Consider the following 57,671-nt stretch of genomic DNA (forward strand, 5'->3'; position numbering starts at 1 on the left):
CACGCCGTCGCGGCCGACGCGTTCGGCGTTGGGGCAGTACTCGGCGAGTTCCTCGGGCCGGATGTCGCGGGTGGTGCCGGTCCAGAAGGCGTCGGTGCGGTGCAGGGGCTGGTGGCTGCCGAAGGCGGGGATGCCCTCCATCAGCAGCGCGAGCGCGACGGTGTCGCGGTCGAGTCCGCCGAGTTCGTCCTGGTCGAGGACGAACGTGGTCATGTAGTGCGGGGTGCTGGTGCAGCGCGGGTCGCGGCCCTGGAGTTGGATGCCGGGGATCTCGCCGAGTGCGGCGGCCAGTTCGGTGTAGCGGGCGGAGCGGCGGGCGTTCTGGTCGGCGAACCGGGCGAGTTGGGCGCGCAGCAGGGCGGCGGTGAGTTCGGAGATGCGGAAGTTGGAGGCGGCGGTGGCGAGGTGGAGTTCGCGGGTGCGGCCGCAGTTGTGCCGTACCCAGGCGTCGTCGTAGGTCTCCTCGTCGGGCAGCAGCAGGGCTCCGCCCTCCCCCGCGGTGATGACCTTGGTGCTCTGGAAGGAGAAGGTGGCGATCGAGCCGAGCGCGCCGAGGCCCTTGCCGTGCCAGGTCGCGCCGTGTGCCTGGGCCGCGTCCTGGATCACGGTGACGCCGCGTGCCTCGGCCCAGGCGGTGATGGCGTCCATGTCGGCGACGTGGCCGCCGATGTGGACGGGGATCACCGCGCGGGTGCGGTCGGTCACGGCGTCCTCGAGGGCGGCCGGGTCGAGGCAGAAGGTGTCGGGGGTGATGTCGACGGGCACCGGGACGCCGCCGCGTCGCTGGACGGCGGTGGAGGTGGCGACGAAGGTGTAGGCGGGGACGATCACCTCGTCGCCGGGCTCGATACCGGCGAGTTCCAGGGCGAGTTCGAGGGCGTGGGAGCCGTTGGTGACGGCGAGCGCGGCGGGCGCCCGGCCGAACTCGGCGAACTCACGCTCGAACGCCTGGACCTCCTTGCCGCCGTGCCGCCCCCATTCGCCCTGCTGGAGGGCGCGGGCAAGGGCGAGGTTCTCCGTCTCGTCGTACTCGGGCCAGCGCGGGAAGGGCTGTGTCCGCACCTTGGGCCCGCCGTTCAGGGCCAGCATGGCCTCTCCCTCTCGGGGTGGTCGTCGCGGGGGCGGTGGCGGGTCAGCCGGGATAGGTGCCGAACCCGGTACGGGTGCCGTACGGGTCGAGCTGCATCGTGAGACCGCACTCGTCCTCCCAGCGCTTGGTGATCTCCACTCCCTCGGAGCGGTGGACGTCGTCGAGCATCACGGTGGCGCCGGGGGCGAGGTGGTCCCTCAGGACCGGTACGGCCGGGTAGCGGGCCATCTTGCGGCCCTGCTCCCAACCGGGCGGACCGTCGACGAGCAGCAGGTCGATCGGGCCGTGCTTGTCGGTGAAGGCGCCGACCTCGTCCGCGACGGTCGCCGGCTCGTACCAGCCGACGCTCTTGACCGCGGCCGGGTGCTCGGCGAGCGGGGCGTGCACGACGCGGGCGACCTCGCTCAGGCCCTCCTGCGCCAGCTGGTTGTTCACCCACCGGGCCCATTTCTCGTCGTGTTCCAGGGAGAGCATGTTGCCGTGCCCTCGCTGGGCGAGGTAGCGGGCGACGACGATCGTGGAGGTGCCGCTGCCGCACTCGACGAGGACCTTGCGGTCGCCGAGGGCGATGTCGTCGAGCAGCTTGATCAGTGCACCGGGTCGCAGCGACCACACGGAGAACGGCAGGTACGGGCCGTTCAGCAACGGGGAGAGCCGGATCCACGAGGCGAGGTCGTAGAACGCCCGGACGAACTGCGTGTCCATCTGCCTGCTCCTGTCTGGATTTCGATTCAGTGCCCGGCGAGGGCGACGAGGTGGTCGACGGCGGCGGTGACCTGGGGCAGCGCGAGCATGTGCCGCTGCGCGTTGCGCGCCCCGTGGGTGTGACTCGGGTCGCTCAGCAGCCGGTTGACGGTGTCGGCGACGTCGTCGGCTCCGGCGCTGGGCACCCGCAGCCCGAGCCCGAGCTCTTCGACGCGACTCGCGTTGTGCGCCTGGTCGCTCAGTTCGGGCAGGACGGCCATGGGGACGCCGGCCCGGACGGCCTCGCGGACGCTGTTGTAGCCGCCGTGGGTGAACAGGAGCTGGGCGGTCTCCAGCAGCAGCGGCTGCGGGATGCTGTCGAAGAGGTGCACGTTGGCGCCGACGGCGGAGGGGTCGACGGGCATGCCGCGGGTGGCGACGACGGCGGTGCAGTCCACCTGGGAGAGGCCCTTGACGATGGTGGTGAGCGGGTTGGCGTCGCCAGGCATGAGGGCGCCCAGGACGAGTGCCGGGTCGGCCTGGATGTCCATGCGCTCGAAGAGGTGTCCGGTGACCAGGCCGTCGAGGAACAGGGTGAGGATGCGCGGGAAGACGGCGCTGTGCATCAGCGAGGCGAACACGTTGGTGCTGGAGACCACCACGAGCGGCTTGTCGCCGGGGAGGTCGCGCAGCCACTCGGGGCCGGTCTCGGTGCGCACGATGGCGGACGGCTGCTGGTAGGCGAAGGTGCCGCCGATCTCGTGGGCGGTGAAGGCGTACTCGGGCGGCATGCAGTCGAAGCGGCCGTGGGCGTGGATCGCCTGAGCCGAGTCGCTCTCGGGCAGGTCCAGTTCGGCGCGGCGCTGGTTCAGCTCGGCCAGGGCCAGCTTCGGGTCGAGGTACTGGCCGCCGCCGGAGGGCGCGGTGACGTGCGGGATGCCGAGGGTCTCGGCGACCAGGCAGCCTGCGAACTCCACACCGCTGCGCAGAATGATGTCCGGCTTGAACTCCTGTGCAACGTCGTGGAGTTGACGGTAGGCGCCGGTGACGTGGGGACCGCAGGCGGTGGCGAGGAGGGTCTGCGCCGAGAACGGGTCGGCGGGCGAGAAGTCGATGCGCCTTTGCTGCAGCAGGCTGAGCACGATCTCGGCCATGTCGGTGAACAGCGGCAGGACGCGGATGTTCTCGCCCTCGAAGACGCCGGCCATATCCGGCGGCGAGACCACGGTGACCTCGTGCCCTGCCTCCGCCGCGGCGCGTGCCAGCGGCAGCAGGGCGCGTGCGTTGGACGGCGACAGCGCGAGACTGCAGAGAATGCGCACAACCATTCCTTTCCGTACGGAAGCGACGTTCGGCGACTTCGGCGGAACGGGGGCGGGAAGTCGGGCGCTACGCGCCGCCGGGCCGTCGGCCACGTCATGATGTGCCGCCGCTCTCGGTGTTTTCCCGAGTGTTCGGCGCTTTCCGCGCCGCTCGGCACCGAACCTAGGCGATCACCGTGTCTGCTCCCAGTTGGGTGTTTCCACTGGCGGGTAATCGGCGGGAGGGCAAGGCCAGACCTCGCGGCCGACGAGTGGAGCGCCGACGTCCGCCGACTCCTGGCCTGAAGCGACAGCGACGAACGATTGGATCACCAAGACGTCTGAGGGCAGCCGTTGAGGTGACGCATCCAGCGGCGGCAGCCGGCGCCCGGGGCCGACCCCGCTTGCCCCGCACGGGCGGCAGCCCGTCGACCAACGGCAGTGGGTGACGTCGCCTGCGGTGCCGCGGATGACGACCTGTCAGATCAGCCGGGCGATCTGCCGAATCACGGCGGAGTGTGCGGGCCGTGCGCCGTTCTCCCTGGCCGCGTCCCGCGCCGCCGGGGCGTACGAGGGTCCGCGAGGAGCTGCCGGACGGCCTCCCCGACCGTCTGCATGCCGTCGGCCGCCGTGTTCAGGGTAATAGGTACGCGGCGATCTCCCGCTCGAAGGCGCCCATGGCCGGCATGGGCACTTGGTTCACACCATCGCGATGTCAGCCGTTGGGCATGGACGTACCAGGGTCAGGCGATCAGCTGGGCCGCCGTGTTCTCGGTCCAGGCCTCGGCGCGGCGTCGGCGGTCCTCGCGCACCCTGCGGGGCACCAGCGCGTCGACGGCCTCGCGGGTGGCCGGGTGCCGGAAGGCGTAGCGCAGGGCGCCGGTGGCGGAGGGGTGCCGCGAGCGGCGCAGGAAGTCCCGGCGTTCCAGGTGGTCGAGCCAGTGCGCGGCCTCGGCGCGGTCGACGCCGCCGACCGCCGCGACGCCGTCGGCGCAGCACACGCCGCCCAGGGCCGAGGCACAGACGAGGACGGCCTTGGCGAGCGGCGGCAGCGTGTCGAGGTGGGCGGCGACGACTTGGCGGACGTGGCGCGGCATGCGCGGCGGTCCCGCCGCCGGGCGGCCGAGGCCGGTGGCGGTCAACTCCCTCGCGTACTCGACGGCGTAGAGGGGGTTGCCACCGACCCGGGCGAGGACGTCGCGCCGCATGTCGGCGGGCAACTCGCCGCCCCCGTCGGCGAGGAGGGCGTCGAGGAGGGCCGCCGAGGAGGGCTCGTCGAGCGGGTCGAGGGTGAGGGCGAGCGCGTCACGCCGGCCACCGCCCCAGGTGGGCCTGCGGTCGAGGAGTTCGGGGCGGGCGGTGACGGCGAGGAGCAGCGGTACGGGTCCGGCGGCGTCGGCCAGTTCGGTGACGAGGTCCAGGACGGGGTCGGGCGCGGTGTGCAGGTCCTCCAGGACGGCCAGCAGCGGGCGTTCGGCGGCGAGGCCGGAGAGCAGGAGCCGCCAGGCGGTGGCGAGGCCGGGCCAGTCCGCGGGGGCGGGCGGCTCGGAACGCAGCAGTGGGCCGAGCCGGTCGAGCAGCCAGGCGCCGCGCTCACCGGTGCCGAAGAGGGCGTGGACGGTGCGGGCGAGGACGTCGTGGCCGCAGTCGTCCGTGCCGGGCGTTGCGGTGGCCGACGCGAGGGTCCGTTCCAGCAGGGCGAGCGGCCGGTCGCGGTCGCACCAGGAGCTGTGCCCGGTGACGACCCGGTACCCGTGCGGTGAGCGGCGGGCGAGCCGGGCCAGTTCGGCCATGAGCCGGGACTTCCCGGCGCCGGGTTCGCCGAGCACGGTGAGCAGGCAGGGGCGCTGCCGCCGGGCCACGTCGCCGAGCGCTGCCCGCAGTTGTTCCACCTCGCGGTCCCGGCCCACCAGTGCGGGCGGCGTGTCCGTACGGGCCGTGCGGGTGCCGAGCGGTTCGGAGGCCCCGTCGGGTCCCGCGGGGCCGTAGGCGAGGGAGCGTTCCGTGCCGGCGCGGGTGGTGGCGCACACCCGGATGCCGCCGGGCGGCACGGTCTCCAGCAGGTCGGCGCAGCTCTTCGGTACGGCACCGTTCACGATCGGCACGGCGCCGGTGCCGTCGGCGGCGCAGGTGACGACGACGTCGCCGGTGGCGACGGCCACGCGGGGCGCGGAGCCGCCGTGCACGGGGACGGGGCCGCCCGCGCCGTACTGGCGCAGTCTGCGCAGGATCGCCCGGCCGGCCCGCACCGCGCGTTCGGCGTCGTCCTCGCGGGTGCGGACGACGCCGAACAGGGCGAAGGTGACCGGTCCGAGCACGCCGGAGACCTTGCCGCCGTGCCGGGCGACCTCGTCGCGGATGGCGACGGCCAGTTCGCCGGACAGCCGGGCGGCGTCCTCCGGGTCGCCGCCGAGTCCCTTTCCGAGGGTGGTCCGCACGAGCAGCATGGACAGTTGCTTGTGCTGCTCGGTGAGGACGCCGGCGGGCGCGGCGGGATAGGGGAAGGCGGTGGCCCGCGGTGGTGCGGGAAGCGCGGGTGGCGCCAGGGGCCGGGGTGCGGGGCGGGGGTCGAAGCCGACGGGGGCTGCCAAGGCGGCGGTGGCCGGGCGGGGCGTGCGCGGTGCACTGGCGGGCCGGTTACGGCGGGGCTCGCCGTCGAGGGCCATGATGGCTAGGGCGTCGGGCTGGCCGAGGACCGGGTCGTGGTCGAGGACGGCGCGTTCGACGGCGCGCAGCACCCGGCCCGGTTCCAGGCCGAGCCGGGAGGCCAGGGCGGTCCTGGTCCTGCGGTAGGCGTCCAGGGCGTCGGCCTGTCCGCCGCGGCGGTAGAGGGCGAGCATCAACTGGGCGCACAGCCGCTCGCGCGCGGGTTCGCGCTGCGCGTGGGTCTCCAGTTCCTCGAGGACGTCCTGGTGTCGTCCGCAGGCGAGTTCGGCCTCGTACAGGTCCTCGTGGGTGGCCGAGCGGGCCTGGGCGAGGGCGCGCAGTTCGGGCCAGTCGGTGCCCGACTCGGCGAGGTCGGCGAGGACGGGGCCGCGCCACAGGTCGAGGGCGGCGCGCAGGGTGCGGGCGGCGGATGTCCAAGCGCCGGCGGCGAGGTCGGCGCGGCCTCGGTCGGCGAGGGCACGGTAGGTGGACAGGTCGAGGTCGTCGCCGTCGACGCGCAGCAGATAGCCGGGGGCGTGGGTGAGGAGGACGGGGCCGCCGCCGGTGCCCTCGTCGGCGAGGAGGCCGCGCAGGGCGGACACCGCGTTCTGGAGCATCTTGCGGGCGGTGGGAGGTGGTTCGCCGTCCCACAGGGCCCGCATCAGGGCGCTGGTCGCGACGACCTCGTTGGCGTGCAGCAGCAGATGGCCGAGTGTGGCCCGCTGTTTGATGCCGCTCAGCACGACCGGGCCGCTGTCACCGAGGACCTTCAGCGGGCCAAGCACCTGGAATTTCATGCCGGTGTCGCTCCCGTTCGCTCCGGCCCGCAAAGCAAACGGAGGACCCGAAAGAGACGAAAGAGAGGATGAAAAGGGACGGCTCCCTCTCCCGGTGTTCCCGTCCGGTTTCCCCGAATGCGCCGAGCCGATTTCCGGTGCCGTTCTTGCCGTTCTCCGAGGTGTTTCCGATGAACCCGTACGGCCGTTCTCCGGGGCTCGCACCAGACCCGGAGAACGGCCGTCGGACATTCACCCTCTGAACCGGAAAGGATGCTATCGGCGTCCGGGCGGGGCGGTCACTGGGGAAAACACTGGTTCTGGACCGGCGTCAGGAGGCCCGCCAGCGCAGTGCCCTGTCGGCGATCCACAGCGACGCCACCGAGGCGACGGCGAGGACGGCCACGTCGAAGGCGAAGGTGCCGTCGATGTCCCCGGTGACACTGTGCCGGATCGCGTCGGCGCCGTAGCTGGTCGGCATGGCGTAGCTGATGACGCGCAGCGCGACCGGCAGGGACTCCAGCGGGATGAGCAGCGGGGCGCCCAGCAGCAGAAGGAAGTTGAGCATGTAGGTGACGATGGAGATGAGCTCGATCTTGTCGATGAGGCTGCCGATGACGAGGCCGAGCGCGGCGAGCGGGAGGGCGGTCAGCGGATACACGAACAGCAGCGTCGGCGACAGCGTGAGCCGGATGTCGTAGAGCGCCTCCACGGCGAGCAGGGAGGTGACCAGTCCCGGCGCGATGAGCAGGAGGCGGGCGGCGACGAACGCCGTCACGAAGGCCACTTTGCTGATGGGCAGCGAGGCGTAGTACATCATCGAGCCCTCGGCCTTGATGGCGCCGATGCGCTGGGCGATGGCCGTGGTGCCGAGCGCGGCGATGGAGAACACGCCGGAGCCGCTGGCGATGTACAGCAGGCTGGAGTGGTCGGTGAGCCCGCTGCCGATGCGGGAGAAGCCGAACACCATCGTCAGCGGCATGAAGATGCCGAAGACCATGTGGACGTGCCAGGACGTGCGCACGATCAGCATGTGCTCGAACCACAGGTACTTGAAGGACGTGCCGAAGGTGGCAAGCCGTGATGCGAGGGTGCGCCGGGGGACCCGGGCCGGCGCCGGGGCAGGCGGCGCCGGCCGGGGTGTGCGGGCGGCGGGCAGCGGTGCGCGCCGGGCGGGGGCGGGCGGGGTGGTCGCGGGGGCGTCGGGGGCGGGGGCCGCCTCGGGTGCGGCGCCCAGGGCGCCGACGGCGGCGAATTCCTTGGCGGGGGGCGGCGGTTCGGGTGAGTCGGTGGCCTCGGGTGCCGGCTCGGGCTCGGCCGGCTTCTCCGGTTCGCCGACGGGTGCGGGCTTGAGACTGAGGTAGACGTCCTCCAGGGTGGGCCGGGCGAAGCGGAAGTCGTCGACGCGGGTCACGCCGACGTCCGTGACCAGGACCTCCAGCAGGGGCTGGATCCGGTCGGGCGGCGCGGTGACGAGGTAGCTGCCGCTGCGGTCGCCGGGCGTGACGACGCCGATCCGGCCGAGCCGCGCGGCCTCCGCTTCGGTGAGGCTGCCGCCGTCGCGGACGAACAGCTCCAGGCGCGCCTGGGCGCCGGTCTGCTCCTTGAGTTCGCCGGGGGTGCCCATGGCGGTGATACGGCCGCCGTGCATGACGGCGACCCGGTGGATGGCCTTCTCCGCCTCCAGCACGTTGTGGGTGACGAGGACGACGGTCGTGCCGTCCTCGGCGGCGCGGCGCTGCACGATGTCCCAGATCAACCGCCGGTTGTGCGGGTCGAGTTCGTTGGTGGGCTCGTCGAGCACGATGAGTTCGGGCCGGCCCATCAGGGTCATGCCGAAGTTCACCAGGCGCATCAGGCCGCCGCTGAGCTTCTCCACCTGCCGGTCCGCGTAGGGCCCGAGACCCAGCTCGTCGATGAGTTCGTCGGTCTGGCGCCGGGCGTCCGCCTCGCTCTGGCCGCGCAGCCGCCCCGTGTAGTGCAGGGCCCGGCGCGCCTCGATCAGCCGCATCGACAGGCCGCGCTGCGGCAGGAAGCCGACGGTGGACTTCACCAGCTCGGGGTGGCGCACCACGTCGAAGCCGTTGACGGTGATGGAGCCGGAGGTGGGGCGCACCAGCCCCAGCATCTGCAGGACGAGCGTCGTCTTGCCCGCGCCGTTGGCCCCGAACAGGCCGAACACCTGCCCGCGCGGCACGTTGAACGTCAACCCGTCGTTGGCTCTGATGAGTTCACCGCCCCGGCCACGATAGGCGCGTACGAGATCACGCACCTCGATGGCCGGACCGTCGTCCGTCTTGACCATGCCCACGTCTCATCGCCTCTTCGGCTAAGGGACCCGGCCGTGCCGCTGGTCCGCCGTTCGTGCACCGGTTTCGCCCACGCTAGGCGGGGCGCGGCGGGGGACATCAGTGGAAGGTCTCCACCCCTCGGTCACCCGCCGCCGAGTTCGTCGTCGAGGAAGGCGAACATCTCGTCGTCCGACAGGTTGTCCGTGTCGAACTCCGTCGCCTTGCCCTGGTCGTTGCCGTCCGGGTCCGGTGCGCCGAGCCCCGACCAGCGGGTGCGCAGGACGTCGAGCCGCCCGGCGATCTGCCGGTGGGCCGCGCCGTCGGCGACCGGTTCCGGCAGAGTCGCGATCAGCTGCTCGACACGTTCCAGAGCGGCCAGCAGGCCGTCGGCCCCGGTCCGCTCGGCCGCGGGCGCGAGCAGCGCGTACAGGTGGCGGGCGACCGCCTCCGGAGTCGGGTGGTCCAGCGCGAGGGTGGCCGGCAGCCGCAGACCGGTGGCGGCGCTCAGCGCGTTGCGCAGTTCCACCGACATCAGCGAGTCGAACCCGAGATCGCGGAACGCCCGTACCGGCTCGACGTCCGTCGTGCCGCCGGGCCGGTGGCCGAGGACGCGGGCGGCCTGGTCGCGCACCAGCTCCAGTACGGCCGTACGCCCCTCGGACTCGTCCAACGTCGCGAGCCGCGCCACGAGCCCCGGATCGGTGGACCGGGCCGCGGACCGGCGTACCGGGACCAGCCCTCGCAGCAGTTCGGGCACCTCGTCGCGGGCGCGCAGCGCGGCCATGTCGAGCCGCACCGGCAGCAGCACGGGGTCCGCGGTCGAGGCGGCCCGGTCGAACAGGGCCAGGCCCTCGTCGGTGCGCAGCGGTGGGAAGCCGGCCGCACGCATCCGCTCGACGTCACGGGCGCTGAGCGCGCCGGCCATGCCGTCGGACTGCCGCCACGGTCCCCAGGCCAGGGAGCGGCCCGGCAGGCCGAGCCGGTGACGGTGCCGTACGAGCGCGTCGAGGAAGGCGTTCGCGGCGGCGTACGCACCCTGCCCGGCGTTACCGAAGGTGCCGGCAGCGGAGGAGAAGACGGTGAACGAGTCGACGTCCGGCAGCAGTTCGTGCAGATGCCAGGCGGCGTCCGCCTTGGGCCGCAGGACCGCGGCGACACGGTCGGGGGTGAGATGCGCGGCGGTGGCGTCGTCGAGGACGCCCGCCGCGTGCACCATGTGGCCGACGCGCCGACCGGCGAGGACGGCAGCGAGGGCGTCCCGGTCCGCGACGTCGCAGACCACCGCCTCGACGCGGGCGCCCTGCCGGGTCAGTTCGGCGACGAGTTCGGCGGCGCCGGGTGCGTCGGCGCCACGCCGGGACAGCAGGAGCAGGTCACGTACCCCGTGCCGGGCGACGAGATGGCGGGCGAGGACGGCACCGAGACCTCCGGTGCCGCCGGTGACGAGCACCGCTCCGCCGTCGTCGAAGGGCAGGCCGACGTCCGGACGGTTGTCGCCGCAGTCGAGGGCCGGGGTCACGCGCTCCAGCCGTGGCACCAGCACCTCACCGTCCACCACGGCCGCTTCGGGCTCCGTGACACTCAACGCCCGGGCCAGGCCGGACGGTTCCCCGGGCACGTCGAGCAGGCCGATACGACCGGGATGCTCGCTCTGCGCCGAGCGCAGCAGCCCCCACGCGGCGGCGGCACCCGGATCCGCCCCGGTGGTGGCCCCGCGCACCAGGACGACGAGCCGTGCCTCGGCGAAGCGTTCGCCGGCCAACCAGGTCCGGGCGAGGGCCAACGCCGCACGCGTGTGGGCGTGCGCGGAGCCGGCCGGATCGGCGCCGGTCACCCGCACCGGAGCGAGCACCAGGCCGTGGTGCGCGGCTACGGCGGTGAGATCCTCGTACGCCACCGCCTTGACGTCGGCCGCGGCCAGCTCCCCGGCGAGATCCTCGGGCAGCTCTCCGAGTACGGCGATCTCGGCGGGCACCTCGGCCGCCGACTCGCCGGCCGGCGTCCACGCGGTCCGCAGCAGCGCGTCCGGAGCGGCGGCGGACCCGGCACCGGCCATCCGGTCGCCGTCGACGGGCCGTACGGTCAGTCCGCCGACGGTGAGGACGGCCCGGCCCTCGGTGTCGGCGACCTCGATGCGCACCGTCCGCTCCCCCGTCCGCTCCAGCCGGGCACGCACCGTGCGGGCAGCCGAGGCGAACAGGGCCACCTCCTCCCAGGAGAACGGCAGCGCCGTACCCTCGCCGCCCGTGCCGGTGAAGCCGGCCGCGTGCAGCACCGCGTCGAGGAGGGCGGGGTGGACGCCGTAGCCGTCGGCGTCCGTCTCCGGCTGCAGGGACACCTCGGCGAACACCTCGGCGCCGCGCCGCCAGGCGTGTCGCAGCGCGCGGAAGGACGGCCCGTAGTCGAAGCCGGCGTCCGCCAATGTGTCGTAGTGCGTGGCGAGTTCGATGGCCTCGGCGCCTTCCGGCGGCCATACGGCCGGGCCGGCGACCGGCTCCTCGGCGGAGGCGTGAGTCAGAGCGCCGTGCGCGTACGCGGTCCACGGGGCATCCGTTCCGTCCCGGTCGGGGCGGCCGTGCACCGTGAAGGTGCGCCGCCCGGTGTCGTCGGCGCCGCCCACCCGCAGCTGCACTCCGATGGGTCCGCCGTCGTCGGGGAGCACGAGCGGGGCGACCGTCGTCAGTTCCTCGATGCGTGCGGCGCCGAGTTCGTCACCGGCCCGGATCACCAGCTCGACCAGGGCCGCACCGGGAACCAGGGTCCGGCCGAGCACCGTGTGGTCGGCGAGCCAGGGCTGCGCCTGCGGTGAGAGCAGACCGGTGAACACCGCGCCGTCACCGTCCGCGAGCAGCATCGCCGCACCGAGCACGGGGTGCCCGGCGGGCACGAGCCCGACGGAGCGTACCTCGCCCGCACCCTGGCCCGTACGGGGCTCCGGCCAGAAGCGCTGCCGCTGGAACGGGTAGGTGGGGACATCGGTGAGACGGGCGCCGGTCCCCGCGAAGTACGCCGCCCAGTCGACCGGGGCACCGTGTACAAAGAGTTGCCCCAGCGCGACGGCCAACGCCTCTTCCTCGGGGCGGTTCCTGCGCAGGGCCGCGACCGCGAGGGCCGCTTCGGGGGCGGACCGCTGGACCAGAGCGGTCAGGGTGCCGTCCGGACCGACCTCCAGGAAACGGGTCACGCCCTGCTCGGCCAAGGTGCGCACGCCGTCGGCGAACCGGACCGTCCCACGGACATGCCGGACCCAGTAGTCCGCCGCGTCCGGAGCGGCGAGGTCCCCGGTGAGGTTCGAGACGAGAGGAATGCGCGCCTCGCCGAAACGCAGAGGGGAGATCGCCGCGCGGAACTCGTCGAGCATCGGTTCCATCAGCGGCGAGTGGAAGGCGTGCGACACGTGCAGCCGGGTGGTGCGCCGGTCCTGCGGCAGGGCCGCGGCGACCGCGAGAACGGCCTCCTCCACGCCGGAGAGCACAAGCGAGGACGGACTGTTGACCGCCGCGATGCTCACCTCATCGGTGAGATACGGCGTGACCTCGTCCTCCGTGGCCTCGACCGCGAGCATCAGACCGCCCGCGGGCAGCGCCTGCATCAACCGCGCCCGCGCCGACACCAGCGCACACGCGTCCGCCAGCGACAGCACACCCGCCACATGCGCGGCGGCGATCTCCCCGACGGAGTGACCGGCCACGAAGTCCGGCCGTACGCCGAGGGATTCCGCCAGGCGGTACAGGGCCACCTCTACGGCGAAGAGCGCGGGCTGGGTGAACTCCGTGCAGTTCAGGGCGCGTTCGTCCGCGCCCCACATGACGTCCCGCAGACGCGGGTCCAGTTCGGCCAGGGTCGCGTCCAGGGCCTGGGCGAACACCGGGAAGCGGGCGTACAGTTCGCGTCCCATGCCGAGCCGCTGGGCGCCCTGGCCGGAGAACACGAAGGCCGTCGGGCCCTCGGCTGCCACTGCCCTGGCGCCTGCCGTCATCCCGTCCGCCGACGGCAGCAGCACCGCACGGTGAGCGAAGGAAGCCCGGCCGGTCGCCGCCGTGAAGCCGACGTGCACCGACGGCCCGTACGGCTGGAGTTGCCGTATCCGCGCGTCGAGTGCCTCTTCCGAGCGGGCCGTGACGACGAGGGGGACGATGCGCTCGGTGGCATCGGAGAGGGGTTCTTGCCCGGGGCCTGCTTCGAGGACGACGTGGGCGTTGGTGCCGCTGAGGCCGAAGGAGGAGACGGCGGCCCGGCGCGGGCGGTCGCTGTCGGGCCACGGCACCTGCTCCCGCACCAGTTCCACCGCGCCCGCCGACCAGTCCACGTGCGACGACGGAGCATCCACGTGCAGGGTGCGCGGGACCATGCCGTGCCGCATCGCCAGCACGCTCTTGATCACACCGGCGACACCGGCGGCGGCCTGGGTGTGGCCCAGGTTCGACTTCACCGAGCCCAGCAGCAGGGGCCGTTCGCGATCCTGACCGTAGGTGGCGAGCAGGGCCTGCGCCTCGATCGGATCGCCCAGCCGGGTTCCCGTGCCGTGCGCCTCGACCACGTCGACGTCCCGCGCCTCAAGGCCCGCCGACACCAGGGCCTGCCGGATCACCCGTTGCTGCGAGGGGCCGTTCGGCGCGGTCAGCCCGTTCGACGCGCCGTCCTGGTTCACCGCACTCCCCCGTACCACCGCCAGGATCCGATGGCCGTGGCGCACGGCGTCCGACTTCCGCTCCAGCAGCAGCACGCCGACACCCTCGCCCCAGCCGACACCGTCGGCCGAGTCCGCGAAAGCCTTGCAGCGGCCGTCGGATGAGAGGCCGCCCTGCCGGGAGAACTCCACGAAGGTCGTCGGCATCGACATCACCGTCACACCACCGGCCAAAGCCAACGAACACTCACCCGACCGCAACGCCTGCGCGGCCAGATGCAGCGCCACGAGGGACGACGAACACGCGGTGTCGATGGTCATGGTCGGGCCTTCGAGGCCGAGGGCGTAGGCGACTCGGCCCGACGCGATGCTCGGCGCGCTGCCGTTGCCGCGGAAGGCCTCGTACTCCTCCCCCGGCAGCAACTCGCGGTAATCGTTGTACATCACGCCCGCGAACACACCCGTCCGGCTGCCGCGCAGCGAGCTCGGGTCGATGCCGGCCCGCTCGATGGCCTCCCACGCGGACTCCAGCAGCAACCGCTGCTGCGCATCCGTCGCCAGCGCCTCCCGCGGACTCATCCCGAAGAACTCGGGATCGAATCCGGCGACATCGGCGAGGAAGCCACCGGCCCGGGTCGAGGACGTGCCGCTGTGGTCGGGGTCGGGGTGGTAGAGCCGCTCCAGATCCCAGCCACGGTCGGCCGGGAACTCGCCCACCGCGTCCACACCTTCGGACACGATCCGCCACAGATCCTCCGGCGACTCGACGCCACCCGGGTAACGGCAGGCCATACCCACGATCACCACCGGGTCGTCCATGACAGGCGTGGCGGGCAGGACGGCAGCCGGATCCGCCGTCGTACCCGCCAACCGCTCGCGCAGGTACGTCGCCAGCGCTTCGGCCGACGGGTGGTCGAAGACGAGGGTGGCGGGCAGTCGCAGACCCGTCGCCGTGGCGAGCGCGTTGCGCAGTTCGACGGCGGTCAGCGAGTCGAAGCCCAGGTCCCGGAAGGGGCGCCGGGGTTCGACGGCCCCGGCGTCGTCATGGCCGAGGACGGCCGCGGCACGGGCGCGGACCACGTCGAGGAGTACGGCCCGCTGTTCCTCCACGGTCCTCCCCGCCAGGCGACCGGGGAGGTCGCCGCCGGTGCTCGAACGGGTCCGGAGCAGGGCGCGGAGCAGCGGCGGGACGTCGGTACGCGACCGCAGGGCCGCATGGTCGAGCCGTACGGGCACCACGACCGGTGCTTCGCCGGCCGTAGCGGCGTCGAACAGGGCCAGGCCCTCCTCGACGGTGAGCGGGCGGAAGCCGGCGCGTGCCAGACGCTCGCGGTCGGTGTGGTCGAGGTCGCCGGTCATACCGTCCGTCATCTCCCACGGCCCGTAGGCGAGGGACGTCACGGGCAGGCCGAGGGCACTGCGGTGGGCGGCCAGGCCGTCGAGGTAGGCGTTGGCGGCGGCGTAGTTCGCCTGGCCGGTGCCTCCGAAGGTGCCGGCCGCCGAGGAGAGCAGGACGAACGCCCGGACGTCGGGGAGGAGTTCGTGCAGGTGCCGTGCGGCGTCGGCCTTGGGGCGGAGGACCGCGCGGAGGCGTTCGTCGGTGAGGGAGGTGAGAACGCCGTCGTCGAGGACGCCGGCCGTGTGGACGACGGCGCCGACGGTACGGCCGTTGAGCAGGCCGGCCAGTGCGGCGCGGTCCGCCACGTCACAGGCGGCGATCTCCACACCGGCACCGAACTCCGTCAGTTCGGCGCGCAGTTCGGCCGCACCCGGGGCGTCCGGCCCTCGCCGGGACACCAGCAGAAGGTCGCGTACCCCGTGGTGGGTGACGAGATGGCGTGCCAGCGCCGCGCCGATGCCGCCCGTGCCGCCGGTGATGAGCACGCAGCCCGGCCCGGTCCAGAGGGCACGGGCCTGCGCGGTGCCGGGCTCGTGACGGGTCAGACGCGGTGCGAGCAGCTCCGTACCGCGCACGGTGATCTCCGACTCGCCGCCTGTGTCGTAGGCGGCGAGGAGCCGGGCCGGGGGCGGGAGTTGCGGGGTGCTCGGGTCGCGGGTGAGCAGGGCGAGCCGGCCGGGGTGTTCGTTCGCCGCCGAGCGGACCAGGCCGCGGACGGCTTCGAGGACCGGGGTGTCGTCGTCGGACGTGACGACGACCAGGCGGGAGGTGGCGTACGGCGGTGCGGCGAGCCAGGTCTGGAGGAGGTGCAGGGTGTGCCGGAGCGTGGTGTGCAGATCGTCGGCGGTGATCTCGGTGAGGACGAGGTCGGCGGGCGTCGTGGTGCCGTCCAGGGCGTGCAGGATCTCGGCGTCCTGTGGCGCCCAGGCGGGGGCCGAACCCGTGGTGAGTACGGCCGTGCGAGCGGCCGGCGACGCTTCGGGATCCGGTACGGGCGCCCAGGTACGCCGGAACAGCGCGTGGGGGGCCGCCGTACGGGTCCAGGACGGCGGCCTGGTGACGAGGGAACCGACGGAGGCCACGGGCTTTCCCGTGGGGTCGATGACGGTGAGGCGGACGGTGTCCGTGTCCGTGTCGCGGACGATGTGGGCGCGCAGCACGCGTGCGCCCGTGCCGCCGTGCAGGTCCAGGTTCTGCCAGACGAACGGCAGCCCCGGCGTGCCGCCGGTGAGGACGGCGGCGTGCAGCAGGGAGTCGAGCAGCGCGGGGTGCGGGCCGAAGCCGTCGGTGTCCGTGTCCTCCGGCAGGGCGGCCTCGGCGAACACCTCGGCGCCGCGCCGCCGGACGGCGGTGAGCGCCCCGAACGGCGGGGCGTAGGCGAGGCCCGTGTCGGCCAGTTCGGTGTAGAAGCCGTCGAGGTCGACCGGCTCCGCGTCGCCGGGCGGCCATGGGACGGCCGTACCCGACTCGGGGGCCTGAGCAGTGGGGGCGAGCAGCCCGGCCGCGTGGCGCAGCCAGGGAGCGTCGGGGTCGTCGTCGGGCCGGGAGGAGACGGTGACGGGGCGCAGGCCCAAGTCGTCGGGCTCGGCGACGGACACCTGGAGGGCCACGGCCTCTCGGTCGGGCAGGACCAGCGGCTGTGCGAGGGTGAGTTCGGTGACGTGCCCGTGGCCGAGTTCGGCGCCGGCTCGGGCGACGAGTTCGGCGAGCGCGGTGCCCGGCAGCACGACCCGGCCGGCGACGCGGTGGCCCGTGGTCCACGGGTGGGTCACGGTCGAGACGCGGCCGGTGAACAGGGCGGCGTCGGCCTCGGCGAGGCGGACGGCCGCGCCCAGCAGCGGGTGGTGCACGGCGGTCAGCCCGGAGCCCCGGACGTCACCGCGGGCGGCCCCGGCGGCCGGCCAGTAGCGGCGGTGCTGGAAGGGGTAGGCGGGCAGTCGGGTGCGGCGGGCGCCGGTGCCGGTGAACAGCGCGGGCCATTCGACGGGCACACCGGTGGTGAACAGCCTCGCCAGCGCGGTGACCAGCGTGCTCTCCTCGGGGCGGCCCGGCCGCAGCAGCGGCACGGCGAGGATGTCGGTGTCCTCGCGCAGGATCGACTCGACGAGTGCCGTGAGCGCGGCGGTGGGGCCGACCTCGACGTACGTCCGCACCCCGGTGTCGGCCAGCGTGCGGACCGCGTCGCCGAAGCGGACGGTCTCACGCACCTGCCGCACCCAGTGGCCCGGGTCGGTCAACTCGCCTTCCCCTACGGCGGTTCCGGTCAGGGTGGACACGACGGGCAGGCGGGGCGGCTGGAGGTCCAGGGTGTCCAGTGCCTCCCGGAAGGCGGACAGCATGGGGTCCATGTGTGCCGAGTGGAAGGCGTGGCTGACGGGGAGGCGGGTGGTGCGTCGGCCGGGGAGCGCGGCGAGGGTGGCCTCGACGGCGGCGGGGTCGCCGGAGACGACCACGGCCGCGGGCCCGTTGACGGCTGCGAGGGTCGCCCCGGCCGCGAGGTGCGGCCGTATGTCGTCCTCGTCGGCCTCGACGGCGACCATGACCCCGTCCTCCGGCAGGGCGTCCATCAGCGTGGCCCGTGCGGTGACCAGACGGCACGCGTCGGGCAGCGTCAGGACACCGGCGACGTGCGCGGCGGCGATCTCGCCGACCGAGTGCCCGGCCACCACATCGGGGCGCAGTCCGATGGACTCCAGCAGCCGGTACAGGGCGACCTCGACGGCGAAGAGCGCGGGCTGGGCCGCGCCGGTGCGGTTCAGCGCGGCCTCGTCGGTGCCCCACAGCACGTCGCGCAGACCGGGTTCGAGCAGGTCCAGCGTCTCCTCGAGCGCGGCGCGGAACACCGGGAACCGATCGTACAACTCGCGACCGACGCCGAGACGTTGAGCGCCCTGACCGGAGAAGAGGAAGGCCGTCGGGCCGGGTTCGGCGGCGACTGCCCGGGCGATCTCGACGGAGCTGCCGGTGCCGGTGGCGAGGGCCACGGCGCGGTGCGGGAAGGCGGTGCGGGCGGTGGCCGCGAGGGTGAAGCCGACGTCTAGGACGTCGTCGCGGGTGGCGAGTTGCGCCGTACGGACGTCGAGGGCGGCGGCGCTGCGGGCGGACAGCACCCACGGGACCACTTCCGGCGTCACGGCCACGGAGTCCCGCTCGGGCTCCTCCTCCTGCGGCGGGGCCGCCTCCAGGACGAGGTGGGCGTTGGTGCCGCTGACGCCGAAGGAGGAGACGGCGGCCCGGCGCGGGCGGTCCGTCGCGGGCCACGGGGTGTCCTCACGCACCGGGCGTACCGCGCCCGACGCCCAGTCCACGTGCGTGGACGGAGTCTCGGCGTGCAGGGTCCGGGGCACGACTCCGTGGCGCAGGGCCAGCACCGTCTTGATGACGCCGGCGACGCCCGCGGCGGCCTGCGTGTGCCCGATGTTGGACTTGACCGAGCCGAGCAGCAGCGGCCGTTCGCGATCCTGACCGTACGTCGCGAGCAGGGCTTGCGCCTCGATGGGGTCGCCGAGCCGGGTGCCGGTGCCGTGCCCCTCGACGGCGTCCACGTCGGCCGGGGTGAGTCCGGCGGCCGCCAAGGCCTGGCGGATGACCCGCTGTTGGGCGGGTCCGTTGGGGGCGGTCAGGCCGTTCGAGGCGCCGTCCTGGTTGACGGCGGAGCCGCGCAGGACGGCCAGCACCGGGTGCCCGTTACGGCGGGCGTCGGACAAGCGCTCCAGCACGGCCAGTCCGACACCTTCACCCCAGCCGACGCCGTCCGCCCCGTCGGAGTACGCCTTGCAGCGGCCGTCGGCGGCGAGCCCTCCCTGGCGGTCGAACTCGACGTAGGTCGACGGGGTCGCCATCACCGTCACGCCGCCGGCCAGGGCGAGGGTGCACTCGCCGCCGCGCAGCGCCTGGGCAGCGAGGTGCACGGCCACGAGCGAGGAGGAACAGGCGGTGTCGACGGTGACGGCCGGTCCCTCCAGGCCGAGGGTGTACGCCACCCGGCCGGAGGCCACGCTGTGGGCACTGCCGGCGCCGCGCAGTCCGGCGTAGCGCTCGTCGGTGAGGAGGGTGCCGTAGTCGCCGTACATGACGCCGGCGAAGACGCCGGTACGGCTGCCCCGCAGCGACACCGGGTCGATCCCCGCGTCCTCGACGGCCTCCCAGGAGACCTCCAGGAGGAGTCGCTGCTGCGCGTCCGTGGCCAGTGCCTCGCGCGGGCTCATGCCGAAGAAGTCGGCGTCGAAGTCGCCCGCGCCGGTGAGGAATCCACCGCGCCTGGCCTCCTCCCAGCCGCGCTCCGCGGGTACGTCGCCGATCGCGTCGACGCCGTCGGTCACCAGCCGCCACAGGTCGTCGGGGGAACCGACGCCGCCGGGGAAGCGGCAGGCCATGCCCACGATCGCCACGAGGTCGTCGTCCGTGGCGGTGAGCCGGGCAGGCGGTTCGGCGGCGGCCGGGGCCGGGCCACCGGTCAGCCGCTCGTGCAGGTGTGCGGCGAGATCGGCAGCCGTCGGGTGGTCGAAGACGAGGGTCGCGGACAGCCGTAGGCCGGTGGCGGTGGCGATGCCGTTGCGCAGCTCGATGGCGGTCAGCGAGTCGAATCCCAGCTCTCGGAAGGGCCGTTGAGGATCGACGGCGTCGGCGCGGCGATGCCCGAGGACGCGGGCGACCTGCCCACGCACCAGGCCGAGCAGCTCGCGTCGCTGTTCCTCGGGCCCGAGTCGGCCCAGTGCCGCCCCGAGCCCCTCGCCGCCGGACACGGACGGCGCGGCGGCGGTACGGCGCCGGCCGCGGACGAGCCCGCGCAGCACCGCGGGTGCGGCGGACCCGGCGGCGCTCAGTGCCTGGGTGTCGAGGCTCAGGGGCAGCACGACGGGTTCGTCGCCGGCGAGGGCGGCGTCGAAGAGGGCGAGTGCCGTCGCCGTGGGCAGGGGCAGCAGCCCGGTGCGGGCCATGCGGGCCCGGTCGGCGTCGGTGAGCCGCCGGGTCATCCCGGCGGAGGCCTCCCAGGGGCCCCAGGCCAGCGACAGCCCCGGCAGCCCCGCGGCGCGCCGCTCGCGTACGAGGGCGTCCAGGCAGGCGTTGGCGGCGGCGTAGTTGCCCTGTCCCGCGCTGCCGAGCACACCCGCGGCCGACGAGAACACCACGAACGGCACGTCGGCATCCACGAGTTCGTGCAGATGGCGGGCGGCCTCCGCCTTCGGCCGCAGCACGGCCGTCACCCGCTCCTCGCTCAGCGCGGTGACCACGCCGTCGTCGAGCAGCCCGGCCGTGTGCACCAGACCACCGAGGGTCCGCCCGGCCAGCAGCCCCGCCAGCGCGTCCCGGTCGGCCACGTCACAGGCGGCGACCTCGGCACGGGCACCGGCCCGCGTCAGCTCGGCGACCAGGTCGGCGGCTCCCGGCGCCTGCGGGCCACGGCGCGAGACCAGCAGCAGGTTCCGCACACCATGCCGCTCGACGAGATGCCGCGCCACGGCGGCACCGAGCCCGCCGGTACCGCCGGTGACCAGGACGCTGCCCCGGTCCCACGCCGGCGACCGCCCTGCACCGGCCGTCACCCGGCCCAGCCTGGGCACCAGCACGTCCCCGCCCCGCACGGCGGCCTCGGGCTCGGCGCCGTCCAGGAGCAGGCCGAGTGCGCTGTGCAGCGCCCGCGGTGCCGGATCGGTGAGGGCGAGCACGGCCAGTCGGCCGGGGTGCTCGGCCGCGGCCGACCTCAGCAGTCCACGCACGGCAGCCATGGCGGGATCGTCGGAGTCCCGCGTCACCAGGACCAGTCGGCGCTCGGACTCTTGGGCGAGGGCCCCCTGGAGGACCCCCAAGGCGTCCACCACGGCGGATCGCGCTTGCGACCCGGCCGGCGGCAGCACCAGGACCTCGGCCTCGGCGCCGTCCTCGCTCACGACGAGCCCCGCCTCATGCAACGCCGCGCTGAGCGTGCCGTCGTCGTCCCCGGAGAGGCACAGCGTGCCAGGGCCGCGGGACGCCCGCGCGGCCGGCACCCACTCGACGCGGTAGAGCGGCCCGACCGAGGCCACCGCGTCCGACTGCCCGGCCGTGAGGGCACGGACCGCAAGCGCGTCGGCATCGGCCACGGGCTGCCCCGTCGGGTCGGCGAGGGTCACCCGGACACGATCCGGCGCGACGAGGGCCAGCCGCGCCCGCACGGCCGTCGCGCCTTCGGCGTGCAGCGTGACGCCCTCCCAGGAGAACGGCACCACACCGTCCCCGACCAGCAGCGAAGTGCCCTGCAGAGCGGCGTCGAACAAGGCGGGGTGCAGAGCGAAGCCACGCGGCCCGATCCCTTCGGGCAGCTCGGCCTCGACGAAGACCTCGTCACCGCGCCGCCAGGCGGCGCGCAGCCCTTGGAAGGCGGGGCCGTATCCGAACCCGGTCAGCGCCCGGTCGGCGTAGAAGGTGTCGAGCGGGACGGGGTCGGCACCGGTCGGCGGCCAGACCGCCAACTCCGGTTCGGGGACGGGTACTTCCTCCTCATCGTCCAGCACGCCGGTCGCATGGGCGGTCCACGGCGCCTGGGCATCGGCCTCCGGGCGAGACTGCACGGTGACGGCCCGGCACCCGTCCGCGTCGGCCGGGCCGACGGTGACCTGAAGGCGTGCGGCACCTTCGGCGGGCGCCATCAGCGGCGCGCTCAGGGTCAGCTCGGCGAGACGTCGACAGCCGTACTCCTCGCCGGCACGCAACGCCAGTTCGGCCAGCGCGGCGCCGGGAAGCAGGGAACGCCCGTGCACCGTGTGGTCGGCGAGCCAGGGATGCGCGGCGAGCGAGAGCCGACCGGTCAGGACGACGCCGCCGGATTCGGCCAGGGGTACGGCCGCGCCGAGCAGCGCGTGTCCGACGGGTTCCAGGCCCAGGGCGACGGGGTCCTTGAACGACGGGGAGGACTCCGGCCAGAAGCGCCGGCGCTGGAAGGGGTACGTCGGTACGTCGGCGGGGCAGGTGACGGTGCCGGTGAAGTACGCCGGCCAGTCGACGGGTACGCCGTGGGTGAAGAGGTGGGCGAGGGCCGTGAGCGCGGCTGTCTCTTCGGGGCGGTTCCTGCGCAACGTCGGGACGATGACGGTGCCGTCCGGCGCTGTCTGCTCGATCAGGGCGGACAGCACGCTGTCCGGGCCGAGCTCCAGGAAGCGGGTGACGCCTTGTCCGGTGAGGGTGCGGATTCCGTCGGCGAAGCGGACGGGCTCGCGGACGTGCCTACCCCAGTAGTCCGCCGTGGCCGGAGCGACCAGGTCTCCGGTGACGTTCGAAACGACCGGAATACGCGGCTCGTGGAAGCGCAGATCCGAGATCGCCGCGCGGAACTCGTCGAGCATCGGGTTCATCAGCGGCGAGTGGAAGGCGTGCGACACCCGCAGCCGCCTGGTGCGCCGGTCGCCGGGCAGGGCGGCGGCGACCGCGAGGACGGCGTCCTCCACGCCGGAGAGCACAAGCGAGGACGGACTGTTGACCGCCGCGATGGACACCTCATCGGTGAGGTGGGGGGCGACCTCGTCCTCCGTGGCCTCGACCGCGAGCATCAGCCCGCCCTCGGGCAGCGCCTGCATCAACCGCGCCCGCGCCGACACCAGCGCGCACGCGTCCGACAGCGACAGCACACCCGCGACATGCGCGGCGGCGATCTCACCCACGGAGTGACCAGCCACGAAGTCCGGCCGCACGCCCAGCGATTCCACCAGCCGGAACAGCGCCACCTCAATGGCGAACAGGGCCGGCTGGGTGAACTCCGTACGGTTGAGGACGCTTTCGTCCTCGCCCCACATCACTTCACGCAAGCCGGGGTCGAGCTCGGCCAGGACCTCGTCCAGCGCCCGCGCGAACACCGGGAAACGGGCATACAACTCCCGCCCCATCCCGACACGTTGAGCGCCCTGACCGGAGAACACGAACGCCGTCGGTCCTTGCGATGCCACTCCCCTGGCGGCCTCGGTGACACCCTCCCCGGACGCCAGCAGCACGGCCCGGTGCGCGAACAGCGCCCGGCCGTTCGCAAGGACGCGGCCGATGTCATGGGGCGAGCCCTCCGCGCCCGCCCTCAGTCGGTCGAGTTGCGCGTCGAGCGCGGCCGCCGTCTTGCCGGACACGACCCACGGGACGGTCACGGACGGGTCCGTCGCGTCCTCGAACTCAGGTTCCGGGGGCGCCTGTTCAAGGATCAGGTGCGCGTTGGTGCCGCTCACGCCGAAGGAGGAAACGCCGACGCGATACGGGCGTCCGGTGTCCGGCCAGGCCACCGGCTCGCGCACCAGCTCCACCGCGCCCGCCGACCAGTCCACGTGCGACGACCGAGCATCCACATGCAGGGTGCGCGGCACGACACCATGCCGCATCGCCAGGATCGACTTGATCACACCCGCCACACCCGCAGCCGCCTGCGTGTGCCCCAGGTTCGACTTCACCGACCCCAGCAGCAGCGGCCGTTCACGATCCCGACCGTACGTCGCAAGCAGGGCCTGCGCCTCGATCGGATCACCGAGAGTCGTACCGGTTCCGTGCGCCTCCACCACATCGACGTCCCCGGCACCGAGCCCGGCAGCCGCCAGCGCATGCCGGATCACCCGCTGCTGCGACGGACCATTCGGCGCGGTGAGCCCGTTCGACGCGCCGTCCTGGTTGACAGCCGACCCCTTGACGACCGCCAGAATCCGGTGACCCTTACGCACCGCGTCCGACTGCCGCTCCAGCAGCAGCACCCCCACACCCTCGGCCCAGCCGACACCGTCGGCCGCATCCGAGAACGCCTTGCACCGCCCATCCGGCGCCAACCCACCCTGCCGCGAGAACTCCACAAACGTCGTCGGCGTCGACATCACCGTCACACCACCGGCCAACGCCAACGAACACTCACCCGACCGCAACGCCTGCGCCGCCAGATGCACCGCCACCAACGACGACGAACACGCCGTATCGACGGACACAGCCGGCCCCTCGAAGCCCAGCGCATACGCGACACGCCCCGAGGCGACGCTCGGTGCGCTGCCGTTGCCCCGGAATGCCTCGTACTCCTCCTCCGGCAGCAACTCGCGGTAGTCGTTGTACATGACGCCCGCGAAGACGCCCGTCCGGCTGCCGTGCAGCGACGTCGGATCGATACCCGCCCGCTCGATGGCCTCCCACGCGGACTCCAGCAGCAACCGCTGCTGCGCATCCGTCGCCAACGCCTCACGCGGACTCATCCCGAAGAAGTCCGCGTCGAAGTCCCCGGCGTCGTGCAGGAAACCCCCTTGGCGGGTGGAGGAGGTACCCGGGTTCTCGGGGTCGGGGTGGTAGAGCCGCTGAAGGTCCCAACCACGGTCGGAAGGAAACTCTCCCACCGCGTCCACGCCCTCGGACACCAGCCGCCACAGGTCCTCGGGCGACGACACACCACCCGGGAACCGGCACGCCATCCCGACGACCACCACCGGATCATCGGTGGGGGTCGTCGTGGATGGCGCTGTCTGTGTCGTCGTCCCCGTGGCGGTGTTCGGGAACAGGTCCGACAACAGGTGCTCGGCCAGCGCCCTGGGTGTGGGGTGGTCGAAGATGAGGGTGGCGGGCAGCCGCAGGCCGGTCGCCGCGCCGAGGGCGTTGCGCAGTTCGACGGCGGTCAGCGAGTCGAAGCCCAGGTCCCGGAAGGCCCGGCCGGGCTCGACGCGTTGGGCGTCCTGGTGACCGAGGACTGCGGCCACCTGCTCACGCACGACGTCGAGCAGCGCGGCCCTGCGGTCGGCGGGTTCCAGCGGCGCGAGCCGTTCCACGAGGCCGTCCGTGCGGGACGCGGTGGTGGCGGCCGTGCTCAGCGTGGTACGGCGTGCCGTAGGGCGAGCCAGCCCGCTGAGGAGTGCGGGGACGTCGTCCCGGGCGCGCAGCGCGGCGAGGTCGATGCGGATGGGCAGGACGGCGGCGTGTCCGGTGGCCGGGGCGGCGTCGAGGAGGGCCAGGCCCTGCTCGGGGGTGAGGAAGGGGAAGCCGGAGCGGGCGAGGCGGGCCCGGTCGACGTCGGTGAGGTCGCCGGTCATGGTGCTGCCCGCGACGTCCCACGGCCCCCATGCGAGGGAGAGCGCGGACAGGCCGAGGGCGCGGCGGTGCTCGGCGAGGGCGTCGAGGAAGGCGTTGGCGGCGGCGTAGTTGGCCTGGCCCGCACCGCCGAGGGTGCCGGCGGCGGAGGAGAACAGGACGAACGTGCCTGCGTCGGAGACGAGTTCGTGGAGGTGCCAGGCCGCGTCGGCCTTGGGTCGCAGCACCGTGTCGAGGTGCTCGGGGGTGAGGGCGCCGACGATGCCGTCGTCGACGGTGCCGGCGACGTGGACGACCGCGGTCAGCCGCTCGCCGTCCAGCAGCCGGGCGAGAGCGTCGCGGTCGCCGGTGTCGCAGGCGACGACGCGGACTCGGGCGCCGAGTTCGGTCAGGTCGGCGGTGAGCCGGTCCGCGCCGGGGGCGTCGGGGCCGCGGCGGGAGACGAGCAGGAGGTCACGCGCGTCGTGCCGGGTCACGAGGTGGCGGGCGACGACGGCGCCGAGGCCGCCGGTGCCGCCGGTGACGAGGACGGTACCGGAGACGTCCCAGGCGGGTGACTGCTCGGCGGCGCGCGGGACTCGGGCCAGCCGGGCGGCGCGCAGGCCCTCCGCGTCGGCGCGTACTTCGGGCTCGGGCGTGGTCAGGGCGCGGCGCAGCAGTTCGCCGTCGACAGGGCCGTCGAGGTGGAGGACCGTGATGCGGCCGGGGTTCTCGGTCTGCGCGGTGCGCAGGAGGCCGCGGGCGGCGGCGGCCGGGAGGTCGCCGGTGGCGGGGGTGGCCACGACGAGGCGGGAGTCGGCGAAACGGGGGTCCGCGAGCCATGCCTGGACCAGGCTCAACGCGTGTCCGGTGAGGGCGCGCACGGCCGGCGGGGGCGGGCCGTCGTCGGGCCCGGATGCGATGCGGGTGAGGACGACGGGGGGTGCGGCGTCGAGTGCGGCGAGGCCGGGGGCGACGGTGACCGTGGCTGCCGTGGCACGTAGGGCGTCGGCCAGGTCGTCGGTGTCGGGGCCGATGACGGCGACGGAGAGGTCCCTTGCGGTGCTCTCGCCCAGGAGTTGCCAGTCAACGGTGAAGAGCGCGTCGGGTGCGGTACTGGGCGTCGCGGGCGCGGGGCGGGTGACCAGCGCGTCCACCGTCAGGACCGGGTTGCCCGCGGGATCGGCGGCCGTCACGGTGACCGTGTCGTCGTCCAGGCGGGCGATGCGGGTGCGCAGGGTCGTGGCACCGGCGGCGTGCAGGCGGACCCCCTCCCAGGAGAACGGCAGGCCGCCTTCGCTGAGGGTGCCGAGGTCGCCGTAGGCGGCGGCGTGCTGGGCGGCGTCGGCCAGGGCCGGGTGGAGCAGGAAGGCGGTGGCGTCGGTGTGTGCCTGGCTCGGCAGCGCGGCCTCGGTGAACAGTTCTGTGTCGCGTCGCCAGGCGGCACGCAGGCCGCGGAAGACGGGCCCGAAGGCGAAGCCGAGTCCGGCCAGATCGTCGTAGCAGTCGGTGAGGTCGATCGGCTCGGCACCGGGCGGTGGCCACGCGGTGTCGGGCGGCGCGGCGGCAGGGCTGTCCGTGACGGTGTCGAGGCGTCCCGTGGCATGGACGGTCCAGGGGGTCCCCGGATCGGCGGTGTCGGGGCGGGAGTGGACGCTGACGGGGCGGCGTCCGTCGGGGGCGGGCGGGCCGACGCGTACCTGGAGGTGTACGGCCTCGCGGTCGGCGATTTCGAGCGGGGCCGTGAGGGTGAGGTCGTGGACGCGGTCGCAGCCGACCTCGTCACCGGCCCGCAGGGCGAGGTCCAGGAAGGCGGTGCCGGGCAGCAGGACGCGGCCGTGGACGACGTGGTCGGCGAGCCACGGTTGGCGGGCGGGGGTCAGCCGTCCGGTGAGGACGACGCCCTCGCCGTCGGCCAGGTCGACGGTGGCGGCGAGCAGGGGGTGGCCGGACGTGCCGAGGCCGAGGCCGGCGGCGTCGCGGGCGCGGCCGGTGCCGGTGGGCCAGTAGGGCTGCCGTTCGAAGACGGTGGTGGGCAGGTCGACGCGGCGGGCGCCGGTGTCCCGGTAGAGGGCGGCCCAGTCGACGGTTCCGGCGGCGCTGGCGGTGTGGAGCCTGGCCAGTCCGGTGATCAGGGACAGTTCCTCGGGGCGGCCGGCGCGCAGGACCGGGACGGCGACGGTCTCGGGGTCGGCGAGGGTGTCGTCGACGAGCGGGCTGAGCACGCCGTCGGGGCCGAGTTCCAGGTGGGCGCGCACGCCCTGCGCGGCGAGGCCGCGTACGGCGTCGGCGAACCGCACGGTGGCGACGGCGTGCCGCGTCCAGTGCTCGGGGTCGCACAACTCGCGGGCGGTGGCGGTGCGGCCGGTGACGGTCGAGACGACGGGCAGCCGCGGCTCGTGCAGGGTGAGCCCGGCGACGACGGCACGGAAGTCGTCGAGGACGGGTGTCATCAGCGGTGAGTGGAAGGCGTGCGAGACGACGAGCCGGTGGGTGCGGTGCCCGGCGTCGCGGAGCCGTGCGGCGGCTGCGAGCACGGCGTCCTCGGCGCCGGACAGGACGACGGAGGCGGGGCCGTTGACGGCGGCGAGGGCCACGTCGCCGCCGAGCAGCGGGCGCACCGCGTCCTCGGAGGCCGCCACGGCGACCATCGCACCGCCCCCGGGCAGCGCCTGCATGAGGCGTCCGCGTGCCCTGACGAGCGCGCAGGCGTCCTCGGCGGAGAGCACGCCCGCGACATGGGCGGCGGTGATCTCGCCGATGGAGTGCCCGGCGACGAAGCCGGGGCGCACCCCCAGCGACACCGCGAGCCGGTACAGGGCGGTCTCGACGGCGAAGATGGCGGACTGGGCGTGTTCCGTGCGGTTCAGCGCGGCCTCGTCGTCGCCCCACATCACGTCGCGCAGCGCGGGGTCGAGGTGGCCGAACAACTCGTCGAGGGCCTCGGCGAACACGGGGAAGCGGTCGTACAACTCGCGTCCCATGCCGAGGCGTTGGCTCCCCTGACCGGTGAACAGCACCGCGAGGCCGCCCTCTCCTGCCGTGCCGCGGGCCACCTCGCGCGGACCGTCCTCGTGCGGCAGCAGCACGGCGCGGTGTTCCAGGTGGCCGCGTCCGGTGGCGAGGGAGTGGCCGACGTCGACAGCGGTGAGGCCGGAGGCGGCGGCCGTGACCCGGTGCAGCTGGGCGTCGAGGGCGGTGGCGGTGCGGGCGGACACCGGCCAGGGTGTCAGGGCCGGGGTGAAGGTGGCCTCGGGTTCCTCTGTGCGCGGGGCCTGTTCGAGGATGACGTGGGCGTTGGTGCCGCTGATGCCGAAGGAGGAGACGCCGGCGCGGCGCGGAGCGCCGGTCCGCGGCCAGAGCGTGTTGGCGGTCAGGAGCGCGACGGAGCCGGCGGTCCAGTCGACGTTGGGCGTGGGCTCCTCGGCGTGCAGGCTGCGCGGGAGCTGACCGGCCCGCAGCGCCATGACGGTCTTGATGACGCCGGCGACTCCGGCGGCGCCCTGGGTGTGACCGATGTTGGACTTCACCGAGCCCAGCAGCAGGGGCCGTTCGCGGTTCTGGCCGTAGGCGGCGAGGAGGGCCTGCGCCTCGATGGGGTCGCCCAGCGTCGTGCCGGTGCCGTGCGCCTCCACGGCGTCGATCTGCTCCGGCGTGAGGCCGGCGTTGTCGAGGGCGGCGCGGATGACGCGTTGCTGCGCGGGCCCGTTGGGGGCGCTGATGCCGTTGGAGGCGCCGTCCTGGTTGAGGGCGGTGCCGCGGACCACGGCGAGGACGGGGTGGCCGTTGCGCTCGGCGTCGCTGAGGCGTTCCAGTACGAGGACGCCGGCGCCCTCGCTCCAGCCGACGCCGTCGGCGGCGGCCGAGAAGGGCTTGCAGCGGCCGTCGGCGGCGAGGCCGCCCTGCGCGGTGAAGGACACGAAGGTGCCCGGGGTGCACATGACGGTGGCGCCGCAGGCGAGGGCGAGCGTGGACTCGCCGCTGCGCAGCGACTGCACGGCCCAGTGCAGGGCGACGAGGGAGGAGGAGCAGCCGGTGTCGACGGTGACGGCGGGCCCCTCCAGGCCGAGGACGTAGGAGACGCGCCCGGAGATCACGCCGGCGGCGTGGCCGGTGGTGGCGTAGACGTCCATGTTCTCGCGGGCTTCGGCGACGACCTTGCCGTAGTCCTGGATGGTGGTGCCGGCGAAGACGCCGGTGCGGCTGCCGCGCAGCGCGGTGGGGGCGATCCCGGCGCGTTCGAGGGCCTCCCAGGCGGTCTCCAGGAGCAGCCGCTGCTGCGGGTCCATGGCGAGGGCCTCGCGTGGGGCGATGCCGAAGAACCCCGGGTCGAACTCGGTCATCGCGTCGAGGAAGCCGCCCTCGTGGGCGCGGCTGCGTCCGAGTCCGTCGCCGGTGAGGCGGGCCAGGTCCCAGCCGCGGTCGGCGGGGAACGGGCCGATGGCGTCCCGCCCGTCGACGACCAGCTGCCACAGGTCCTCCGGGGAGGCGACGCCGCCGGGGTAGCGGCATCCCATGCCGACGACGGCGATCGGTTCCACGGCCGCCGAGATCAGCTGCTGGTTGTGCCGCCGCAGCCGCTCGTTCTCCTTCAGGGAGGTCCGCAGCGCCTCGACGTAGGGGTTGGGTGTGTTCAAAGCGGGCTCTCTCAAGTCGGGCGGGGCGTCAGTCCGAGGTGGTCTCGGCCGCGAGCCGCAGCAGGCTCTCGCCGTCGAGGGCGTCCAGGTCGCTCTCGTCGGCGGGAGCGGTCGTGACCTCGGCTTCGCCGTCGGCGAGTTGCAGGATCAGGTCCAGCAGGCCTGCCGTGCGCAGCCGGGCGGGCGGGATGGCGGCGAGGGCGGCGCGGACCTCGGCGTCCGGGTCGCCGTCGGTGGTGGTGGGCGCGTCGGGGAAGAGTGCGGTGCGCAGGTGGGCGGCGAGGGCCGCGGCGTTGGGGTGGTCGAAGACCAGGGAGGCGGGCAGGGCGAGGCCGGTGACGGTCTTGAGCCGGTTGCGCAGGTCGACGGCGCTGACGGAGTCGAACCCGAGGTCGCGCAGGGCGCGATCGGCGGGGACGGCGTCGGCGCCGGAGTGGCCGAGGGTGGCGGCGGCCTCGGTGCGGACGAGGTCGAGCAGCAGGCGGGTGCGTTCGACGTCGGGCAGGTCGGCGAGCCGGTCGCGCAGGGTCGGGCCGGAGTCGGGCTCGGGGTCCTCGGCGGAGGGCGGTTCGACGGTCCGTGCCAGTGCGGAAAGGAGCGGGCTGGGCCGGGCGGCGGTGAAGGCGGGCAGGAAGACCGCCCAGTCGGTGGCCGTGACCGTCATGCCGGTGAGGTCCTCGTCGAGGGCGCGCTGCAGGGCGGCGAGCGCGGTGTCGGGGTCCATGGGGTGGACGCCGCGGCGCGCGAGTTCGACGGCGAGGCCGGGCTCGGTGGCCATGCCGGTCTCGCCCCAGGCGCCCCAGGCGACGGAGGTGGCGGGCAGGCCGGTGGCGCGGCGGTGCCGGGCGAGCGCGTCGAGGTAGGCGTTGGCGGCGGCGTAGGCGGGCTGGCCGCCGCTGCCCCAGGAGGCGGCGCCGGAGGAGAACAGCACGAACGCGTCGAGGTCGCGCTCCGCGGTGAGTTCGTGGAGGTGGCGGGCGCCGAGCAGCTTGGCGCTCAGCAGCGTCTGCAGGGTGTCCGGGGTGAGGGCAGTGGTCTCGCTGTCGCCGTCGGAGACGCCGACGGCGTGGATGACGGTGGTCAGCGGCTGGTCGGCGGGCAGGGCGTCGAGGTGGGCGGCGAGCGCGTCGCGGTCGGCGGTGTCGCAGGCGGCGACGGTGACGCGGGCGCCCAGTTCGGTGAGCTGTTTGGTGAGGGTGTCGGCGCCGGGGGCGTCGGGGCCGCGACGGCTGAGGAGCAGGACGTGGGCGGCGCCCCGGGAGACGGCCCAGTGGGCGAGGCGGCTGCCGAGGGCTCCGGTGCCGCCGGTGACGAGGGCGGTGCCGCCGGTGCGCCAGGACTGCGACGGGATCGGTTCCCCGGCGGGGAGGAGGCGGCGGGCGTAGGCGCCGGAGGGGCGCAGGGCCAGCTGGTCCTCGGTGGCGTCGGCGGTGAGCAGCGCGGCGAGCAGTCCGCCGGTGCGGGTGTCGACGGTGTCCGGGAGGTCGGCCAGACCGCCCCACAGCGCGGGCTGTTCGAGGGCGGCGACCCGGCCGAGTCCCCACAGGGTGCCCTGGACCGGATGGCGGACGGGGTCGCCGGGGAAGGCTGCGACGGCCTGCCGGGTCAGGCACCACAGCCGGGCCCCGGTGGGCCGCTCGGCGAGGGCCTGGAGCAGGGCGACGGTCGCGGCCAGCCCGGCGGGCACCGCCGGGTGGCGGGCGTCGGCCGGTTCCTCGGCGAGGCCCAACAGGGACACTGCGACGGAGAGTTGCGCGGGCAGCGCCGCGGCGAGGGTGGTGCGGTCGGCGGTGGCGGGGTCGATGTCGAGGCGAGTTGTGCCGGGGCCGAGAGCGGTGACGACGGCGGCCACCCAGGGGTCGGCGGCGTGCGTGGCCGGGACGACGACGAGGCGGTCGGCCGGCGCTGCCGCGGTAGCCGTGGGCAGCGGCTGCCAGGCGTCGCGGTAGCTCCAGGACGCGGCGAGCGCCCGCCGCCGGAACCGCTGCCGCCAGTCGGCGAGGGCGGGCAGGACGGCGGCCAGCTCGGGCTCGCCGGCTCCGGTCTCGGCGGCGAGCCGGGCGGTGTCGGCGCCGTCCACGAGGTCCCAGAAGGCGCTGTCCTCCCCGGAGCCGGCGGCCTCCGGGTCGGTTCCGGGGGTGGGCCAGTACCGGCGGCGCTGGAAGGGGTAGGTGGGCAGCTCGACCGGGGGCGCGGTGCGGGCGGCGGAGGGGAAGCAGGTCCGCCAGTCGACGGGCAGGCCCGCCGCCCAGCCGGCGGCCGCCGACAGCAGGAAGGTGCGGGCGTCGCCGGCGTCCCTGCGCACGGAACCGAGGACGACGGCGCCCTCGGTGCCCGCCGCCTCGCAGGTCTCACCGATCGCGCCGGCCAGCACCGGGTGCGGGCTGCTCTCGACGAACACCCGGTGCCCGGCCTCCAGCAGGGCGCGGGTGGCCGCCTCCATACGGACGGTCTGCCGGAGATTGCGGTACCAGTAGCCGGCGTCCAGTTCGGTGGTGTCCAGGCGGCCGCCGGTGACGGTGGAGTAGAACGGGACGTCGGCCGGGCGCGGGGTCAACGTACCCAGGGCGTCGAGGAGTTGCTCCTCGACGGCCTCGGTCTGGGGTCCGTGCCCGGCGATGTCGGACTTGACGTCCTTGGTGCGCAGGTTCATGCCCGCGCACAGCTCGCGCAGCTCGTCGAGGGCACCGTTCTCGCCGGAGACGACGACCGTGGAGGGGCCGTTGAGCACGGCCACGCCGAGCCGGCCGGGCCACGCCCGAAGCAGGGGCTCGACACGGTCGACCGGCGCGAACACCGTCATCAGCCCGCCCAGTCCACCGAGTTCGAGCATCGTCCGGCCGCGCAGCGCGACGATCCTCGCGGCCTCCTCAAGGGTGAAGGCGCCCGCGACGTGGGAGGCGGCTATCTCGCCCTGGGAGTGGCCGACGACGGCGGCGGGTTCGACACCGAGGGAGCGCCACAGGGCGGCCAGCGCGACCATCGTGGAGAACAGCGCGGGCTGCACGACGTCGGCCTTGTGCAGCACGGCCGGGTCGTCGCCCGCGCCGCGCAGCAGGTCGACGGGCGAGAAGTCGACGTAGGGGGCGAGGGCGTCGGCACAGTCGTCGACGGTGGCGCGGAACACCCTTGAGGTGTCGTACAGTTCGCGGCCCATGCCCCACCACTGGGAGCCCTGACCGGGGAAGACGAACACCGGCCCGGCGGCGGTGTCGGCGGCCGTGCGGTGTACGACGGCGCGGTCGGCGGTGCCGGTGGCCAGGGCGTCCAGCGAGTCGAGCAGCCGGTCGCGGTCGTGGCCGAGGACGACCGCGCGGTGCGGGTGGGCGGCCCGGGTGGTGGCGAGCGCCCAGCCGGCCGCCGAGGGGTCCGTGTCCGGCCGGGAGCGCAGGAACGTGCCGACGCGGGCGGCCTGTTCGACCAGCGCCGGGGCGGTACGGGCGGACAGCAGCAGGGGCAGGTCGGAGGTGACGAGGGGCGCCTCGCCTTGAGGTTCGGGGTCGGTGGCGGGCTGCGGGGGCGCCTGCTCCAGTACGACGTGGGCGTTGGTGCCGCTGATGCCGAACGCGGACACGGCGGCTCGCCGGGCTCGCCCGGTGTCGGGCCATTCCTGCGCGGACCGCAGCAGCCGTACGGCGCCCGTGGTCCAGTTGACGCGGGTGGAGGGCGTGTCGGCGTGCAGGGTGCGCGGGAGGGTGCCGTGTTCGAGGGCCAGTACCGTCTTGATGACGCCGACCGCTCCGGCGGCCGCCTGGGTGTGGCCGATGTTGGACTTGACCGACCCCAGCAGCAGGGGGTGCGCGCGGTCCTGTCCGTAGGTGGCGAGGAGGGCCTCGGCCTCGATGGGGTCGCCGAGCCGGGTGCCGGTGCCGTGCGCCTCGACGGCGTCCACGTCGGCCGGGGCGAGCCCGGCATCGGCCAGGGCCGCGCGGATGACGCGTTGCTGGGCGGGCCCGTTGGGGGCGGTGAGCCCGTTGGAGGCGCCGTCCTGGTTCACGGCCGACCCGCGGATCACGGCCCGTACCCGATGGCCCAGACGGCGGGCCTCGCTGAGCCGTTCGACGACGAGCAGGGCGACGCCCTCGGAGTAGCCGGTCCCGTCGGCGTCCTCGGAGAACGCCTTGGAGCGGCCGTCGCGGGCGATGGCGCCCAGCCGCTGGATGCGGGCGAAGCTGGCCGAGTCGGTCATCACGGTGACGCCGCCGGCGAGGGCGAGCACGCACTCGCCCGCGCGGACCGCGCGCACCGCCTGGTGCAGGGCGACCAGCGAGGAGGAGCAGGCGGTGTCGACGGTGAACGCCGGGCCGTTCAGGCCGAGGGTGTAGGAGACGCGGCCGGACAGGGCGCTGGCGGCGAGGCCGGTGGCGGCGTGGCTCTCGGTGCGCTCCGCGGAGCCGCTGACGACATGGGCGTAGTCCTGCCCGTTGCTGCCGACGAACACGCCGGTGCGGCTGCCGCGCAGGGTGTGCGGGTCGATGCCGGCCCGTTCCACGGCCTCCCAGGCGGTCTCCAGGAGCAGGCGCTGCTGCGGGTCCATGGTGACCGCCTCGCGCGGCGAGATCCCGAAGAAGGCCGCGTCGAAGTCGTGGGCGTCGTAGAGGAATCCGCCTTCGAGACGTCCGCCGCCGTCGGCGAACTCCGTCAGGTCCCAGCCGCGGTCGCCGGGGAAGGGCCCGATCGCGTCCCGTTCCTCGGCGAGCAGGTCCCACAGGAGCTGCGGGGAGTCGGCGCCGCCGGGCAGCCGGCACGCCATGCCGACGATCACGACCGGGTCGTCGGCGTCGTCGCGGAGTTCGGGCGCGGCGACGGCAGCCGGGTCCTCCCCCGTGCCGGTCAGGGTTTCGAGCAGATGCTCGGCGAGGCCACGCGGGGTCGGATGGTCGAAGACGACGCCTGCGGCGAGTGGCAGGCCGGTCGCGGCGACGAGCCGGTTGCGCAGCTCCACAGCGGTGAGGGAGTCGAACCCGGAGGCCCGGAAGGCCCGGTCGGGCGGCACGTCGGCGGCGCGACGGTGACCGAGCGAGGCGGCGGCAGCGGCGCGTACGGCGTCCAGGACGAGCGTGGCGTGCTCGGCGGGCGGGGCCGTACGCAGCCGTTCGGCCAGGGGCGTCGCGGACACGTCCGCAAGGGCCGGTACGGCGGGGTGGCCGTCGAGGACGGGGCTGCCGCGCAGCCCGGCGCGCAGTGCGGCGGCCAGTGGTGCCAGGTCGGCCACGAGGAGGGCCGGGTGGGGCTCGGCGGTGGCCTCCAGCAGGGCGCTGAGGGCGAGTTCGGGGTCGAGGCCGCCGAGGCCGGAGCGCCGGCCCTGCGCGTCGTCGAGTCCGGCGGCCATACCGGCGCCGCGCCAGGCCGCCCAGGCGATCGACACGGCGGGCAGCCCCTCGGCCCGACGGCGGGCGGCGAGCGCGTCGAGCACGGTGTTGGCCGCCGCGTAGTTGGCCTGGCCGGGGTTGCCGAGGGCACCGGACACCGACGAGAACAGGACGAACGCCGACAGGTCGTGGCCCCGGGTCAGTTCGTCCAGGTGCAGTGCGCCGGTGGTCTTGGCGCGGTACACGTCCGCGAACCGGTCGGGGGTGAGGCGGTCCAGTACGCCGTCGTCGAGGACGCCGGCGGTGTGCACCACGGCGGTCAGCGGCCGGTCGGCGGGGAGGGAGGCGAGCAGTGCGGCGAGCGCGGCCCGGTCGGCGACGTCGCAGGCGGCGATGTCCGCCTCGCAGCCGGCCTCGGCCAGTTCGCGTCTCAGCTCGGCCGCGCCCGGCGCATCGGGTCCGCGCCTGGAGATCAGCAACAGCCGCTCGGCGCCCTCCCGGGCCAGGCGGCGTGCGACCTGCGCGCCGAGACCGCCGGTGCCGCCCGTGACGAGGGTGGTGCCGGCGGGACGCCATCCGCTGGGCGAGCCGCCGGGCACTCCCCCGGGCGCCTCGGGCTCCCGTCGAGGCGCCGGCACGAGTCGCCGTACGAGGGCTCCGGTGGCGCGTACGGCCACCTCGTCCTCGCCGCCGGGGGCCGTGAGGGCGGCCAGGGCGGTGGCGACGGTGTGCGGGGTGGGGGCGTCGGCGGGCAGGTCGAGCAGGCCGCCCCAGCGGTCGGGTATCTCCCGGGCGGCGACCCGGCCGAGCCCCCAGACCGCGGCCTGGGCGAGACCGTGGGCCCGGTCGCCGTCGGCGGCGGCCACGGCGTCACGCGTCACGCACCACACGGGCGCCCGCAGCCCGGCGTCACCGGTCGCCTGAACGGCCGTCAGCGCGTCCAGGAGCCCGGTGGGCACGTCCGGTCCGTCGGGGTCCCCGAGCGCGGTGAGGCACAGGACGCCCGCCAGGTCGGTGTCGCCCGCCGCGTCCCGCAGCAGAGCGGCGAGCGTGGCCCGGTCGGCGCCGGCCGGGCAGCGGACCGGCACGGCAGCCCTGGCCAGGGCGTCGGCGAGCGCGCGGGCCCACGGGTGATCGTCGTGCTCCGGCAGCAGGAGCAGCCGGCCGCCCGTCACCTCGCCGGCCGGGGGCAAGGAGTACGGCTGCCAGTGCTCGCGGTGGCGCAGGGCGTCCAGGGCCGCTCGGCTGCGGTGCCCGGAACGCCAGGACAGCAGGGCGGGTACGACGGAACGGACGGCGTCCTCCGCGACGCCGAGGCGGCTCGCGAGCGCGGACGGTTCCGTGCGGCCGAGTGCCGCCCACAGGTCCGTACCGTCCGAGTCCGGGGCGTTGTGGCGGAGCGGGAAGCGGCTGCGGCGGAACGGGTAGGTGGGCAGGTCGATCCGCTCGGCGCCGGTCCCGGCGAACAGGGCCGTCCAGTCGACCGGGACTCCGTGGACGTACAGCCGGGCCAGTGCCGTGACGGCGCAGTGCTCGTCGTCCGGGCCGCCGTGCAGCAGGGGTGTGACGACGGTGCCGGGCGGCAGGGTCTCCTGGGCGAGCGCCGCGAGGACGCCGCCGGGGCCCACCTCCAGCCAGGCGCCGACGCCGTGCTCCGCGAGGGTCCGCACGCCGTCGGCGAAGCGTACGGTCTCGCGCAGGTGCCGTACCCAGTAGTCGGGGGTGGTCAGTTCGCCGGGTGCCGCGAGCCGTCCGGTGACGTTGGAGACGACGGGCAGGACGGGTTCGGCGAAGGACAGCTCCGCGACGGCCGTGCGGAACGGGTCGAGGGCGGGTTCCATCAGCGGGGAGTGGAAGGCGTGCGAGACCCGCAGGCGTGCGGTGCGGTGCCCGGCCTCGCTCAGGCGGGCCGCGACGGCCTCCACCGCTTCCTCGGGGCCGGACAGGACCACGGAGCGCGGGCCGTTGACCGCGCCGAGGACCACGCCGTCAGTGAGTAGGGGGCGGACCTCCTCCTCACCGGCGGCCACGGCGACCATGGCTCCGCCCGCCGGGAGTCCCTGCATCAGGCGGGCCCGTGCGGACACCAGGCGGCAGGCGTCGGTCAGGGACAGCACGCCGGCGACGTGGGCGGCGACGATCTCGCCGACGGAGTGGCCCATGACGTACTCGGGCCGCACACCCCACGAGACGACGAGCCGGTACAGGGCGACCTCGACGGCGAACAGTGCGGGCTGGGCGAACTCCGTGCGGTGCAGGGTCTGTTCGTCCTCGCCCCACATCGCCGACCGCACGCGCGGGTCGAGCTCGGCGAGGACCTCGTCGAGGGCAGCGGCGAAGACCGGGAAGCGGGCGGCGAGTTCGCGTCCCATGCCGAGGCGCTGGCTGCCCTGCCCGGAGAACAGCACGGCGACGGACGGCTCGTCGCCCGCGACCGCCTCGGCGAGCGGCGGCGCGCCCTCGGCCGAGCCGAGCAGCACGGCCCGGTGCTCGAAGGAGGACCGTCCGGTGGCCAGCGAGTGGCCGATGTCCAGCGGGTCCTGGTCGGTGGCCCGGGCGCGGACGCGGGCCACCTGGTCCGCGAGGGCCTCGGCACCGCGGGCGGACACCGGCCAGGGCACCGCGCGGACCGGCCTCGGGGCCGCCTCCGCCGTCGGCACCGGCTCGGGAGCCGCCTCCAGCACGACGTGGGCGTTGGTGCCGCTGATGCCGAACGCGGACACGGCGGCCCGCCGGGGCCGGCCGGTGCGCGGCCAGTCGGCGGCTTCCCGCAGCAGTTCGACGCGGCCGGCCGTCCACTCGACGGCGGCGGTGGGCTCGCCCGCGTGCAGGGTGCGCGGCAGTCTGCCGTGCCGCATCGCCAGCACCGTCTTGATGACGCCGGCGACGCCCGCGGCGGCCTGGGCGTGCCCGATGTTCGACTTCAACGAGCCCAGCAGCAGCGGCCGTTCGCGGTCCTGGCCGTAGGTCGCGAGCAGCGCGGACGCCTCCACGGGGTCGCCGAGCCGGGTGCCGGTGCCGTGCGCCTCGACGGCGTCCACGTCGGCGGGGGTGAGCCCGGCGGCGGCGAGGGCCTGCCGTATGACCTGCTGCTGGGCGCGACCGCTGGGGGCGGTGAGGCCGTTGGAGGCACCGTCTGAGTTGACGGCGGTGCCCCGTACGAGCGCCAGGACGGGGTGCCCATTGCGGCGGGCGTCGGACAGGCGCTCCACGACGAGGACGGCGACGCCCTCGGACCAGCCGGTGCCGTCGGCCGCGGCGGAGAACGCCTTGCAGCGGCCGTCGGGGGCGAGTCCGCCCTGCCGGCTGAACTCGGTGAAGAGCGCCGGGTCGGACATCACCGTGACACCGCCGACGACGGCCAGTTCGGTCTCGCCGGTCCGCAGGGCCTGGACGGCGGTGTGCAGGGCGACCAGCGAGGAGGAGCAGGCGGTGTCGACGGTGAGGGCCGGGCCCTCGAGGCCGAGGACGTAGGCGAGGCGGCCGGACAGGACGCTGGAGGCGGTGCCGGTCATGACGTGGCCCGCGCCGTCGCCGGGTCCGGGGCGCCCGGAGTCCCACTGGTAGGTGCCCGCGTACACGCCCGCGCGTCTGCCGCGCAGGGACTGCGGGTCGATGCCGGCGTGTTCGAGGGCCTCCCAGGCGACTTCGAGGAACAGCCGCTGTTGTGGGTCCATCGTGGCCGCCTCGCGGGGCGAGATGCCGAAGAACTCCGCGTCGAAGGCGTCGGCGCCGGTGAGGAACCCGCCGCCGCGCGCGGCGGACTCGGCGAGCAGTGCGGTCAGATCCCAGCCGCGGTCCGCCGGGAAGGTGGTGACGGCATCCCCGGCGGAGTCGACCAGCCGCCACAGGTCGTCGGGCGACGTGACGTCTCCGGGGAGGCGGCAGCCCATGCCGACGACGGCGACGGGGTCGTCGGCGGGGGCTCCGTGGGCGCGGTCCGTCTCGAGTTCCTCGATGCGCCGGTGGGCATGGCGCAGCTCCGCCGTGACCCTTCGGAGGTAGTCGACGACTGTGTCCTGCTGCTCTTCCTGCACGGGATGTCCCATCGCGTCGGCGGGCGTTCGTGGCCTGCGGTGAGGGGGTGGGCGCCGGTCAGCGGACCGGGAACTCCTCGTCGATGAGGTCCAGGAGCCGGTCGACGGGAGCGGCGGCGATGTCGGCGGCGTCCGTCGTGCCGTGGGTGCCATGTGTGCCGTTCACGCGGTGCCGGCCCCGTACGGGGTCGAGGTCGGACAGCAGTGCCTCGAGGCGGCGCACGGCGCGGCGCCGCGCGGGGTGGTCCTCGGGCAGTTCACGCAGGGCCTGTTCGAAGCCGGCGGGCCAGTCCGGCAGGGGGCGCGGTGTCTCGTCCAGGTGTTCGGCGAGGCGGGCGGCGAGCGCGGCGGGGGTGGGCTGGTCGTAGAAGAGGGTGGCGGGCAGGTCGAGTCCGGTGGCGCGGCCCAGGCGGACCCGCAGCTCGGTCTCCGCGTAGGAGTCGAGGCCCAGGGAGCGCAGGGCAAGGCGTGGTTCGACGCGGCCGGGGTCGGCGTGCCCGAGGGCGGCGGCGGCCTCGGCGCGCACCAGCGTGAGCAGCGCGCGGACCCGGCGCGGTCCGCTGAGGGCCCGCAGCGCGGCCGGTTCGGCGGCGGGACGGTCGTCGGCCTGGGACGGGGCGGGCGCGTACGGTGTCGTGTCCGCCGGGGTGGGCCAGTGGCGTTCACGCTGGAAGGGGTAGGTGGGCAGGTCGGTGCGGCGGGCGCCGGTTCCGGTGAACAGGGCCGGCCAGTGCACGTCGCTGCCGGTGACGTGGAGCCGGGCTAGCGCGGTGAGCAGGGCCGTCTCGGGGTCGGTGCCGGCGCGCTGGGCGGCGACGGTCACCACACCGGTCCACGCGAGCAGTTCGACGGTGCTCGCGGTGAGGGTGGCGTCGGTGCCCACTTCGAGGAAGGTGTGGACGCCTGCGTCACGCAGGGCGGTGACGGCGTCGGCGAACCGTACGGTGCCGCTCACGTGACCGACCCAGTGGGCGGGCGAGGCGAGGTCGGTGCCGGTGACGCGGGTGCCGGTGAGGGTGGACACGAGCGGGATGCGCGGGGTGCGCGGTTCGAGGCCGGCCAGTGCGCCGCGGTACTCGTCGAGGGCGTCGGCCACGAGAGGGGAGTGCAGTCCGTGCGGGGCGCGGAGCTGGGTGGTGGCACGGCCCTCGGCCGCGAACGCGTCGGCGATGCGGGCGACTTCGCGTGCCGCGCCGGAGAGCACGATCCGGTCCGGTCCGTCCACGGCGGCGACGGCGACGTTCGCGGTGAGCAGCGGTGCCACCTCGGCCTCGGTGGCGCGGACGGCGACGCCGGCGGCGGGCGCGAGCCGCTCCTCCAGCCGGACCCGGGCGGCGACGACCCGGCAGGCGTCGGTGAGGGACAGCGCGCCCGAGACGTGGGCGGCGGCCACCTCGCCGAGGCCGTGTCCGGCGACGTAGGAGGGAGTCCGGCCGACGGACTCCAGGAGCCGGTACAGGGCGATCTCGTGGGCGAACAGCAGGGGCTCGGTGCTGTGGCCCGGCTCCGTGCAGTCGCCGATGAGGCAGGGCGACAGCCCGTCGAAGGCGTCGCGTACGGCGTCGAAGGCCCGCGCGAACACCGGGAACCGCCGGGCGAGTTCACGGGTCCGGGCGGCGTCGTGCGGGCCGCCCCGTCCGGCGAACAGGATGGCCGACAGACCGGGTTCGGCGACGCAGCGCGCCGCCGTGGGCGTGCCCTCGGCGGAGGCCAGCAGGACGGTGCGGTGCGGCAGCGCGGTGGCCCGGCCGGTGGCCAGCGAGACGGCGATGTCGGCGCGGGCCCGGTCGTCGACGGGGTCGAGGCGGCGCAGTCGGGCGACCGCCGCGTCCAGGGCGTTGGCGGACCGCGCGGAGATCACCCAGGGCACGACGTGCGGGGCGCTGCCGAGTTCGTCGGCCGGCGCGTTAGTGGGCGGGGCCTGTTCGAGGACGACGTGGGCGTTGCTGCCGCCGATACCGAAGGAGGAGACCGCCGCGCGGCGCGGCCTGCCGGTGGCGGGCCAGTCGGTGGTCTCGCGCGGCAGCCGCGCCGAGCCGGCCGACCAGTCGACGGCCGGGGTGCGCTCGGACAGGTGCGGAGTGGCGGGCAGGACGCCGTGCCGCAACGCGAGGACGGTCTTGATGACGCCGGCGATGCCGGCCGCGGCCTGGGCGTGCCCGAGGTTGGCCTTCACGGAGCCGATGAGCAGCGGGTGTTCGCGCTCCCGCCCGTACGTGGCGAGGAGCGCCTCGGCCTCCACGGGGTCGCCGACGCGGGTTCCGGTGCCGTGCGCCTCCACGGCGTCGATGTCGCCGGGGCCGAGGCCCGCGTCCTGCAGGGCCAGGGCGATCAGCTCGCGCTGGGCGGCGCCGCTCGGCGCGGTCAGCCGGTCGGTGGCGCCGTCGGCGTTGACGGCCGTGCCGCGGATCACGGCGAGAACGGGATGCCCGTTGCGGCGGGCGTCCGCGAGGCGTTCCAGTACGACGACCCCGGCGCCCTCGGCCCAGGCGGTGCCGTCGGCGTCGGCGGAGAACGGCTTGCAGCGGCCGTCGGGGGCCAGGCCGCCCTGCCGGGCGTACCCGACGAGACTGCGCGGCGTGGACAGGACGTTCGCCCCGCCGGCCAGGGCGAGCGTGCACTCCCCGGCCCGCAGGGCGCGGACCGCGCAGTGCAGGGCGGTCAGCGAGGACGAGGACGCGGTGTCGAGGGTCAGCGCGGGGCCGCGCAGTCCGAGGAAGTGTGCGAGGCGGCCGGAGGCCACGCCGGGCGCGGTGCCGGTGACGGCGTTCGCGGCGGCGTCCTCGGCGGAGCGCGCGGTGACCAGGGCGTAGTCCTCGCCGCTGACGCCGACGTAGACGCCGGTGCGGGTGCCGTGCAGCGACAGCGGGTCGATACCGGCCCGCTCCACGGCCTCCCAGGCGGTCTCCAGCAGCAGCCGCTGCTGGGGGTCGGTCGCGACGGCCTCGCGGGGCGAGAGCCCGAAGAAGTCGGCGTCGAAGTCGGCGGCGCCGTCGAGGAATCCACCGCGCCGGGGCACGGTGACCCGGTCCGGCCCGTCGAGGGCGTCCGGGTCCCAGCCCCGGTCGGCGGGCAGCGGGCCGATGGCGTCGCGTGCGGCCAGGAGCAGTTCCCACAGCCCCTCGGGGTCGGTGATCCCGCCGGGCAGTCGGCACGCCATGGCCACGACCGCGACCGGCTCGGCGGCCACCGGGTGGTCGTACAGGTCGAGGAACTCCAGTCCGGACAGGATGGTCATGCCGCACCGCCTCCGATGGTTCACGCACTCGACGAGACTGTTGTGGAAGGTAGGTCGGGGCGGTCTCGGTTTTCCTTAGACCTGACCCGAACCCTGCCCCGCCGGGGCGGGGTTCGGGTCAGTGCCCCTCGGACTCCAGGGTCCGCAGCCACTCCTCCATGAGCCGGGCGGTCTCGTGGGACCGCTCGGCGATGAGGCTCTGGTGGGTGGCGTCGATCATGCGGGTGGTGTGGGCGGGCACGGGCGGGGCCTCGTCGCCGCGCTCGACCGCGGGCATGGAGGTCGTGCAGCGGATCAGCAGGCTCGGCACGCCGGTCTTGTAGCGTTCCGCGCCGCCGGTGGTCATCCGCAGGAACCACTGGGCCATCGCCGAAAGGCGGGCGCTGTCGAGCTTCACGGCGGGCTTGTCCATGTCGGCGAGGTAGTTCTCGTGGAAGAGGTCCCAGTCGACGCCCTCCCCCGCCTTGTACTCCAGACTGAGCGTGTCGAGCAGGATCAGGCCCTCGGGCCGGATGCCCCAGGTCTCCTCCAGTACGCCCGCCGCGCGGTAGGCGAAGGTGCCGCCCATGGAGTAGCCGACGAGGACGAACGGCTCGCCCTCGCTGGCCAGCAGGGCGCTCTCGGCGATGAGCCGTACCGCGACCTCGCTGTCGGCGGGCAGTGCCTCTCCCTCGGCGAAGCCCAGCAGGGGCAGCGCGCTGACGTGCCGGCCGCCTCGGAACGGGGCGGCCATGCGGGCGTACTGGTGCACACCGCCGGTGGCGCCGGGCGCGCTGACGCAGATCAGCCGGGGTAGCGCGGGTCCCTCGGCGAGCGTGACGGGCTGCGGCAGTTCCGGTACCTCGGCCGTGAGCTCGACCTGGGGGCGGGTCGCGGCGACCGCCATCAGCAGCCGCATCGCCTCGAGGGTCTTGCCGTTCCTGACGGTGTCGAAGAACAGGTTGACCACCGAGTCGGGGGCGCTCTCGCGGGCGTTCGCGGTGAGCGTGCCGGGGCCGGTGGCCGCGCGGTTGCCGAGGGCGGCCAGCTGGCCCCGGAGCCATTGGGCGAGCCGGGCGGGGGTGCGGTGGTCGAAGACGGCGGACGTCGGCACCCGCAGCCCGAGGGCCTCGCCGAGCTGGTTGCGCAGCTCCAGGGCGATGAGCGAGTCGAAGCCGAGGGTGAGGAACTCGCGGTCCGGGTCCAGGGGCCCGTCCTCGCGTCGGCCCAGCAGCACCGCGGAGGTCTCCACGATGAGGTCGGTCAGCGCCTTGTGCTGACCGGCGGCGTCGAGCCCGGCGAGCCGGTCGCGGAGCGTGGCGAAGGACCGCGTCGCGGTGGCGGCGGTGCGCCGGGTGCCCCGCAACAGGCCGCGCAGCAGGGGCGGTACGTCGCCGCCGGCGTGGGTCCGGTCGATCCGCAGCGGCACCAGGTGGGCGTCGTCGCGGGCGAGTGCCGCGTCGAAGAGGGCGAGCCCGAGTTCGAGGCCGAGCGGCGGTGTCCCGGAGCGTTCCATGCGCTGTACGTCGGTCTCGGTCAGCCCCGCGGTCATGCCGGTGCGGCGGGCCCAGAACCCCCAGGACAGGGAGGTGGCGGGCAGCCCCTGTGCCCGGCGGCGGACGGCGAGGGCGTCGAGGTAGGCGTTGGCGGCGGAGTAGCCGGCCTGGGCCTGACTGCCGAGGACGCCGGAGACCGAGGAGTACAGGACGAACGCGGCGAGGTCCATCTCGCGGGTGGCCCGGTGCAGCTGCCAGGCGCCGTCGGCCTTGGGGCGCAGGACGGCGGAGACCCGCTCGGGGGTGAGCGCGGGCAGCACGCCGTCGTCGAGGGCACCGGCGGTGTGCACGACGGCGGTCAGCGGGTGCTCCGCGGACACTGCGGCGAGCAGCGCGTCCACGGCGCCCGCGTCGGCGACGTCGCAGGCGGCGACGGTCACCGAGGCACCGGCGGCGGTGAGTTCGGCGCACAGCGCGTCGGCGCCGGGCGCGGCCTCGCCGCCACGGGACGCCAGCAGCAGATGGCGTACGCCGTGCCGGGTGACGAGGTGCCGGGCGAGTTCGCCGCCGAGGCCGCCGGTGCCGCCGGTGATGAGGACGGTGCCGTCCGGGTTCCAGTCCGCGACACCGCCGGTCCGGTCGGCCGCATCGGCCCGGGCGAGCCTGGGCACCCGCGGCCGGCCCCCGCGGACCGCCCACTGTTCCTCCTCGGCCACGAGCAGCGCGGGCAGGGCCGTGGCGGAGGTGTCCGCCTCGTCGAGGTCGACCAGGACGAAGCGGCCCGGGTTCTCCGACTGGGCGGAGCGGACGAGGCCCCACACGGCGGCGGCGGCCGGGTCGGTCAGGTCACCCCCGTCGGGGGCGACGGCGCCACGGGTTACGAGCAGGAGCCGCGAGCGGTCGAGCCGCTCGTCGGCGAGCCACTCCTGGAGCAGCGTCAGTACCCGGGAGACGGTGTCGTGTACCGCATCGGGTGCTTCGCCGCCGGTGACGGAGACGAGGAAGCCGTGCGGGACGGGCCCGTTGTCGCCGTCCTCGCCGATCGCGGCGGCGAAGGTCTCGGCGTAGGCGACCACGCTCTCCCCCGCCAGGGCCAGCGCCTGGCCGAGGCCGTGGCCGTCGTCGCCGACGACGGCCCAGCGGGCGCCCACTGGTGCGGTCAGGTCGGCCGGCGCGGGCTCCCACGCCAGGTGCAGCAGGGACTCGCGCGGGTCGTCGGCCGGGGTGGCGGCGGGCCGGTCGGTGCCGGCGCGCAGGGTGAGGGTGCCGACGGTGACGACGGGGTCGCCCTCGACGTCCGTCGCGGTGATGGCGAGGGTGTCGGGTCCGGTGCGGACGATGCGGGCGCGCAGCACGCCGGCGCCGGACGCGTGCAGGGTGACGTCCTGCCAGCTGAACGGCAGTGTCCGCTCATGGTTCTCCTCGCCCGCGTGGACACCGGCGTGCAGGACGGCGTCCAGGAGCGCCGGGTGCAGCCCGAGGCCCTGGGTGCCGCCGGCCGGTTCGGGCAGGACGACTTCGGCGTACGCGTCGTCGTCGAGCCGCCATACGCCGCGCAGCCCTTGGAAGGCGGGCCCGTAGTCGAGGCCGGCGCGGGCGTAGCGCTGGTAGATGTCGGTCACGTCGACCTCGGTGGCGCCGGCGGGCGGCCACTCGGTGGTGTCGAGGAGGGCCGGGGTCACCGGCTCGCGGGAGAGGACGCCGGTGGCGTGCAGCTGCCAGGGTGCGTCGCCGCCGGCCGGCCGGGAGTGGAACCGTATGCCGCGCCTGCCCTCGTCGTCGGCCGCGTCGACCCGGACCTGCACCTGGACGGCGCCACGTTCGGGCAGGACGAGCGGGGCGGCGATGGTGAGTTCGTCGACCCGGCCGCAGTCGGCGGCGTCTCCGGCCCGGACGGCGAGTTCGAGGAATCCGGTGCCGGGGAAGAACACGGCGCCGGACACCCGGTGCTGTCCGAGCCAGGGCTGTGCGGACAGGGACAGGGTGCCGGTGAGGACCAGGTCGCCGGAGTCGGCGACGGTGACGGCGGCGCCGAGCAGCGGGTGCCCGGTGGCGTCGAGGCCGGCGCCCGACACGTCCGTGGTCACGGCCGCTGTGGTGGGCCAGAACCGCTGCCGCTGGAAGGCGTACGTGGGCAGGTCGACGACCTTGGCCCGGCCGAAGCCGCCCGTGGCCGCCCAGTCCACGGGGACGCCGCGGACGAAGGCCTCGGCGAGGGAGGTGAGCAGCCGCTCCGTGCCGTCCTCGCCGCGCCGCAGCGTGCCGACGGCGACGGCGCGGGCGCCGGCCGACTCGGCGCACGACTGGACGGCACCGGTGAGCACGGGATGCGGTGAGCACTCGACGAACCGCCTGCAGCCCTGGTCGAGCAGCGCGCGCACCGCGTCGGCGAACCGCACGGTCCGGCGCAGGTTGCGGTACCAGTACTCGGCGTCCGTCGCGGCGGTGTCGAGGCGTTCGCCGGTGACCGTGGACAGCAGCGGGATCCGCGGGGCACGCGGGGTGACGGACGCGAGGTCGGTGAGCAGGTCGGCGTGCAGATCCGCCACATGGTCGGAGTGCGAGGCGTAGTCGACGGCGATGCGCTTGACACGGACGCCGTCGGCGGTGAGCCGGCCGAAGAACTCGTCGAGCGACTCGGCGTCGCCGCTGACGACGACGGCGTCGGGGGCGTTGACCGCGGCCAGGGACAGCCGCCCGTCCCACTCGGCGAGGCGCGGCTCGACGTCGGCGGCGGGCAGCGGGACCGCGACCATGCCGCCGCGTCCGGCGAGCCGGCGGGCGATGGCCCGGCTGCGCAAGGCCACGACGCGGGCGCCGTCGGTCAGGGACAGGGCCCCGGCGACGACGGCCGCGGCGATCTCGCCCTGGGAGTGTCCGAGGACCGCGTCCGGGGTGACGCCGTGCGCCTCCCAGACCGCGGCGAGCGCGACCATGACCGCCCAGGTGGCGGGCTGCACCACGTCCACGCGGTCCAGCGCGGGGGCGCCGTCGGCGCCGCGCAGGACGTCGACGAGGGACCAGTCGGTGAACTCGGCGAGGGCGGCGGCGCATTCGGCGATCCGCGCGGCGAACACCGGGGACTCCTCCAGCAGCAGGGCCCCCATGCCGGCCCACTGGGCGCCCTGCCCGGGGAAGACGAGGACGGTACGGCCCTCACCGTCGGCGGTGCCGCGCACCACACCGGCGGCCACCGTGTCCCCCGCGGCGAGCGCGTCGAGCCCGGCGAGCAGCTCGTCCCGCCCGGTACCGACGACGACCGCGCGGTGCACGAAGGCGGCCCGGGTGGTGACGAGGGAGTACGCGATGTCGGCGGGGTCGTGGGTGAGGTCGGCGACGAGGGCGGCGGCCTGGCCGCGCAACGCGCCGGGCGTCCGGGCGGACAGCACGAAGGGCAGCGGCCGGTCGGCCGGCGTGGTCGGCGCGGCGAGGGCCGCATCGTCCGTCCTTGAAACGACGGGGTCCGCTTCGGTTGGGGCGGCGAGGGCCGCGTCGCCCGTCGTTGGAGCCATGTGGTCGGCCTGTTCGAGGACGACGTGCGCGTTGGTGCCGCTGATGCCGAACGAGGACACGCCGGCCCGTCGCGGCCGCCCCGTGTCCGGCCAGGGGACGGCCCGCTCCAGCAGGGCCACCGGGCCGGTCGACCAGTCGACGTGCGACGACGGCGTCTCGACATGCAGGGTGGGCGGCAGGGTGCCGTGGCGCAGCGCCATGACGGTCTTGATGACGCCGGCGACTCCGGCGGCGGCCTGGGTGTGGCCGATGTTGGACTTCACCGAGCCGAGCAGCAGCGGCCGGGCGCGTTCGGGGCTGCCGAACACCGCCATCAGGGCCTCGGCCTCGATGGGGTCGCCGAGCGTGGTGCCGGTGCCGTGGGCCTCGACGGCGTCGATGTCCGCGGGCGTGAGTCCGGCGGTGGCGAGGGCCTGCCGGATGACGCGCTGCTGGGAGGGGCCGTTGGGGGCGCTGAGCCCGTTAGAGGCGCCGTCCTGGTTGACGGCGGAGCCGCGCACCACGGCGAGGACGCGATGGCCGTGGCGTTCGGCGTCGGACAGCCGCTCGACGACCAGGACGCCGGCTCCCTCGGACCAGCCGGTGCCGTCGGCGGCGTCGGAGAACGCCTTGCAGCGGCCGTCGCCGGACAGACCTCCCATGGCGGTGAAGCCGGAGAAGCTGGAGGAGCTCGTCATCACGGTGACACCGCCGGCGAGGGCGAGTTCGCACTCGCCGCCGCGCAGCGCCTGGGCGGCCAGATGGAGGGAGACCAGGGAGGAGGAGCAGGCGGTGTCGATGGTGGCCGCCGGGCCCTCCAGGCCGAACACGTAGGCGATCCGGCCGGACATGACGCTGGCCGCGAGGCCGGTGCCCAGGTGGGTCTCCATGTTCTCGGCGGACCGGGCGACGAGTTCGGCGTAGTCCTGGCCGTTGGTGCCGACGAAGACGCCGGTGCGGCTGCCGCGCAGGGTGTGCGGGTCGATGCCGGCCCGTTCGAAGGCCTCCCAGGTGGTCTCCAGCAGGACGCGCTGCTGCGGGTCCATGGCCAGGGCCTCACGCGGGCTGATGCCGAAGAACTCGGGGTCGAAGTCGGCGACGTCGCGCAGGAATCCGCCCTCGGTGGTGGCGCTGTGCCCGCGGCCCGAGCCGGCCAGGACATCGAGGTCCCAGCCCCGGTCGGTCGGAAACGGTCCGACGGCGTCCCGGCCGCCGACGACCAGTTCCCACAGGTCCTCCGGGGACCGCACGTCACCGGGGAAGCGACAGGCCATCCCGACGATCGCGAGGGGTTCGTCGGTGACGGCCCGGGCGACGGGCAGCGGTGCCGGCTCCTGGGACGGTTCGCCGAGCAGCGTGTCGAGGAGATGCTCGGCGAGCGTCCGGGGGCGCGGGTGGTCGAAGAGCAGGCCGGCCGGGAGCGGCAGGCCGGTGACGCGGGCCAGCCGGGTGCGCATTTCCATCGAGGTCAGCGAGTCGAAGCCGAGGTCCTGGAAGGGCTTGTCGGGCCGGATCGCGGCGGGGTCGGGGTGGGCGAGGACGGCGGCGGCCTGGGTGCGCACCAGGTCGAGCAGCAACGGCAGCCGCTCCCCGGGGGTCGTCGCGTGCACCCGGTCCCGGAGCGCACGGCGGGCCTCCGCACCGGCGGAGCGGGAGGTGCGGGCGGTGCGCAGGGCCTCCTGGCCGGCGGGGAGCGCGGCCAGGGCGGGCGAGGGACGGAGGCTGAACAGCGCCTGGAGGAACGGCGGGTGCTGGAGGTCGGCGATCACCGTGACGGGGTGCGGTTCGGCGACGAGTTCGGCGAGCGCGGTAAGGGCAGCGGCGGGGTCAAGCAGCGTGGCCCCGGAGGCCCGCTCGGTGTCCTGGAGCCCGGCGGCCATGCCGCCGCCGTCCCAGGCACCCCAGGCGACGGAGGTGGCGGGCAGTCCTTCGGCCCGCCGCCGCTGCGCCAGCGCGTCCAGCACCGTGTTCGCGGCGGCGTAGTTGCCCTGCCCCGGATTGCCGACCGCACCGGCCACCGAAGAGAACAGCACGAACGCCGACAGACCGTGCTCCCGCGTCAACTCGTCCAGGAGCAACGCGGATTGGACCTTCGCGCGGAAGACCTCCGTGAACTTGTCAGGCGTCAGCCCGTCCAGCACGGCGTCGTCGAGCACACCGGCGGCATGCACTACGGCGGTTAGCGGCACGTCGGCCGGGATCGCCTCCAGCGCCGCCGAGAGCTGGGAGCGGTCGGCCGTGTCACAAGCGGCGATGGTCACCCGCGCACCGAGTCCGGCCAGTTCGGCCTCCAACTCCTCAGCGCCCGGCGCCTGTCGTCCCCGTCGGCCGAGCAGCAGCAGATGCTCGGCCCCCTGCCGCGCGGCCCATCGGGCTACATAACCACCCAGGGCACCCGTACCGCCCGTGATCAACACCGTCCCGGACGGCTCCCACACCGGCGCCTGCTCCACACCCGGCACCGGCACGAAACGACGACCGAAGGCACCGGCGCCCCGCACGGCGAGCTCGTCCTCGTCACCGGGAGCGGTGAGGACGGCGCCGAACCGACGCAGTGCGGCCTCGTCCGGCTCCCCGGCCAGGTCGATCAGGCCACCCCAGCGGTCGGGGTACTCCAGCGACGCCACCCGGCCCAGACCCCACAGCGCGGCCTGCGCGGGATCGACAGGACCGTCCCCGGGCCCGGTGCCGACGGCGCCGCTGGTCACCGCCCACACGGGTGCGGTGAGTCCGGCGTCGTCCAGGGCCTGCAGGAGCAAAGCCGTCGCAGGCGCCCCGGCGGGGACCTCGCCGGAAAGCGTGGTGGTGTCGGCGGCCAGCAGGGACACGATCCGCGTGACGTCCGCATCGTCGGGTTCCGTGAACTGCCGCAGTCGCTTTGTGAGTTCGGCACGATCGGCGGTGTCCACGACGAGCGTCGCGGTGTCCGGTCCGAGCGCGTCGATGACGGCGTGGGCCCAGGGCGCGACGGTCCCCTGCGCGGGAAGGATCGCGAGCCAGGTGCCGTCGCGACGGCCCGTGGCCGTGCCGGTCAGCGGCTGCCAGGTCTCGCGGTGGCGCCAGGAGTCGACAGTCGTCCGCACCCGGCTGCGGCTACGCCACGAGGACAGCGCGGGAACGATCGCGTCGAGCGCGTCCGGCGCCACGTCGAGCCGTCCGGCGAGGGCCTGAATGTCCGCACGCTCCACGGCCGCCCAGAACTCGGCGTCCACGCCGGAGCCCTGCGGTGTCGGCTCGGCGGCCTCGGGCCAGTACCTGGCGCGCTGGAAGGGGTAGGTCGGCAGGTCGACGCGGCGGGCGCCGGTGCCCGTGAAGAGCGCGGGCCAGTCCACCGGAACGCCGGAGGCGTACAGCCGGGCGAGTGCCGTCAGGGCGGCCGTCTCCTCGTCACGGTCCCGCCGCAGCAGCGGCACGGCATGCTCGACCAGAGGCGTGAGGACGGCGTCCGGACCGACCTCCAGGAAGTGCCGCACACCCGCGTCGACAAGGACCCCCAGACCGTCGACGAACCGGACGGTCTCCCGGACATGCCGCACCCAGTGGTCGACGGATCGTCCGTCACCGCCGGGCAGATTGGAGACGAACCGCAAGGTGGGCTCGCCGAAGGCAACCCCGGCCAGGGCGGCGCGGAAGTCGTCCAGCATCGGATCCATCAGCGGCGAGTGGAAGGCGTGACTGACCGACAGCCGCGACTGCCGCCGCTCACCCAAAGCCGCCAGAACCCGCTCGACACCCTCCTCTGTGCCCGAAAGCACCACGGCACGCGGCCCGTTGACGGCTGCGAGGTCCACATCATCCGTCAGATACGGCAGTACCTCGTCCTCGGCCGCCTCCACCGCGACCATCGCACCACCCGCGGGCAGCGCCTCCATCAACCGCGCCCGCGCCGACACCAGCACACACGCATCCCGCAGCGACAACACCCCAGCCACATGCGCCGCCGCAATCTCACCCACCGAATGACCGGCGACGTACTTGGGCCTGACGCCGAGCGACTCGACGAGCCGGTACAGGGCGACCTCCACCGCGAACAACGCCGGCTGCGCGACACCCGTACGCTCCAACGCGGCAGGATCATCGCCCCACATCACCTCCCGTACTCCGGGACCGAGTTCGTCGAGTACGGCGTCCAGCGCGTCGGCGAACACCGGGAAGCGTCCGTACAACTCCCGGCCCATGCCCAGCCGTTGGGCACCCTGCCCGGAGAACAGGACGGCGAGGGGACCGGGCTCGGCGACGGATCGGGCGGCCTCGGTGAGTCCGTCGGCGGTGGCGAGCAGGACGGCCCGGTGAGGGAAGGCAGAGCGGCTGACGGCCAGGGAGTGGCCGACGTCCACGGGCCGGTGGCCCTCGGCGTGGGCGCGGATCCGGTCGAGCTGGGCGTCCAGCGCGCCCTCGCCGGTGGCGGTGACGGGCCACGGCACCACGCGCGGCGTGACGGTCGTTTCCTGCTGCTCGGCCTCCGGCTCCGGGGCCTGTTCGAGGACGACGTGGGCGTTGGTGCCGCTGATGCCGAAGGACGAGACGCCGACGCGGCGCGGGTGCCCGGTGTCGGGCCAGTCGGTGTTGGCGGTGGCGACCTCGACGGCGCCCATGGACCAGTCGACGTGCGACGAGGGCACGTCGGCGTGCAGGGTGCGGGGGACGACGCCCTGGCGCAGGGCCATGACGGTCTTGATGAGTCCGGCGGCGCCTGCGGCGGCCTGGGTGTGTCCGATGTTGGACTTCACCGAGCCGAGCAGCAGCGGCCGTTCACGATCCTGACCGTACGTCGCCAGCAGCGCCTGTGCCTCGATCGGGTCACCCAGCCGCGTCCCGGTACCGTGCGCCTCGACCGCGTCCACCTCCGCGGCCGACAGCCCCGCCGACGCCAGCGCCTGCCGGATCACCCGCTGCTGCGACGGACCGTTCGGCGCCGTCAAACCGTTGGACGCACCGTCCTGGTTGACCGCGGAGCCACGCACGACGGCGAGGACCGGGTGTCCGTGCCGCACCGCGTCCGACAGCCTTTCGAGTACGACCACGCCGACGCCCTCCGACCAGCCGGTGCCGTCGGCGTCGTCGGAGAAGGCCTTGCAACGACCGTCTTCGGCGAGACCGCCGTGGTGGCGGAAGCCCGCGAAGGCCGCGGAGGTGGTCATCACCGTGACACCGCCGGCCAGCGCGAGGGAGCACTCGCCGCTGCGCAGCGCCTGCGCCGCCAGATGCAGCGACACCAGCGACGACGAGCACGCCGTGTCGACGGTGACCGCCGGGCCTTCGAGGCCGAAGACGTAGGCGAGTCGGCCGGAGATGACGCTGGCCGCCAGCATGACTCCGCGGCCCTCCATGTCCTTGGCGCGGGCGAGGAGGTGGTGGTAGTCGACGGCGTTGCTGCCGACGAACACGCCGGTGCGGCTGCCGCGCAGTGAGGTCGGGGCGATACCGGCCCGTTCGAACGCCTCCCAGCCGGTCTCAAGGAGCAGCCGCTGCTGCGGATCCATCGCGACGGCCTCGCGCGGGCTGATGCCGAAGAACTCGGAGTCGAAGTCGGCGGCGTCGTGCAGGAAGCCGCCCTGGCCCTGGATCTCCCAGCCACGGTCGGTGGGGAACGCGGAGATGGCGTCGGTGCCGGAGGCGACCAGCTCCCACAGCTGCTCGGGGGTCTGGACGCCGCCGGGGAAGCGACAGGCCATGCCGACCACGACGACCGGGTCCTCGGCGGTGTCGGCGGGCTCGGCGGCGGGCAGCGGGCCGTCCGACTCGTCCTGGCTGCCGAGGAGTTCGGCGACGAGGTGCTCGGCGAGGGTGCGGGGCCGGGTGAAGTCGAACAGCAGGCTGGCGGGGAGGGCGAGACCGGTGGCGCGGGCCAGCTGGTTGCGCAGCTCCATCGAGGTCAGGGAGTCGAACCCGATGTCGTGGAAGGCGCGTTCGGCGTCCACGGACTCCGCTGCGGCGTGGCCGAGGACGCCGGCGGCGTGCGTGCGGACCAGATCGAGGAGGAGCGGGACACGCTCGTCCTCGGGGGCGGCGTACACCTTGCGGCGCAGGACGGAGGCGGCGGAGCGGGTGTCGTCGCGGAGACTGCGGGCCTCGGTGCGGGCCTCCGCGGCGGCGGGCAGGGCGCTGAGGGCGGCGCAGGGCCGGATGCTGAACAGCATCCGCAGGGTGTCCCGCTGCTGGAGGTCGGCGACGACCGTCACGGGTGCGGTGTCGACGGCGAGTTCGGCGAGCACGCCGAGGGCGAGCCCGGGTTCGAGGGCGGTGGTGCCGGTCTCGCGCAGCGCCTCGGTCATCCCGGCGGCCATGCCGCCGCCGTCCCAGGCACCCCAGGCGACGGAGGTGGCGGGCAGTCCTTCGGCCCGCCGCCGTTGCGCCAGCGCGTCCAGCACCGTGTTCGCGGCGGCGTAGTTGCCCTGCCCCGGATTGCCGACCGCACCGGCCACCGACGAGAACAGCACGAACGCCGACAGACCATGCTCCCGCGTCAGCTCGTCCAGCAGCAACGCGGGGCTGACCTTGGCGCGGAACACGGCGCCGAAGCGCTGCGGGGTGAGGCCGTTGAGCACCGCGTCGTCCAGGACGCCGGCCGCGTGCACCACCGCGGTCAGCGGCACGTCGGCGGGGATCGCCTCCAGCGCCGCCGAGAGCTCGGCGCGGATCGCCGTGTCGCACGCGGCGATCGTCACCCGCGCGCCCAGCGCGGTCAGCTCGGCCTCCAACTCCTCCGCGCCGGGCGCCTGTCGGCCCCGCCGGCTGAGCAGCAGCAGGTGCTCGGCCCCGTGCCGCGCCGCCCACCGGGCCACGTGAGCGCCGAGCGCACCCGTGCCACCCGTGATCAGAACCGTGCCGGACGGCTCCCACACCGGGGCCTGCTCCGCACCCGGCGCCGCGAGAAGGCGACGCCCGAAGACTCCGGCGCCCCGTACCGCGACCTCGTCCTCCTCGCCAGAAGCGGCGAGGACAGCAACGAGTCCGCGCAGTGCGGCCTCGTCCGGTTCCCCGGGCAGGTCGATCAGGCCACCCCACCGGTCGGGGTACTCCAACGCCGCGACCCGGCCCAGACCCCACAGCGCGGCCTGGAGTGGCCGTACGGTCTCGTCGGGCGAGACGGCGACCGCGCCACGGGTGGCGGCCCAGATCCGGGTGCGGATCCCGGCGTCGTCCATGGCCTGCAGCAGTACGGCGGTGTCGACGAGGCCGACCGGGACGCTGGTCCAGCGGGTGGCGTCGGTGCCCGCGAGCAGGGAGAGGACGCCGGTGAAACGCGTGCCGTCGGCGCTGAGCCGGGAGAGCTCCTCGGCGAGTTCGCCTCGCGCGGGCCGCTTGCCGAGTCTGATGGACACGGTGTCGGGGCCGAGGGCGGCGGTCACCGCGTCCAGCCAGGCGCCGTCGGTGTCGGGCCCGTCGAGGGGCAGGACGACCAGCCAGGTGCCGGACGGCCCTGCCGAGGGCGTGGTGGGCAGCGGCTGCCAGGTCTCGCGGAAGCGCAGCGCGTCGGACAGCGACCGGGCGCGGCGCTTGCTGCGCCAGGCGGACAGCGCGGGGACGACGCCGCCGAGCGCCTCGGTGCCGATGTCCAGGCGTGCGGCGAGCGCCGCCAGGTCCTCGCGTTCGACGGCGGCCCAGAAGTCGGCGTCCACGCCGTCGCCGTCGCCGTCGCCGGACGGGAGTACGGCGTCAGCGGGCTCGGGCCAGTAGCGCTCGTGCTGGAAGGCGTAGGTCGGCAGGTCGACGCGGCGGGCGCCGGTGCCCGTGAAGAGCGCGGGCCAGTCCACCGGAACGCCGGAGGCGTACAGCCGGGCCAGCGCCGTCACGGCCGCCGTCTCGTCGTCGCGGTCCCGCCGCAACAGCGGAACGGCATGCTCGACCAGAGGCGTGAGGACGGCGTCCGGGCCGACCTCCAGGAAGTGCCGCACACCCGCGTCGGCAAGCGCACGGACGCCGTCGGCGAACCGGACGGTCTCCCGGACGTGCCGCACCCAGTGGTCGACGGATCGTCCGTCACCGCCGGGCAGATGGGAGACGAACCGCAAGGTGGGCTCGCCAAAGACAACCCCGGCCAGGGCGGCGCGGAAGTCGTCGAGCATCGGATCCATCAGCGGCGAGTGGAAGGCGTGACTGACCGACAGCCGCGACTGCCGGCGCTCACCCAACGCCGCCAGAACCCGCTCCACACCCTCCTCAGTGCCCGAAAGCACCACGGCACGCGGCCCGTTGACGGCTGCGAGCGCCACATCGGCACCGAGCAGCTCACGCACGTCGCCCTCGGAGGCCTCGACCGCGACCATCGCACCACCCGCGGGCAGTGCCTCCATCAACCGCGCCCGCGCCGACACCAGCACACACGCATCCCGCAGCGACAACACCCCAGCCACATGCGCCGCCGCGATCTCACCCACCGAATGACCGGCGACGTAGTCGGGGGTGACGCCGAGCGACTCGACGAGCCGGTACAGGGCGACCTCCACCGCGAACAACGCCGGCTGCGCGACACCCGTACGCTCCAACGCGGCAGGATCGGCGCCCCACATCGCGTCCCGTATGCCGGGCGGCAGTTCGGCCAGCACCTCGTCGAGGGCCCCCGCGAACACCGGGAAGCGGCCGTACAACTCCCGCCCCATCCCCAGCCGTTGGGCACCCTGCCCGGAGAACAGCACGGCGAGCGGCCCGTTCCGGGCCTCGCCCCGGGCCACTTCGACCGGCTGCTCCCCCGCGGCGAGCAGCACCGCGCGGTGCTCGAAGGCCGAGCGCGCGGTGGCCAGGGAGTAGCCGATGTCCACCGCCGGACAGCCCTCGGCATGGGCGCGGATCCGGTCGAGCTGATCGTCCAGCGCGGCCTCGGTGCGGGCGGACACGGGCCAGGCAACGACTCCGGGGGTGGCCGTCGGGGGCGCCTCCGCGGTGTCGGCCGGGCTGTGCTGCTCGACGATGACGTGGGCGTTGGTGCCGCTGATGCCGAAGGACGACACGCCGACGCGGCGCGGGTGCCCGGTGTCGGGCCAGTCGGTGGCGGCGGTGAGGAGTTCGACGGCGCCCTCGGTCCAGTCGACGTGGCCGGAGGGGCGGCCGACGTGCAGGGTGGGCGGCAGGACGCCGTGCCGGAGGGACATCACGGCCTTGATGAGTCCGGCGGCGCCTGCGGCGGCCTGGGTGTGTCCGATGTTGGACTTCACCGAGCCGAGCAGCAGCGGCCGTTCACGATCCTGACCGTAGGTCGCGAGCAGGGCCTGTGCCTCGATGGGGTCGCCAAGCCGCGTCCCCGTGCCGTGCGCCTCGACCGCGTCCACCTCGGCGGCCGACAGCCCCGCCGACGCCAGCGCCTGCCGGATCACCCGCTGCTGCGACGGACCGTTCGGCGCCGTCAACCCGTTGGACGCACCGTCCTGGTTGACCGCGGAACCACGCACGACGGCGAGGATGCGGCGGCCGTTGCGCACGGCGTCCGAGAGCTTCTCCAGTACGACGACGCCGATGCCCTCCGACCAGGTGGTGCCGTCGGCGTCGTCGGAGAAGGCCTTGCAACGACCGTCGGCCGCGAGGCCGCCCTGGACGTCGAAGCCCGCGAAGGCGGCCGGGGTCGTCATCACCGTGACACCGCCGGCCAGCGCGAGGGAGCACTCGCCGCTGCGCAGCGCCTGCGCCGCCAGGTGCAACGACACCAGCGACGACGAGCACGCCGTGTCGACGGTGACCGCCGGGCCGACCAGGCCGAGGACGTAGGCGACGCGGCCGGATATCACGCTGGCGGCGAGGCCGGTGCCGGCGTGTCCGGACAGGTCCTCCTTCGCGGTGTGCACGAGACGGACGTAGTCCTGGCCGTTGGTGCCGACGAAGACGCCGGTCTGGCTGCCGCGCAGCGAGGCCGGGGCGATACCGGAGCGCTCGAACGCCTCCCACGACGTCTCGAGGAGCAGACGCTGCTGCGGGTCCATCGCGAGCGCCTCGCGCGGGCTGATACCGAAGAAGCCCGCGTCGAAGCCGTCGACGTCGTCGAGGAAGCCGCCGCGGCCCTGGAGGTCCCAGCCGCGGCCGGCGGGGAACGCGGAGATGGCGTCGGTGCCGGAGGCGACCAGCTCCCACAGCTGCTCGGGGGTGCGGACGCCGCCGGGGAAGCGACAGGCCATGCCGACCACGGCGACGGGCTCGTGGCGTCCCGACTCGGCCTCGTCGAGACGCCGCCGGGTCTCGTGCAGGTCAGCGGTGACGTACCTGAGGTACTCGACGAGTTTTGCTTCGTCCGGCATGGTCAATGCCCTTTCCTCGGTGAGAGACCGGTGGGGAGATACGACCGGTTCAGCGGTCGGTGGGTCGTCCGATCTCGCTGTCGATGAAGGCGATGAGGTCCTCGGCGCTCGCGGCGCCGATGCGCTCGCGTACGTCGTCGTCCGCGCCCTGCCGTTCGCCGCCGTCGTCGGTGATCCGGGCGAGCAGGGCGCGCAGCCGGGCGGCGGTGCCGGTCCGGACGGCCGGGTCGAGGCCGTCCGCGGCGAGCGCGTCGGCCAGGGCGGAGTCCAGGCGGTCGAGTTCGGTGTGCAGGGCGGCTGCGGGTGGTGTGTGGCCTCGGCCGAGGCGCTCGGCGAGGTGCTCGGCGACGGCCAGCGGGGTGGGGTGGTCGAAGACGAGGGTGGCGGGCATGCGCAGCCCGGTGACGGCGGCGAGCCGGTTGCGCATCTCCACGGAGGTCAGGGAGTCGAAGC

The 57,671-nt window shown here is 74.6% G+C and carries 10 protein-coding genes (2 of these 10 running past the window's edge); all 10 read right to left on the minus strand.

What is annotated here, in order from left to right; all coding sequences use genetic code 11:
- Positions 1-1,089 carry the 5' portion of a DegT/DnrJ/EryC1/StrS family aminotransferase gene (locus ACIA8X_RS35665; RefSeq protein ID WP_393460562.1) on the minus strand. The gene continues 114 nt to the left of window position 1, outside the view, so only the first 1,089 of its 1,203 coding nucleotides appear in the window; it begins with the start codon at positions 1,087-1,089; its stop codon lies beyond the left edge, outside the window.
- A gap of 43 nt (positions 1,090-1,132) precedes the next feature.
- Positions 1,133-1,795 carry a class I SAM-dependent methyltransferase gene (locus ACIA8X_RS35670; protein WP_393460559.1) on the minus strand — a complete coding sequence of 221 codons (663 nt, stop codon included), beginning with the start codon at positions 1,793-1,795 and terminating at the stop codon, positions 1,133-1,135.
- Positions 1,796-1,821: 26 nt separating this feature from the next.
- Positions 1,822-3,096: a glycosyltransferase gene (locus tag ACIA8X_RS35675; protein ID WP_393460556.1), complete on the minus strand. Its 1,275-nt coding sequence runs from the start codon at positions 3,094-3,096 to the stop codon at positions 1,822-1,824.
- Between the two features lie 722 nt (positions 3,097-3,818).
- Positions 3,819-6,518, minus strand: a complete 2,700-nt coding sequence (locus ACIA8X_RS35680) for a BTAD domain-containing putative transcriptional regulator (RefSeq protein ID WP_393460553.1) — start codon at positions 6,516-6,518, stop codon at positions 3,819-3,821.
- Between the two features lie 310 nt (positions 6,519-6,828).
- On the minus strand, positions 6,829-8,802 hold the full coding sequence (locus tag ACIA8X_RS35685) for an ABC transporter ATP-binding protein/permease (protein WP_399460034.1): 1,974 nt from the start codon (positions 8,800-8,802) through the stop codon (positions 6,829-6,831).
- A gap of 128 nt (positions 8,803-8,930) precedes the next feature.
- A complete protein-coding gene (locus tag ACIA8X_RS35690) occupies positions 8,931-29,438 on the minus strand; it encodes an SDR family NAD(P)-dependent oxidoreductase (RefSeq protein ID WP_399460036.1) in 20,508 nt (6,835 codons plus the stop codon).
- Between the two features lie 28 nt (positions 29,439-29,466).
- Positions 29,467-38,787, minus strand: coding sequence for a type I polyketide synthase (locus tag ACIA8X_RS35695; RefSeq protein WP_393460544.1), 9,321 nt, complete (start codon positions 38,785-38,787; stop codon positions 29,467-29,469).
- Between the two features lie 58 nt (positions 38,788-38,845).
- Positions 38,846-42,025, minus strand: coding sequence for a type I polyketide synthase (locus ACIA8X_RS35700; RefSeq protein WP_399460037.1), 3,180 nt, complete (start codon positions 42,023-42,025; stop codon positions 38,846-38,848).
- Positions 42,026-42,143: 118 nt separating this feature from the next.
- Positions 42,144-57,218 carry a type I polyketide synthase gene (locus ACIA8X_RS35705; protein ID WP_399460038.1) on the minus strand — a complete coding sequence of 5,025 codons (15,075 nt, stop codon included), beginning with the start codon at positions 57,216-57,218 and terminating at the stop codon, positions 42,144-42,146.
- Positions 57,219-57,267: 49 nt separating this feature from the next.
- Positions 57,268-57,671, minus strand: the final stretch of a protein-coding gene (locus ACIA8X_RS35710; protein ID WP_399460039.1) for an SDR family NAD(P)-dependent oxidoreductase. The gene runs 14,065 nt beyond the window's last position; 404 of the gene's 14,469 nt are visible here — the last part of the coding sequence; its start codon lies off the right edge, out of view — the gene reads right to left on this strand; it ends in the stop codon at positions 57,268-57,270.

The organism is Streptomyces sp. NPDC051738, assembly GCF_044453205.1.
Classification (GTDB): domain Bacteria; phylum Actinomycetota; class Actinomycetes; order Streptomycetales; family Streptomycetaceae; genus Streptomyces.

Coding starts and splice junctions, on each gene's coding strand:
- ACIA8X_RS35670 (WP_393460559.1), bottom strand. CDS start 1,795: ATGGACACGCAGTTCGTCCGGGCGTTCTACGACCTCGCCTCGTGGATC.
- ACIA8X_RS35680 (WP_393460553.1), bottom strand. CDS start 6,518: ATGAAATTCCAGGTGCTTGGCCCGCTGAAGGTCCTCGGTGACAGCGGC.
- ACIA8X_RS35685 (WP_399460034.1), bottom strand. CDS start 8,802: ATGGTCAAGACGGACGACGGTCCGGCCATCGAGGTGCGTGATCTCGTA.
- ACIA8X_RS35700 (WP_399460037.1), bottom strand. CDS start 42,025: ATGACCATCCTGTCCGGACTGGAGTTCCTCGACCTGTACGACCACCCG.
- ACIA8X_RS35705 (WP_399460038.1), bottom strand. CDS start 57,218: ATGCCGGACGAAGCAAAACTCGTCGAGTACCTCAGGTACGTCACCGCT.